The organism is Pseudomonas sp. IT-93MI4, assembly GCF_949767635.1.
Taxonomy (GTDB): domain Bacteria; phylum Pseudomonadota; class Gammaproteobacteria; order Pseudomonadales; family Pseudomonadaceae; genus Aquipseudomonas; species Aquipseudomonas putida_A.
Genome location: NZ_CATKPP010000011.1, coordinates 230687 through 288230 on the forward strand (window position 1 = coordinate 230687; position 57544 = coordinate 288230).

Below are 57544 nucleotides of genomic sequence, written 5' to 3' on the forward strand. Positions count from 1 at the left end.
AATCCGCGCCTGAGCGCCCAGGAGTACGACATGAGTGCCGTGATCAAAGACGCATCCCAGCAGAACGACAAACCCCTGGTCAGCCTGCGCAATCTGAACAAGCACTACGGCGACTTTGCCGCCGTCGACAACATCTCGCTGGACATCAAGGACGGCGAGTTCCTGACCTTCCTCGGCTCCAGCGGCTCGGGCAAAAGCACCACGCTGTCGATGCTCGCCGGGTTCGAAACCCCGAGCTGCGGCGAGATCCTGGTCAACGGTCAGTCGCTGGTCAACGTGCCGCCGCACAAGCGCGACATTGGCATGGTGTTCCAGCGCTATTCGCTGTTCCCGCATCTGTCGGTGCGCGACAACATCGCCTTTCCGCTGGCGATCCGCAAACTCGCCGCCGCCGAACGTGACAAGCGTGTCGATGCGATGTTGAAACTGGTGCAGCTCGAACAATTCGCCCATCGCCGCCCTTCGCAACTCTCTGGCGGGCAACAGCAACGCGTCGCCATCGCCCGGGCGCTGGTCTACGAGCCACGCATTCTGCTGATGGACGAACCGCTCGGTGCGCTGGATAAAAAACTGCGTGAAGACTTGCAGGATGAACTGCGCCAGCTGCATCGACGCCTGGGCATCACCATCGTCTACGTGACCCACGATCAGGAAGAAGCCATGCGCCTGTCGCAGCGCATCGCGATTTTCAGTCACGGCAAGATTGTTGGTTTGGGCAGCGGTTATGACCTGTATCAGAATCCGCCGAATGCGTTTGTCGCGTCGTTCCTCGGCAACTCGAACTTCCTCAAGCTCAAGGCGCAGGGCAATGCGGCGGCGAGTTTCGAGGGGCAGTCGTTGTCGATTCGCCTGACTGCCGGCTTGCACACCGAGCAGGATGTGCTGCTGATGGTGCGGCCGGAAAAAGCGGTGGCGCTGAGCGTGCAGCAGGCGAGCGAGGAGCCGCTGGCAGCGGGTTGGAATGAGGTGTCGGCCAAGGTCGTGGAGGTGCTGTTTCTTGGCGAAAGCCAGACGTGCAGCGTGGTGACGTCGGGCGGTACTTCGATGACGGTTAAAGCGCTGTCGGCGGCGGGCATGCCGCTCAAGGCTGGCGATCCGGTGCGGGTGCGCTGGGCTACGGCGGATGCCTGCGTCTACACCGAATGGGCTGAAAGCGACCTCAACAAAGCGGCCGGTTCTCACTGAGAATCTCGGCAGCACCGCGAATCCCCCCTGTGGGAGCGGGCTTGCTCGCGAAGGCGGCGTGTCAGTCACTGTTTATGTTGAATGACACACCGCATTCGCGAGCAAGCCCGCTCCCACAGGGGTCTGGGGGTGTTCAGGCGATCGGGGTGAAACCTTCCATTGCGTCCGGCCAGGCGGTGAGGATTTCGAAACCGGTTTCGGTCACCGCGACCATATGCTCCCACTGCGCCGACAGCGAGCCATCCTTGGTCAGCACCGTCCAGCCGTCCGGCATGTTCTTCACATGGCGCTTGCCGGCATTGAGCATCGGCTCGACGGTGAAGATCATCCCCGCCTTGAGCTTCATGCCCTGATTGGGAAAACCGTAATGCAGGATCTGCGGTTCATCGTGATACACCTTGCCGATGCCATGCCCGCAGTATTCACGCACCACGCTGAAACCTTCGCTCTCCGCCAGGCTCTGGATCGCATGACCGATGTCGCCCAGCGTGGCGCCCGGTTTCACCACACGAATACCCGCGCACATCGCGTCATAAGTGGTCTTGATCAGGTGCAGCGCCTCAGGCGTCGCCTCGCCGACCACGTACATGCGGCTGGTGTCGCCGAACCAGCCGTCCTTGATCACTGCGATGTCGAGGTTGACGATGTCGCCGTCTTTCAACGGTGTGCCCGACGGGATGCCGTGGCACACCACGTCGTTGACCGAGGCGCAGACGGTTTTCGGGAAACCGTGATAACCGACGTTGGCCGGAATGGCTTTCTGCACATTGACGATGTAATCGTTGCACAACCGATCCAGCTCATCGGTCGTCACCCCAGCCTTGACGTGCGGCACCAGCATCGCCAGCACTTCGGCGGCGAGTTTGCCCGCCGCACGCGACTTCGCGATTTCCGCAGGGGTATTGATCTTGATCTGATTTCTCATGCGCTGACGGCTTCCTGAGTCAGTTGATGCAGATCCAGCCCGCCGTTCTGTTCGGCGCGGATCAGCAAGCGGCAAATGGCGCTGTGGTCGAGGTTGGGGTGCAGCTCGGCGAGCATGCCGATGCGCATCCAGTGCTCGGCCTGCGCGTTGATCGAGCGGCTGAGCGCGGTGCTGGAGATGCGCAGGTTCTCATGCATGTCTTCTGAAATTTTTACGATGCCCATATCCGAATCCGGTACGAAGTGTATATGGATCGTATATTAGCCAAGGGACGCCCACGATTGCAAACCTTGCGCACGGCTTGCCAAATCGCGGGCAAAAAAAAAGCTGCCCAAAGAGGCAGCAAAAACTTTAAGAACACGCGATGTATTGGGGTCAGGATAGTCGCCGGATAATGACAGTGTCATGACAACCAACAATTCACTGAACCGCCCCTGCCCCGTCATCAGGATGTCATCAAGCGCATCGCAGAATCCTCGCAAACCGTCTTGAGCCTTCGACGGATGCTTGCAGGGATTCCCATGAAAGAAGACGCCTCGCTGTTTGCCGCCATCGACCTGGGCTCGAATGCGTTTCGCCTGATGATCGGCCAGTCGGTTCGCAGTCGAAAAGGCTTCATGATTCAGGAAGTCAAAACCCTGCGTGAACCGGTGCGGCTGGCCGAAGGCTTCGACGGCGGTGCACTGGACGAAATGGCGCTGGATCGTGGCTGGCAGGCGCTGGCGCGGTTCGGCAAGAAACTGCGCGGCTTCGAGGCCGGCAAGGTGCGGGCCGTGGCGACCAGCGCGGTGCGCGAGGCCGACAATGCGCAGTTGTTTCTGCACAGTGCCGAACGCCATCTGGGTTTTCGCATCGACGTCATCTCCGGCCATGAAGAGGCGCAACTGGTGTATGCCGGCGTCGCTCATACCCTGCCGGGGGCGGAGGACATGCGGCTGGTGGTCGACATCGGTGGTGGTTCCACCGAGCTGATTCTCGGCCAGGGGTCGCAACCGCTGCTCACCGAAAGCATCGCCATTGGCAGCGGTAGCCTGGGCGCACGCTATTTCCCCGACGGGCGCATTGCTCCCGGCGCACTGCAAGAAGCCGAGCGCGTGGCGATCCTGCAATTCGAAAAAGTCGCCCGCCGCTATCGCGCGCAGGGCTGGCAACAGACCATTGGTTCCTCCGGCACGGCGCGGATGCTGGCGAAAGTGCTCAAGGCCAATCGGCTCAATGACTTCGGCCAGGACGGCATTACCTATGGCGGACTGTTGCGTTTGTCGCTGTTGCTGCTGAAGGTGAAGAACGTTCAGCAATTGAAGCTGGCAGGCTTGCAGCCGCATCGCCAGAGCATTTTGCCCGGCGGTTTGGTATTGATGCTGGCGGCGTTCAAGGCATTCGGGATTTCGCAGATGGCGCCGTCGGAACCGGGGCTGCGCCTCGGTGTACTGCACGGTTTGATGAGCCGTCACTGACACCCTACACACTCCAATGTGGGAGCGGGCTTGCTCGCGAAGGCGGAGTGTCAGTCGAAAATTATTTAACTGACACTCCGCTTTCGCGAGCAAGCCCGCTCCCACAGGGTTTTTGGGTTGTCTTCTCAGGCCAGTTCTTTGCGCAACTGGCGGGCGGCGGTGACCATGTGTACCAGCGCCGCCTCAGTCTCCGGCCAGCCACGAGTTTTCAGACCGCAATCCGGGTTGACCCACAACCGTTCTGCCGGAATCCGCTGCGCTGCCTTGCGCAGCAGATTGGCCATTTCCGAAGCATCCGGCACCCGCGGCGAGTGAATGTCGTAGACGCCCGGGCCGATCTCGTTCGGGTAATCGAAGGCCTCGAACGCCTCCAGCAGTTCCATGTCCGAGCGCGAGGTTTCGATGGTGATCACATCGGCGTCCATGGCGGCGATGGACTCGATCACATCATTGAACTCGCTGTAGCACATGTGCGTATGGATCTGCGTTTCGTCGCGTACACCGGAGGCACACAGGCGGAACGCTTCGGTGGCCCAATCCAGATAGTGCTGCCATTGCGCGCGGCGCAGCGGAAGGCCTTCGCGGAATGCGGCTTCGTCGATCTGCACGATCCTGATCCCGGCGGACTCCAGATCCACCACTTCGTCACGGAGCGCCAGCGCCAGTTGCCGTGCCTGCACTTCACGAGACACGTCTTCGCGGGGGAACGACCACATCAGCATGGTCACAGGTCCCGTCAGCATGCCTTTCATGACCTTGTCGGTCAGGCCCTGAGCGTAGCGGATCCACTCCACGGTCATGGCGTGCGGGCGGCTCAAGTCACCGAAGATCACCGCCGGTTTCACGCAGCGCGAACCGTAGCTCTGCACCCAGCCGAAACGGGTGAATACGTAGCCGTCGAGTTGCTCGGCGAAGTACTCGACCATGTCGTTGCGTTCGGCTTCACCGTGCACCAGCACGTCGAGGCCCAACTGCTCCTGAATTTGCACGGCGTGGCGGATCTCGCTGTACATGGCTTCGGTGTATTCGGCTTCGCTCAGTTTGCCTTGCTTGAACGACTGCCGCGCCAGGCGGATCGACGCAGTTTGCGGAAACGAACCGATAGTGGTGGTCGGGAACAGTGGCAAATCGAGGCCGGCGCGCTGCTTGGCGATGCGCTGGGTAAACGGCGATTGGCGCTGGCTGTGCTGCGCAGTAATGGCCGCCACACGGGCCTGCACTGCCGGTTTGTGAATACGAGGCGAGGCGGCGCGGCTGGTCTGTACCGAGCGACTTTGGACCAAGGCGCGCAGCACTTTCGGCGCTTCCGGCTCGTTGACCGCCTGCGCCAGCACGGCGACTTCTTCGCACTTCTGCACGGCAAACGCCAGCCAACTTTTCAGCTCGGCATCGAGCTGGTCTTCGCGGCCCAGATCCACCGGACTGTGCAACAGCGAGCACGATGGCGCGACCCACAGGCGATCACCCAGGCGCTCATGTGCATGCTGCAAAGTCGCCAGCGCATTTTCCAGGTCGCAGCGCCAGACGTTGCGGCCGTTGACCACACCCAGCGACAGCACCTTGTAGGCCGGCAGGCGATCAAGGATGGTCGGGTACTGTTCCGCTGCACGTACCAGGTCGATGTGCAAACCATCGACCGGCAGATTGGCGGCCAGACCGAGGTTCTCTTCCAGACCACCGAAGTAAGTGGCGAGCAGTTTCTTCAGCGGATCACGCTGGATCTGGTTGTACGCACGCTCGAAAGCATTCTTCCACTCCTGCGGCAAGTCGAGCACCAGAATCGGCTCGTCGATCTGCACCCATTCCACACCGAGTGCGGCCAGCCGGGCGAAGATCTGCCCGTACAGCGGCAGCAGGCGATCAAGCAATTCCAGCTTGTCGAACTCGGCACCTTTGGCCTTGCCCAGCCACAGATAAGTCAGGGGGCCGATGATCACCGGTTTGACGTTATGCCCCAGTGCGCGGGCTTCTTCGACTTCTTCGAACAACTGTTCCCAGCCGAGCTGGAACTGCTGATCAACGCTGAATTCCGGGACCAGGTAGTGGTAGTTGGTGTCGAACCACTTGGTCATTTCCTGCGCATGCGCACCGCCACAGCAACTGTCGCTGACGCCACGGGCCATGCTGAACAGGGTCTGCAGGCTGGCTTTGCCGTCATGTGGACGGAAACGCTCGGGAATCACGCCGAACATCAGCGAGTGGGTCAGCACCTGGTCGTACCAGGCGAAATCGCCCACCGGCAGCAGCTCGATGCTGGCGTTCTTCTGCAAGTCCCAGTGGGCCTTGCGTAATTCACGACCCACTTCACGCAGGCCGGCCTCGTTCAGTTCTCCTTTCCAGAACGCCTCTTGCGCTTTTTTCAATTCGCGGTCGCGACCAATGCGCGGAAATCCGAGGGAATGGGCCAGTGCCATGACAAACAACTCCAATGTCTTGTTGATGGCGGCCATTGTCAGGATCAGCCTCTAGTGAGACAAACTCATTTTAATCTTGATGATCACAAGTTTCCCTCATGATCAGTTGTCGGCCGTATGCCCGCTGAAAACACGATTCGCCCTGCAGGATATTCCTACGCAGATCAAGCTGTGAGGGGCGCTGGCGACGCCCTTTCAATACTCGATGGCGCCTTGATGTAAACCCTCTGAAACCGGGCGCTTGCAGGCTGCGATTCTGTTCTATGGTTAGATCGAAATGGCTGGCGCAGCGGCGGGTTAAAGGTTGCGACGGATCATGTCTAAGCCTATGTTGCACGCGAGCTTTTCCCCGCGAATGGAACGCGATCAACACCACTACAAGAGGTGAAGAAATGTCAAAGGATTCACGCCCTGCCGTACTTGGGCTGATCGGCAATACGCCGCTGGTACAAGTTACCCGCTTCGATACCGGCCTCTGCACACTGTTTCTCAAACTGGAATCACAAAACCCCGGCGGCTCGATCAAGGACCGCGTCGGTCTGGCGATGATTGATGCCGCTGAACGCGACGGGCGCCTGCAACCGGGTGGCACCATCGTCGAGGCCACCGCCGGCAACACCGGTCTGGGTCTGGCGCTGGTCGGCCGGGCCAAAGGCTACCGCGTGGTGCTGGTAGTCCCGGACAAGATGTCCACCGAGAAAGTCCTGCACTTGAAAGCCATGGGCGCCGAGGTGCACATCACCCGCTCCGACGTAGGCAAGGGCCACCCCGAGTATTACCAGGACGTGGCCGCACGCCTGGCCAAAGACATTCCCGGCGCGTTCTTCGCCGACCAGTTCAACAACCCCGCCAACCCGCTGGCACACGAGTGCAGCACCGCGCCGGAGATCTGGGCGCAGACCGAGCATGATCTGGATGCGATCGTGGTTGGCGTCGGTTCCGCCGGCACCCTGACCGGCCTGAGCCGTTTCTTCAAACGGGTACAACCGGATCTGCAAATGGTCCTCGCCGACCCGGTCGGTTCGGTGATGGCTCAGTACAGCCGCGACGGCACAATGCCAACGCCCGGGTCGTGGGCGGTGGAAGGCATCGGCGAAGATTTCATTCCGTCGATCACCGACCTCAGCAGCGTGCGTCACGCCTACTCGATCAGCGATGAAGAAAGCTTCGATCACGCCCGCCAGTTGCTCAAGGCCGAAGGCATTCTCGGGGGGTCGTCCACCGGCACCCTGCTCGCCGCCGCGCTGCGTTACTGCCGCGAACAGACCGAGCCGAAACGCGTGGTCAGCTTCGTCTGCGACACCGGCACGCGCTATCTGTCCAAGGTTTACAACGACCAGTGGATGACCGATCAAGGCCTGTTGCAGCGCAAACGTTACGGCGACCTGCGCGACCTGATCGCCCGGCGTTTCGAAGATGGCCGCGTGATCAGCGTCGGCCCCGACGACACCCTGCTGACCGCGTTTCAGCGCATGCGCCTGGCGGATGTCTCGCAGCTGCCGGTGCTGGTGGAAGGCAAACAACTGGTCGGGGTGATCGACGAATCGGACATCCTGCTGCCCGTACACGGGGATGCCGCACGCTTCAGCCAATCGGTCTCCAGCGTGATGACGGACAAGCTGCAAACCCTCGCCCCCGGAGCCAACCTCGCCGAGCTGGAAGCGGTGCTCAGTCGCGGCCTCGTCGCGATCATTGCCGATGCTTCGGGCTTCCACGGCCTGATTACCCGCACCGACATGCTCAACCAATTACGGAGATCCCTCGCATGAGTCAGCACGACGATAAATCCCAAGGCTTCGCGACCCGGGTGATCCATGCCGGGCAGACGCCTGACCCGACCACCGGTGCGCTGATGCCGCCGATCTACGCCAACTCGACTTACCTGCAAGACAGCCCCGGCGTGCACAAGGGCTTCGACTACGGGCGCTCGCACAACCCGACGCGTTTTGCCCTGGAGCGTTGCGTGGCGGATCTGGAAGGTGGCACCCGCGCGTTCGCGTTCGCTTCCGGGCTGGCGACCATTTCCACCGTGCTCGAACTGATCGATGCCGGTTCGCACGTGATCTCCGGCAATGACCTGTACGGCGGCACATTCCGTCTGTTTGACAAGGTGCGCCAGCGCAGCGCCGGGCATCGCTTCAGCTACGTCGATCTGACTGACCTGGCGGCGTTCGAAGCGGCGCTGCAGGACGACACCCGTGTGGTGATTGTCGAGTCGCCGACCAACCCGCTGCTGAGCCTGTCGGATCTGGCCGCGATTGCGCGCATCTGCCGCGCACGCGGGATCATCAGCGTTGCCGACAACACCTTCGCCAGCCCCTATATCCAGCGCCCGCTGGAGCTGGGTTTCGACATCGTGCTGCACTCGACCACCAAGTACCTGAACGGTCACTCCGACGTGATCGGTGGTATCGCGGTGGTTGGGCAGAATGCCGAACTGGCGGACAAACTCGGCTTCCTGCAAAACGCGGTCGGCGCGATTTCCGGGCCGTTCGATGCGTTCCTGACCTTGCGCGGGGTGAAGACCCTGGCGCTGCGCATGGAGCGTCACTGCAGCAACGCGCTGGAACTGGCCAAGTGGCTGGAGCAACAACCGCAGGTCAAACGCGTCTACTACCCGGGCCTGCCGTCGCACCCGCAGCATGAGTTGGCCAAACGGCAGATGCATGGTTTTGGCGGGATGATCTCGGTGGATCTGAACAGTAATCTGGAGGGTGCACGGCGCTTTCTGGAAAACGTGAAGATCTTTGCCCTGGCCGAGAGCCTGGGCGGTGTTGAAAGCCTGATCGAGCACCCGGCGATCATGACTCACGCGACCATTCCAGCTGAAACCCGCGCCAAACTGGGCATCGGCGATGGCCTGGTGCGTCTGTCGGTGGGGGTCGAAGATCTCGAAGACCTGCGCGCCGATCTGGCGTACGCACTGACCAAAATCTGATCCCGCAACAACGACAAAGCCCGCAGCAATGCGGGCTTTGGTGTTCGAGTAGGCGGCCAGTGCTGGTCTCTGGCTTACAAGGTTTATCGGGCCTCTCACAGTACAAAAGCAACCATGGAAAAAGAGCGGTGCTTTGCTGCCTCACACGGCATAAGGGCTGGATCTCAGCGCGGAGATCTTTCTAACCGTGTACCCTTCGGAACGCGCCCCACGTCCCCTTGCTATCCGCTTGCGCATCAGTCTGCGTCTTCGCCTACACCTTTGAGGCTAGCAAAAGCCATCGCGTCCCGGGCGGTGTTTTTAGACTGATTTCCTTCAAGCGCCCCTGTGCAAGGAAGTTAACCGACTATCGCTTGCATGTTGTCGCACCTGCGCCTGCATTTTGCCGATCTATACTTTTCAGTTCGCTAACGCGGTTTCATGCAAAAACGTCGACACCCGTGCGCCCATCGAGCGCGCCCGTGCCAATTGCCAACCTGGTCAACCCCGGGCCAACGAATGTTGTGTGGCTGATGGGTCGTGGAGAAAATCATGAAACACACGCTTTTGTCAGGCGCCATTCTTGCGGTCGCGGCGACCGTGATGTTGCCAACGGTTTGGGCTGCGCAGCCGCAGGCGGTGGCCTCTGATGGTTCGGATCATGTCGGAGCCGCTGCAGTGGCGTCCGATGGCTCTGATCATGTCGGTGCTGGCGCAGTGGCGTCCGATGGTTCCGATCATGTCGGCGCTGGCGCAGTGGCTTCCGATGGTTCCGATCACGTCGGCGCTGGTGCAGTCGCCTCGGATGGTTCCGATCATGTCGGCGCTGGAGCAGTCGCCTCGGACGGTTCCGATCATGTCGGCGCTGGTGCAGTCGCCTCGGACGGTTCCGATCATGTCGGCGCTGGTGCAGTCGCCTCGGATGGTTCCGATCGCGTCGGGGCTGGCGCAGTCGCCTCGGACGGTTCGGATCATGTCGGGGCGGGCGCGGTAGCCTCCGATGGCTCTGATCATGTCGGAGCAGGCGCAGTGGCGTCCGATGGCTCTGATCATGTCGGCGCGGGCGCAGTAGCCTCCGATGGCTCCGATCACGTCGGCGCAAGCGCACTGGCTTCCGACGGCACCGACAAGGTCGGCGCCAATCGCTATGCCTACTCACGCGTCGGCGTCGGTTCTGATCGCGTCGCTTCGGCGCTGATGACCGGCAGCTATTCCGACCAGTTCAACTCCCCTCAGTAATCGGCGCGAGGCGACCCAATGGGTCGCCTCTCCCTCCGCCGCACTAGCACACTTGTGCTAATCGACCGCCCCGCCACCCGGCGTTATATTCACTCGCAACCCCCGATGCTCCCCAACATTGCCGCTGTGCAGTGCGCGGGATCGTCGTGCCTGGAAATCAGAACAACACCAAGGAAGAAACACCATGAAACTGCATTCCAACCTCTGCAAAGTGGCAATCGTCAGCGCCTTGTTGCTTGGCGCCAGCGGCTGCCAGACTGCCAAACCTACCGAAGCCAGCATGAAAGAACGCGCCCAGACGGTCATCGGCAAGCCGGTGTCGAAAATCGACAACATCCGCAGCGACAGCACCCTCACCTACTACACCGCGTACACCTCCGCCGGCGAGTACAACTGCGAGTTGCCCAGCGGCGCGATTATCGCGGTGGCGAGCATGGGCATCATGACCCCGCCGCTGTCGTGCCTGCCCAAAGGCGCCTCGCCGATTCCGTTCCAGTAAACCTTCATCCCCGGTAAAGGACTACGTTCCATCATGAAAATCCTGATCGCAACTCTCACTCTCACCGCCCTCGCTCTGACAGGCTGCGCCACGCCCAAACAATGGGAAGCCACCGGTGGCAGCAAGAACGACGGCGTGGTCCAGGTCTCCTACGAATTGGGTCAGTTCGAAAGCGGCCAGACCAACGCCGCACAAGGTCTGACTGTGGCGATGGAGCGCTGCAAGACCTGGGGTTACAAGAACGCCGAGGTGACCGGTTCCGAGAAGAACATCTGCCGCACCATGGGCCAGTTCAACTGCCTGCAAACCACCATCACTCAGGACTACCTCTGCAAGCGTTGAGTCAAACCTGCTCGGCCGGCTCGGTTTGCCGGTCGCGCAGGCTGCGCAAGGTCGCGCGCAGCTCGGCCGGGCGTACCGGTTTGGACAGGATGGAAATTTGGCGGTCGTGCAAGGCCGCCTGTATTTTCTCGATGTCATGCCCGGTGATGATCATCGCCGGCACCGCAAAACCACGCTGGCGCCGCACCTCGTCAATGCACTCGATGCCCGTGGAATGTGGACCCAGATCGTAATCGGCGACGATGATGTCGCAATCGGTGACCAGCCCCTGCCCGCTCAATTCGCCTTGCACCACGCAGCCCCAGCGCTCGAGCAGCGCCGAGGTCGCCAGCAAGACGTTGCGATCATCCTCCACCAGACACACCTTCAGCCCGGTCAACAGGCCGGCCTGCCGCACATCGTCACGCATGACCGGCAACTGCGGCGCCACGGCCACCGGCAAGCCATACAGGGAAACCGCCGTGCCGCGCCCAAGCTGCGAGCGCAAGGCTACATCGACGCCGATCAACTGCCCCAGACGCTTGACGATCGACAGCCCGAGGCCGACGCCTTCCACGTCCTTGTCACGCACCTGACGCACTCGATAAAACTCCTCGAAGACCTTCGGCAGATGCTCCTCGGCAATGCCGTTGCCACGGTCATAAATCACGATGGCCAGCCCGCTGCCACGCTTGCGCACGCCGATCAGTACCGGGCGTTGCGCGCCGTATTTGAAGCAATTGGAAAGCACGTTCTGCACCATGGTCGCGAGCAACGCCGGATCGCTCTGCACCCAGTGCTGGCACGGACGCAGGCGCAATTCCACACCGGCCCAGCGTGCCGCCTCGGCGTTCTGGCGGATCAGGTCGGCCAGCCACTCGCCGAGATTGAACACCTGCAGCCTCGGCAGAATGCGCCCGTTGTCGAGGGTGTAGAGGTCGAGAATCGAACGGAACAACTGCGAGACGTTGAGCAGCGAACGGTCGATGTTGTCGACCAGTTGCCGCTCCTGCTCGCCCAGCCGCGACTCACGCAGGCACGCCGTGAACAGCCCGATGGAATGAATCGGCTGGCGCAGATCATGGCTGGCCTGGGCGAGAAACCGCGATTTCTCCAGATTGGCCGCGACCGCCTCTTCGGAGGCCTTGCGCGTGCGCTCCAGCAGCAAGTGCGCGTAGAACGGAATCACGGTGCTGGTGAGCATCAACATCAGCACCATGTACGGCTGCGCCTGCCACACCGGCGTCAACCGATAGACCGCCAGCAACGCCAGCAGCGCCAACCCGGTGGCAATCGCCAGATAGCGCGAGCCATAGCGCATGCCGTTGCCCAGGTTGACCCAGATGATCACCGCGTACAGCGGCAACGCCGCTTCACCGCCGAGCACCAGGCCGAAACAGGTGCCGGTGTAATCGTGAATCATCGCGAATATTCGTCGCGCCGGGTAATGCCCCGGCCAGCGCGCGATGGCCTGGCGCAGGACAATCGACGCCAGCAGAAACAGCGTGATGTAGACCACCACCGGCAGATAGACATCGAAGCGCTGACCCGGCAATACACCGAGCACGCAGATGTAAACCATGGCAATGCTGGCGATGATGATCCGCAGATTGGCCTGATCCAGCTCGGTGTTTTTCTCGAACTTCATGGGCAACGTCCTTGTGCGACAGTCGTCAGATTCAGCAGCGGCCGGCAGGCAATCTGCGTACGCGGTGCTAAGGTGCATGCCGTAAACCACGCTGATCCAGGGAGGGTCACGTCATGACATGCCGCATCATCATAGCCGACGATCACCCGTTGTTTCGCGAAGCCATGCGGCGCACCGTGCAGCGCCTGTTGCCCGAGGCGACTATCGAGGAGGCCGGCGACCTCGACGCCGTGCTGGCCTTGCTGCCCGACGGCAGCGAGCCGGACACACTGATTCTCGACCTGCGCTTCCCCGGCCTGACCTGCATTAGCCAACTCGCCGAGCTGCGCAAAAAACTGCCGCGCACCACTTTGATCGTAGTGTCGATGGTCGACGACGAGGCGTTGATTGGTGAGGTAATGGCGGCCGGCATCGACGGTTTCATCGGCAAGAACATTGTCCCGGATGAGATCGGTCAGGCCATTCTGGCGATCCGCGAAGGCGAAGTGCTGGTCAGGTTCGCGCCTTCCGGGCTGCTGCCGCTGGAGACCGGCACCGCCCTCACCCCGCGTCAGCAGGATGTGTTACGGCTGATCGCCCAAGGCAAGACCAACAAGGAGATCGCCCGGGAACTGGATATTTCGCCGTTCACCGTGCGCATCCATGTGTCGTCGCTGTTGCGCACGCTCAACGTGCCGTCGCGGGCGGCCGCTGCGGTTAAATATTCGGGAGGCAGCGGCGCAATTTAAATGAACCCTGCGCGTTTGGACTCACCTAACTGAAAGACCATCAGGAGGTAGCCCATGCAAATTGAACCCGTCTGGATCGTACTCGCCGTCGTTCTTGTGATCATCGAATTGTGGGCGATCAACCGCGTGCGCAAGAGCGCAGGCAAAGGCAGCAACAAAGGCGTGTGGATTATCGCCATCGTGTTCGTACCGTTGTTTGGCCTGATTGCCTGGGCACTGGCCGGCCCGAAACACGTGACTCAGGACTGAAGGATTCTTGCGCTGTAATGCCCTGCGCGGTCAACTGTGGGAGCGAGCCTGCTCGCGATGGCTGACCGCCGGGCATCACTGCATTATGGATCAACCTGCGCCATCAGCTCCGGCACCGATTCCGGCCGCTTGGCATAACGCTGCGCCAGCACCGCACAGACCATCAGCTGAATCTGATGGAACAGCATCAGCGGCAGAATCAACACGCCGATGGTGCTGCCGGCAAACAACACCTGCGCCATCGGCACGCCGGTGGCCAGACTCTTCTTCGAACCGCAGAACAAAATGGTGATGCGGTCTTCCTGGCTGAAACCGAACGCCTTGCCCAGCAAGGTCGACGCCAACAGCACCAGCCCCAGCAGGATGCAGCAGACCACCACCAGCCCCAGCAGATCCACTACCGGAATCTGATGCCAGATACCTTCGTTGACCGCCTCGCTGAATGCGCCGTACACCACCAGCAGAATCGAACCCTGATCGACAAACTTCAGCCAGTTCTTGTTGCGCCCCACCCATGCGCCGATCCAGCGCCGAGCGATCTGCCCGGCGATAAACGGCAGCAGCAGTTGCACGCTGATTTTCAGGATCGCATCCAGGGTCGAGCCACCGTCGCCGTGCACGTTCAGCAGCAGCGTCACCAGCAACGGCGTGAGAAAGATCCCGAACAGGCTCGACGCCGCTGCACTGCAGATCGCCGCCGGGATATTGCCTCGGGCCAGCGAGGTGAAGGCAATTGCCGACTGCACGGTGGCGGGCAACGCGCAGAGATACAGCATGCCCATGTACAGCTTGTCGCCAATCAGCGGCGACAGCAGCGGTTTCAACGCGAGCCCGAGCAGCGGGAACAGCACAAAGGTCAGACCGAACACCAACAGGTGCAGGCGCCAGTGGCCGGCACCGGCGATGATCGATTCACGCGACAGCTTGGCGCCATGCAGGAAAAACAGCAGCGCAATGGCGATATTGGTCAGCCAGCCGAACCCCACCGCGACCTGCCCGCTGGCCGGCAGAAAACTGGCCAGCAGCACGACGCCGATCAGGGTCAGGGTAAAGTTGTCGGGCAGGAATCTTGGGCGAGTCATGGGCTTGTTCATCCGGGGGTTGCCAGTACGTGACTGCGACTCTAACGTGAGCAGAAATTACCGACTAACGCCGAAGAGCCAACAGATGCCGCCTAAAGGACATGAAAAAAGCTTCAGGCGCAGCATTCCCGGGCTGCCCAGCCTGCCCCGTGCGCTGTACGGGCGCACCGAATCGCTGCCCAATCGCGCACTGACCCGGCGTCACAGCCACCCGTGGGTGCAATTGTCGTACGCGATTCAGGGCGTGCTCGAAGTGCAGACCGGCGCCGGGCGTTTCGTCGCGCCACCGGAGCGCGCGGTGTGGATTCCGGCGGGCGTGCCGCACCGAGTGTTCAGCTCGCCGCACACCGAAATGCGCAGCCTGTACATCGACTGCAGCGTGGCCGGCTGGGCGCTGGAGCGCTGTCATGTGTTGGGCGTCAGCGACCTGCTGCGCGAACTGATTCGTGCGTTCAGTCTGGTCCCGGTGGAATATGACGAGGGTGGCGCACATGGTCGGTTGGCCCAGGTGATCCTCGATCAACTGGCCGAGGCGCCGCAGATCGACCTGATGCTGCCACTGCCCCAGGACAGCCGCCTGCGACAGATCTATCAAAGCCTGGAGCAACATCCGGAACAGCAGACCACACTGCAGCACTGGAGCGAAAAATTCGGCGTCACCGAAAAAACCCTCAGCCGCCTGTTTTTACGCGACACCGGCCTGACCTTCCGCGCCTGGCGCCAGCGCTTGCGATTGCTCGGCGCACTGACCCCGCTGGAACGTGGCGAACGCGTCACCGACGTGGCTCTGGCCTGCGGTTATGACTCGACCTCGGCGTTCATCGCAGCCTTCCGCCAACAGTTTGGCGAGACACCGGGTGAATTTTTTCGCTGAGTTTTGTCGATATTTATCGAATTAGCACATGCCATTCGGCAAAGTTCAGGGTAGAGTTTCGCCCATCGGTAATTCTTCACACGTTTCGACGATAACCATAATGACCCACCCCTTTAGCGAACCTGTCGGCGGTAACAGCATGATCGAAGTCACTGAAGTCTCCATTGCTCAATTACGCGCGGCGCTCGAAGCCGGCCAGACCACCGCGGTTGAACTGGTGCAGGCCTATCTGGCCCGGATCGACGCCTACGACGGCCCGAACACCGCCACCGCACTGAATGCCGTGGTGGTGCGCAATCCCGAAGCAATGGCCGAAGCCCGGGCGTCCGACGCGCGACGGGCCAAGGGCGAAATCCTCGGCCCGCTCGACGGCATCCCCTACACCGCCAAGGACAGCTATCTGGTCAAGGGGCTGACCGCCGCCTCGGGCAGCCCGGCCTTCGCCGATCTGGTGGCGCATCGCGACGCCTTCACCATCGAACGCCTGCGTGCCGCCGGGGCGATCTGCCTGGGCAAGACCAACATGCCGCCGATGGCCAATGGCGGCATGCAGCGTGGCGTCTATGGCCGGGCCGAAAGCCCGTATAACGCTGCTTATCTGACTGCGCCGTTTGCTTCCGGCTCGTCCAACGGTGCCGGCACCGCGACCGCGGCGAGCTTCTCGGCGTTCGGTCTGGCGGAAGAAACCTGGTCGAGCGGTCGCGGCCCGGCATCGAACAACGGTTTGTGCGCCTACACGCCATCGCGCGGAGTAATTTCGGTGCGCGGCAACTGGCCGCTGACGCCGACCATGGACGTGGTGGTGCCGTACGCCCGGACCATGGCCGATCTGCTTGAAGTGCTCGACGTTGTGGTCGCCGAAGACCCCGACACCCGTGGCGATCTGTGGCGCCTGCAGCCGTGGGTGCCGATCCCGAGCGTTGCCTCGGTACGCCCGGCGTCCTACGCCGAACTGGCAGTGAAACCCAATGCACTGGCCGGTAAACGCCTCGGTGTGCCGAAGATGTACATCAATGCCGACCCCGAAGCCGGCACCAGCGAAGCCCCAGGCATCGGCGGCCCGACCGGGCAGCGGATCAACACCCGCGCTTCGGTGATCGACCTGTGGAACCAGGCCCGCACCGCGCTGGAAGCGGCCGGCGCCGAAGTCATCGAAGTGGATTTTCCGCTGGTTTCCAACTGCGAAGGCGACCGCCCCGGCGCGCCGACCGTGTTCAATCGCGGCATCGTCTCCAAGGAATTCCTGCACCACGAACTGTGGGATCTGTCGGCCTGGGCCTTCGATGATTTCCTGCGCGCCAACGACGATCCGAAGCTCAATCGCCTGGCCGATGTCGACGGGCCGAAAATCTTCCCGCACGACCCGGGTACCCTGCCCAACCGTGAAGGCGATCTGGCCGCCGGCATGGACGAATACGTGCGCATGGCCGAGCGCGGAATCACTCCGTGGGACCAGATCCCGACGCTGCCCGATGGCCTGCGCGGTCTGGAAAAGACCCGCAAGCTTGATCTGGAAGACTGGATGGATGCGCTGAAACTCGACGCGGTATTGTTCCCGACCAACGCCGACGTCGGCCCGGCAGATGCCGATATCAATCCGGAATCGGCGGACATCGCCTGGAGCAATGGTGTCTGGGTCGCCAACGGCAATCTGGCGATCCGGCATCTCGGTGTGCCGACTGTCACCGTACCGATGGGGATCATGGCCGACATCGGCATGCCGGTTGGTCTGACTTTCGCCGGTCGTGCTTACGATGACTCGAATCTGTTGCGTCTGGCCTCGGCGTTTGAGGCTACCGGATCGAAGCGTCAGGTGCCGCCGCGTACTCCGGCGTTGGCCCGTGGCAAATAACTAACCCGAGGCGGCAGCTGCAGCCTCCTCGGGCACGCCAGATGACCGATCAGGTGCGCGCACTTGATCGGTCCTGATGCCGACAGTCATGTTATTTCGCGTCGTCATCATCCGGATCGAATTTCATTTTCTTGCTTTCTCCCTTACTTTCAACAAGGCCGGCTTTGGGGAGCTGAAAGGTATAAAACGAAACCTGGGTGTTGTTTTTTGAGTCGCGCTTGAGCAGATACAACATGTCCTCAGACTCTGCGACCTGGCAGGCGGTGTAGCGGTCCAGGCTGCGGAAGGTCAAGGTGCGCTCCTCGCACTTCGCGGCGGTATCCAGGGCAGATTTTCTGCCCGACATCGAGGGTACGTGGACGGTCAGATACCAGGCCAGAATGGAAAATCCGGCCAGGACTGCGGAAAAAGCGAAGAGTTTGAACACGATGTTCAATTCACTTGCACGTTGGCGAAACCTCACAAGCCACAGAGGATTTGTCGGGGATACCGGCAGCCTTCCCGGCCGCTCAGTCAAGGCAATGATCAATGAAACGGCAATGACAAATGCTATGGCGAACAGTAACGCGCCGATCATCGCGCCAAGTCCTGCAGCGCCATACGCAGCAAGCTTTTGACCACTGATATTCAATCGGTCAAACGGCACATCCAGCACCAGATAATATTTTTCCAGATGAGCGTAGCCATTGAGTACGAATGCGCCGAGCATCGCCGCAATGAATAACGAAACCTCGATGCGCAAGTATTTCCGGTAGCGTTCCAACCCCTCTTCTGCACGCAACTCATTGACTGGCTGATTCAATTACGAAACTCCTTTTCGTTGCCGGACAAGGCATTCGCCCGACCCAATGAAGGCGGCGATCATACCGCTATGCGCGCATCATCAGTACAACACTTCGTTTTTCCCGAACTGTCGCTAAGAAATAAGCGATTTTTCTTACATCTAAACTCGCCGCTAGCATGGCCCTGCCTGACCCTAATTCAATAAAAGCCAGGGAGCCAACCATGCCAACCACCAACATCAATATTGGCGAACCATGGATGTGGGGCGCGTTTATCATCTTCGTTCTCGCCATGCTTGCACTGGACCTGTTCGTCTTCGGCGGACGCAAGGCACACCGCGTTTCAGTGCGGGAAGCGTCCTGTTGGGTGATCGCCTGGTGCGCACTGGCCTTGGCCTTCGCCGGGTTGCTCTGGTGGTACTTGAACGGCGAGTTCGGCGCCGAAATTGCCCAGCGCAAGACCCTGGAATTCCTCACTGGTTATCTGATCGAGCAGTCACTGTCGATCGACAACATGTTCGTCTTCGTGATGATCTTCAGCTACTTCGCCGTGCCACCGGAATTGCAACGCCGGGTGCTGCTGTACGGCGTACTCGGGGCGATCGTGATGCGCGCGGCGATGATCTTCGCCGGGGTGTGGCTGGTGTCGCAGTTCGAGTGGCTGTTGTATGCCTTCGGGGTGTTCCTGATCATCACCGGGATCAAGATGCTGATGTTCGCCGAGCAGCAACCGGACCTCGACAAAAACCCGCTGCTGCGTTGGGTGCGCGGGCACATGCGGATCACGCAGGGCTTTCACGGCGAGCGCTTTTTCGTGCTGCAGAACGGCGTGCGCTGGGCCACGCCGATGTTCCTGGTGCTGGTGCTGATCGAGGCCAGCGACCTGATGTTTGCAGTCGATAGCATCCCGGCGATCTTCGCGGTCACCACCGATCCGTTCATCGTGTTCACCTCGAACATCTTCGCGATCATGGGCCTGCGTGCGCTGTACTTCCTCCTGGCAGACATGGCCGATCGCTTTCATTTGCTCAAGTACGGACTGGCAATTGTGCTGGTGTTCATCGGCGGCAAGATGACGCTGATGCCTTGGTTTCACATGCCGGTGGAATGGTCACTGGCGGTGGTGGGCGGGGTGATTCTGGGGTCGGTGGTGTTGAGTCTGGTGATGAGTAAAAACGCGCCACAAAACCTGTAGGAGTGAGCCTGCTCACAATGCGGTGCGACATTCAATAAAGGTGTCGGCTGACCCGACGCCTTCGCGAGCAAGCCCGCTCCCACAGGTGATAGTCAGTGGATGGAGGATCCGGAGCTGGCCGAGATCAAAGGGTGGGAGTGGGCTTGCTCACGAAGGGGCCGGCACATCCAGCATCAATGTCGTCTGACACGACGCATCGCGAGCAGGCTCACTCCTACAGGTGACCGCGGCGTTACTTGTCGGACTTGATGCTGGTCCACACTCGGGTGCGCACGCGTTCGAGTTTTTGCGGCAGTGGCTGGACCACATACAGGGTTTTCAGCGCCTCGCTGGTCGGCGTCAGGTTTGGGTTGCCAGTGATGTCCTTGTTCACCAGCGGCATCGAGTCCTTGTTCACGTTCGGGTAGCCGAGGAAGTCGCTGATCGGCGCAATGACTTTCGGATCGAGCAAGGTGTTGAGGAATTCATGCGCCTCTTCGACGTTCTTCGCGCTCTTCGGAATCGCGAAAGTATCGAACCAGATCGGCGCGCCCTCCTTCGGCAAGCGCCAGTCAACCACCACACCGTTGCCCGCCTCTTTCGCGCGGTTACCGAACTGGTAGAAGCTGCCGGAATAGCCGATGGCCACGCAGATGTCGCCATTGGCGATGTCGGTCATGTACTTGGCCGAGTTGAAGTAGGTCACGTACGGGCGAATCTTCAGCATCAGATCCTTGGCCTTTTCATAGTCGGCCGGGTTCTGGCTGTTCGGATCGAGACCGAGGTAATGCAGGGCCAGCGGGAGGATTTCCGACGGCGAATCGAGCATCGCCACGCCGCAGGATTTGAGTTTCTCCATGTTCTCCGGCTTGAACACCAGATCCCAGCTGTCCACCGGCGCGTTGTCGCCGAGCGCTGCCTTGACTTTGGCCGGGTTGAAACCGATCAGTACCGTGCCGTACATGTAGGGCACGCCGTACTGGTTGCCAGGGTCATTGGCGTCGAGCAACTTGAGCAGCGCCGGATCCTGATGACTCCAGTTCGGCAGTTTTGACTTGTCGAGTTTCTGGAACACCCCGGCCTTGATCTGGGTGTCGATGAACTGGTTCGACGGCACCACCAGGTCGTAGCCGGAGTTGCCGGTGAGCAACTTGGCCTCCAGCGATTCGTTGGTGTCGAAGGTGTCCCAGGTCACTTTGATGCCGGTCTTCGCGGCGAAATCCTTGGGCACCGACGGCAGGATGTAATCCGCCCAGTTGTAGACCCGCAGCTCGCGCTGCTCGGCGTGTACCGCGCTGGCCAGCAGCGTCAGCCCACACACGGTGGCACCCAGAATGCGTTTCATCGTGACCATGGTTGTTTCCCCGGATTGCGACGTGAGATCGATGGTTTTTATGTTCTGTACACGGCAGCGGCTGTAAAGGTAGCCAAGGGCAAGGAAGGTCCAGCGTTTCGTTGTGGCTTTGATTCTTGCCGACCGCGGGGTCGCGGCACAGTGGGGGATGGGCCAAAAGGGGATCGAAATGGCCAATTTGAATGACCACTGGAATGCGGACGCTGGACGGGGATCACTTGTGGTGAGGGGATTCATCCCCGATGGGGCGCGAAGCGGCCCCCTTTTACATCTCAAAGGGGCCCGCACTCGCTGATTTCACGACTGCTTCGCAGCCGATCGGGGATAAATCCCCTCGCCACGTTGCTTCTGCGTCTGCCCGCGTGTGGCGAGGCAATAATACAGCGGCACCGTCACCACCAGGCCAAACAGCCACGACAGATCCGCACCGTCCACCAGATTGGCGTACGGCCCGACATACAACGAGGTATTGGCGAACGGCAGCTGCACAATGATCCCGATGAAATAGGCAATGATCGCGTGCGGATTGAAGCGCCCGTAAATGCCGCCGTCCGCGCGAAAAATCGAGCTAATGTCATACGCGCCGCGCTTGATCAGGTAGAAATCGATCAGATTGATCGACGCCCACGGCACCAACACCAGCAGCAACGCCAGAATCAGCCCGATGAACTGCGAAATGAAATTCGCCGAGGCACCCAGCGCCACCACGCAGCACCCCGCCAGCACCACGCTCGACAACAGCACACGCACCTTGATGCTCGGCGTCCACTGACTGGCAAAGGTCTGGATCGAGGTGATGATCGACAGCACCGCGCCGTACAGATTCAGCGCGTTGTGGCTGATGATATTGAGCAGAAACAACACCATCAGAATCGGCCCGAGCCACCCGGTGGATTGCTTGACCGCGGCCATCGCCTCGGTGCCTTCAGGCGTTGCCAAAACCGCCACCGCGCCAAAGCTGAACGACAGAATCGTCCCCAGCGTCGCCCCCAGATAAGTGGCCCAGAACGGTTTGGCGATACCGATATCCGCCGGCAGATAACGCGAATAATCGGACACGTACGGCGAGAAGCTGATCTGCCAGATGATCCCCAGCGACACCGTCGCCAGCCAGCCCGACAGGTTGAAGCTGCCGCGCGTCAGGAAGTCTGCCGGCAAGTCGTGGGCGAAGATGTAGATGAAACCGGCGAGCAGCGCGCTGCCCATCACCCAGGTGCCGATGCGGTTGAGCGTGTGGATGAAGTTGTAGCCGATCACGCCAATCGCCGTGGCCGCCAGTGCGCCGATCAGAATGCTCAGCGGCGCTGGTACCGACGGTGCGATGCCGACAATCGATTTACCGGCCAGCACGATGTTGGAAATGAAGAAGCCGATGTAGATGAGCGCCGCAAAAAACACGATCAGCAGTGCGCCGTAACGCCCGAACTGACCACGACTCTGGACCATTTGCGGAATGCCCATGCGCGGGCCTTGCGCCGACGCCAGAGCGATCACCACGCCGCCGATCAGGTGCCCCAGCGCAATCGCCAGCAGCCCCCAAAGCAAATCGAGATGGAACACCTGAACCACCATGGCGCCGGTGACGATGGGCAGTGGCGCGATGTTGGTGCTGAACCATAAGGTGAAAAGGTCGCGGGCCTTCCCGTGGCGTTCCGCGAGTGGGACGTAGTCGACCGTGTGATTCTCGATCAACGGATCTTGCCGGGACATCTGGGACATATGCATGAACTCGAGTTTGTCTGTTCTTATCTTTGTATGAAGCCAAACCGGGGGGACTCTGGGTCGCCCCTCAGATGCAGACCATATTATGGTATTCCAAACATTTCACAAGACTGATCCGTAGTTTACGGTGCTAGCTGATCCGCCATCCTCACTGATACTGCGGCCTGCAGGCCAGCCGAAAGCCCAATAAACGCTGAGTTTCCGACGAAAGCACCACGTTTATCGGTTCAGCCTAAAAGCCCTTGCAAAGAAAAAATACTGGTATACCATCAGACCAATAAATACATAAAAATCGCGTCACAACACCCGAGGACCGTCCAATGATCGATGCTGCCATCTACAAACAAGTCATGGGCTCGTTTCCGTCCGGCGTCACTGTCATCACCACGCTGGACGATAACGGCCAGATCGTCGGCCTCACCGCCAGCGCCTTCAGTTCATTGTCGATGGACCCGGCCCTGGTGCTGTTCTGCCCCAACTACAGCTCCGACTCCTACCCTGTGCTGATCAAGAACAAGCGCTTCGCGATCCACGTCCTGTCCGGCGGCCAGCAAAGCGAAGCCTACGCCTTCGCCCGCAAAGGCAAGGACAAGGCGCAGGGCATCGAGTGGACGTTGAGTGAGCTGGGCAACCCGATCCTGGCCAATGCGACGGCTATCATCGAGTGTGAGTTGTGGCGCGAATACGAAGGCGGTGACCACGCGATCATGGTCGGCGCGGTGAAGAATCTGATCGTCCCGGAGCAGCACACCGGGCCGCTGGTGTATTGCCACGGCAAGATGGGCGCCCTGCCCGTTCTGGCCTGAGCAAAACTGCAACCCCACACAAATCCACTGTGGGAGGGGGCTTGCTCCCGAAGGCGATGTGTCAGCCACCAGAGATGTCGATTGATCCACCGCTTTCGGGAGCAAGCCCCTCCCACACAGTTTTGTAGACTCAACAATAAAAGATCCGAGGAAGCGTCATGAAATTTTCCCTGTTCATCCACATGGAACGCTGGGACGAAAGCGTCAGCCACCGCCAACTGTTCGAAGACCTGACCGAACTGACCCTGATGGCCGAGGCCGGTGGTTTCAGCACCGTGTGGATCGGCGAACACCACGCGATGGAATACACCATCTCGCCAAGCCCGATGCCGCTGCTGGCCTACCTCGCCGCCAAAACCACCACCATCCACCTCGGCGCCGGCACCATCATCGCGCCGTTCTGGCACCCACTGCGGGTCGCTGGTGAATGCGCGCTGCTCGACGTCATCAGCAACGGACGCATGGAAGTCGGCCTGGCCCGTGGCGCCTATCAGGTCGAATTCGATCGCATGGCCGGCGGCATGCCCGCCTCCAGCGGCGGTCAGGCCCTGCGCGAAATGGTCCCGGTGGTCCGCGCTCTGTGGCAAGGCGACTACGCCCACGACGGCGACATCTGGAAATTCCCGACCTCGACCAGCGTGCCAAAACCGATTCAGAAACCGAACCCACCGATGTGGATCGCCGCCCGCGACCCGGATTCGCACAACTTCGCCGTGGCTAACGGCTGCAACGTGATGGTCACGCCGCTGATGAAAGGCGACGAAGAAGTCGTCGACCTGAAGAACAAGTTCCAGACTGCGCTGGATAACAACCCGGATGTGCCGCGTCCGCAACTGATGGTGCTGCGTCACACCCACGTGCACTCGGCGGACGATCCGGACGGCTGGAAAATCGGCGCGAAAGCGATCTCACGGTTCTACCGCACCTTCGATGCCTGGTTCGGCAACAAGGAAGTACCGGTCAACGGCTTCCTCGCTCCCAGCCCAGAAGAGAAATTTGCTGGCCGCCCGGAGTTTGAGCTGGAGAGCCTGCACAAGACGGCGATGATTGGTACGCCGGAAGAGATCATTCCGCGGATCAAGTATTACCAGGAACTTGGGGTGGATGAGTTCAGTTTCTGGTGTGACAACAGCTTGCCGCATGCGGAGAAGAAGAAGTCGTTGGAGCTATTTATCAGGGATGTGGTGCCGGCGTTTCGTTAAGTCACTGCCGATCGCCAGTCCAAATAAAAAGCTCCGAGCAGTTCGGGGCTTTTCAGTTCAGCAGCAATTGAAACCCGGCCTAATAATTCCAATCACAAAAACACTTTGCTAACAGTGTCCATATCAGACTGGATAATCTCTAATTCTTTATCATCAACGCCGATTTCTACAAGACTCTCAACGCTGCACTTTTCGTACGTATCTGCCAAAAATTCCAACATATCAATCGCGTATTGACTTTCCCTTGACAGCCTTAACCCACGACGAATGCCTTCCATATAAATAGCGGTCTGAAGAACTGCGTTAGCGCCAGGAGAATCCTTTCGCATAAGACGCTCCAATTCATCTTGAGTATACGCAAACGCTTGTTCCGGACGAAAACCAAGTTCATCAATCGCGTAGCTATAGTTCCCTGCAACCATAGCTCTAGCTTGATTAAACATACTATCGACTCGCATATTCAATTTTCCACTGTAAATACATTCAATTGAATTTTTGGATAGCGATCACGTGGGGAAAACGCGGACAGACCACGTTTCTTAAATAAATTTCAAAGCTGTGGCCCGTGCCCCTTTATCTAAACGTGGTCTGGCCGCACCTACATGCTGGCACAGCGGAGCCCGAAAAAAAACAACCTTGAGGGCCTTCTTCTCAACACTTTTCCACACGGGAGATCGATCACCAGATCCTGTTGCAGAGCATTCATGGTTCGATCTCCAATACCGGGAGGAACAAGCGGAAGTGGTATGGTTTATTCGAGCGGGACCCGCCCACCTTCATCATTGAAATAATCATGAAACGCGTCAATGATTGTGTCCAAAGTTCCATCACGACCTTTAAGGGCTTGAAACTCCTTGGAACGGATCAAATTACGCCCTACGCCCTCAGAAAATTTTAACTTGGCATTGGCCTTACTCAGAGCCAGCACACCAAACTCTTCGTAAGCACTTTCAAACAATAGCCAATCAAAACCCAGATTACCGATGATCATCGGGTAATCCGCAGTGCCTTTGAAAAAGTCCCGAAAGCCAGAATTCAAGACTTCGATACCTTCATCGACATTGTTCCCATCGAAAAGGTAGCACAAGCCAGAAGGTGCGCTGAACAAGGCGAATACGTCTGTCGAGAAAACTTCATAGTTCAAGCGAACCAAGTCACTGAGAACATCAGTACTACTTAGCACTGGCCTTTCAAAAAAATAATACTCAAGCCCTGAATCAAGAAAGACCATCGCAGGAAGATCTTTTTCCAAATCAAGGTGCCTCGCTAACGCTGCCGTTATGCGATTCACTTCTTTAAATTCCACTTTTGACAGGCTCATTTACTCAACCTTGAATCGGATTTTGACAATCGATCTGTCGATGCCTTTAATTAGCAATTCTGCCGTAGGTTCTTTTGTCGACGTAGACATCGGATAGAACTTATAAGTCCTGTCTCCTTTGGTCAGCATGGAGACCGTTCCGTCCCCTGAAAACGTTCTGTTGTAACCGTTGGCTTCCAGCGTTTTTATTGCTTCTGAAGGTGAGGTATAAGCATCAATTTGGCCCACGCTCTTTCGCGTCCATTTTGGCTTAAACTCTATACCAGTTTGGTAAGGGGCGCTTTTGCCAATAAGTAACATCCCTGCGGTCATCTGCAGCTCAGTCATCAACGTCGCCCGCTGTTGCAGCGTTAGCGGCTGACCCGCTTGCTGATCCAGCCAACTGGTATCTTTTGCCCACTGGTCTGCGAGAGCCATCTCGTCGGGGGTCAACCAACCTTCTGCCAGGTTTTTGGCGAAGGCCATCTGTTTATCGGAGGTAAATAAAGCCCCCCAACCGTCAACGCCCTGCGATGGAACGGCTATCGACCAGGGGTTACCATTAAGCAAACCCACCATGTCGTAAGAAACATTTCTGCGAAGGAAATTCAACAGATCCTTCGCCACCGGAGTATCCATGGAAACGGCGCTGCTCTGGATTTCATCAACACATGCCCGACTTTTGCAATCATTGATTGCCATCGAACGTTGGGCGGACAGATCCTCATACTTAGTGACGATGTCGCGGATCGTTTGCGCACTACAACCAGCAGTTGATCGACATCCCTCAAGCTCTTTGAGCAATCGTTCGGCGGACGGATGGTCAAGATTGTTGTACTGGGTTGCATTGGCTGTCACAGCAGCAGCAGTGGACGCATCCCCACCTGTAATTGCAGCCGTCAGTACGCCAACCAACTGCGAGGCTGCCAGTAACTTGTTTACCCCTTGCTGATAAACCGCACTGTTCTTGTCAACACCTACCGGCAACAGTTTGTCGGCCAGAAAATCAACCAGCGCCTCATTCGCCCCCGCTGCAATCGCACCGGTACGGAAATCGCCACCCATCGCTTCGGCCATCAAACCGCCCAGCGCGGCATGCATCACAACCTTGGTGACTTTGCCTTGGTCGAATACGGTGATATCACCAATCTTATTAGCTGCAACCGCGCCACCGATGGCAACGACGGAGCCAAGTGCTGAAGAAACCAGATTGTCCTGAAGACTCCCGCCCATGACCGCCGTTTTCGCCAAGGCATCAAACGTCGCCTTCATAGCTACGCTCTGGACACTGTCCAGATCGAAGTTCAGATCTGTGGGGTTGTATCCGAACTTCGAGGCAATACCTGCCGTGATTGCAGCGAAAACGTAACTTTTGAAACTCTCTGAAGCGATCACATCCTTGAAGGTATCGCCCAAGTTGCCCTTGTTGTTGATTGCACTGGTAGCAGCCTGCCCTACCGCTGCAGAAAACGCCGCCGTGGCTGCCGCAGATGCAGCCGCGGCAATGGTAGCAGCCGTAGATGCGGAAGCACCCGCAGCGATTGCCGCAGACGAAGCCGCTTGACCTGCAGTAGCCCCTATCGTCGCGGCTGTTCCGGTTCCTGCTGTCAGCACAGAAACAATGATGACCACCGCCAGCATGGCTGCCGGCCCCATTCCGGAGTTGCTGTATTTGAACGATTCGTGGGTTTCCTTGACCATGCGCCAGTCAACATCACCGCGTTTCTCGGCGTCTTTCAACCAGGCGAGCCCCGGGTCTGCTTTGACCATGGCGTCGATCGTTTGACTGACCGACTTTTGGTTGATGTCGCGCAGGTCGATATTCAAGCCGTCAATAGCATTGATTACCAGATTGCCATTAGCTGTGAGTTCGGTCTGACGAAGTGTTTCGTCGGTATTCCCTCGACCCTTCGCAGAACTCCAGACCGAGCTTGAACTGCTCTTCTCGTGACTCTCCTGATGCAGATCCTTGACGCCTTCGAAAGTAACGGAGCCGCCACTGGTGATGGTCAGATCATTGCCACTGTCCAGTTTGGCGGCCTGGTAATGTTGATCGCCATTACTCACCAGTACCATGTCACCACCCGAGGTGATCACACTGCCAATGTTGTCGACCTTGGTCACCTCATCACGCTTGGTCTTACTGGAGCCGAAAGAGCCCTTTTTCTTCTTGTCGTACAGCGAGTAATCAGTGTCCTGGGCCGCGAGAATATTCAGGTTGTTACCCGCTACCAGATACGCCTCGTCGCCCGCCGTGACCCGGCTGGAGACAACGGTCAGATCTTCGCCAGAACTAAGCGCCACACTGCCGCCTGCCGTCACCCCCGACATGACCTGGCTGACATGATCTTCCTGAACGGTAAGTTTCTTGCCCTTGGACAAAGAGTGCTGTTCGTCCGCCGCAGAACTGATGATCAAGTTTTCGGCAGCGCTCATCGAGACATCGCGCTTAGCATCAATCTGGCTGGCGATCACTGCTAGGTCGCGACCGGCCTGCGCTGTGAAATCGCGTCCCGCATTGACGTTCGCACCCAGTTGAGTGACGTCACTGCTGTTGTGTTTGCTGTCGTGAAATACGCTGTTAGTGACTTGTGTCGCTGCGATATTAAGATCGCGCTCGGCATCAAGATCCATGTCTCGACCGCTTTGCAGCACACCACCGGAGATATTAATGTCGCGGCCGGACATGATGCTCAGGTCATTGGTGGCTTCGATACGTGCAGCTGTATCGGCGAAATCGTGATGCTGAGTACCGAAACGCGTGCTGCTGTCGGATGAAGTAACAACGCGCTCGTTGATTACATCTCCACTGAGTGTGTTCAGCGACACTTCACGCCCGGTGATGACGCCCCCGGATTTATTGATAATGTCGTTGGTCGCCAACAGATCCAGACGATTCCCAGCCTGGATAAGTCCACTATTTATCAGATTGTTACCCGCCGTCGCCGACAGATTATTCGTCGCCTTCAACGTCCCGACGTTGTCCAGGTTTTCACCGGCAATCAGCGTCACATCATTACCGGCAATCAACGCCCCGGTCGGACCTAGGCGGCCATTGGCCTGCGCCAGATAAACCACCGGCACCAGCACTTTCTCACCGTTCACTTCGTGCTCTTCGAGCCAGACGATGTCGTGGGTCAGCGCCGCGACTTGCTGCGAGGTTAGACCGACGCCTACCGACAGGTTGAGGGCGTCCTTGCTGGCGATGGCGTTGTTCATCAGGTACTTGAACATGCCTTCGTTGGAGGTCTGGCCGTCGATGAACGCCTGGCCGGTGCGGGCGGTGACGGCTTGCTGGATCAGGCGTTGCTCGTAGAGGCCGTCGCCGAGGCGCTTGGCGCTCTGGTCGGGGTCGTAGCCGAGTTTTTCCAGCAGGTAGTCGGAGCTCATGAACGACTTGAGGTCGGTCAGCACCGGGTTGGTTTCGATCAGGTATTTGTGCGCGTTGGACGGCGCCTTGGTGTCCGGCAGACCGGTGACGCGGGTCACCGGACGGGTGTCGATCGACTCCTTGGCGTCGTTGCCGCGGTCTTTCATGCCCGGGCCGGCGGCGTTCACCGGCACGTTGACGTCGACCGTACTGGCCACGGCCTGCACGATGCTTGGGGTGCGGTGGAACGTATCCACTGCGCGCGTGCTGTCGGAGACCGCGGGCGGCGCGTCAATAAAAAGATTACGCGGGCCGCCAGTGCTGGCAGCCACGACGTGCTCTTCTGTGGCGACGGTTTGCCCACCCACGGTCCAGGTCAGCGCCGGGCCGGTCGTGGCGACTGGCGCGGTATCCGTGGCGCCCTGCCCGCTCAGGCGGAACAGACCGTTATCCCCGGTTGGAAGGGAGAAGCCGGGCAGGGACAGCGGGTTGACCTGCTGCTGGGCGAGGTCCGGCGGCAGTTGGCTGTTAAGGTGCACCAGCAACGGTTTACCTGTACCACCGCCTTGTGTGTTTTGGCGACGGTCGACTCCTGCACTGAAGCCGTAGTCTTGATGGATAACGCTGTTGGTCAGGTTCTGGGACGCGGTGATATTCACCTTGCCCCCCGCCTGCACCACAGCGCTCTGCACAGCCCCGCCATCACGGGAAATTTCGATGTCACTTTCCGGCGTCAAATTGGCAAGAGCGGCTGGAATCGAAAGCAAATTGTTCGGGTCGTATTCTGATTTCTGACCCGTGGCCGGATGCTGATAGGCACCGTACTTCATGAGTTTCTGGCCGGTTTCCGCATCGACCAGAATATCGCGTACCTCTTCGCTCCCCTTGCGGAAAAACGTTTCCTTCGCATGCTTGCCAGTACGGAACTGCCCGGCATCATCCATGTAGTGGAACGTCAGCGGTCCATTATCATTGCGCTGGTTGTACTCCCAGACATCCCCACGCATGAAGCGTGAATACGTGCCGTCAGTAATGCCCGGCATCTTGTAGATCCGCGTGCGCTCGATAGTGCCGGCGGAAGCACCGACGTTGCTGAAGTTGGCAGCATTGACGGTGATGTCACGAGCAGCCACCACTTCACTGCGACTGTTGAGGAAGTCTCCACCGTTGAAAGTAAAGTTCCCACCGGACGTCAATTTCGCGCCGGGAGACTGATCGGACACGCCCCCTTCGTAAATTTCTTTCAGGCCAAAGTCGACGTAATAGGTATCACCGCTGCAGTCATTACACTTGGTTGCAATGAACCCGGAGACCAACTTTCGCGATACTTCAAACTTTTCTCCACGGTTGTTCAGTGTCGCGGCGTTGATCGACATGTTGCCAACGCTTTCCATAGTCCCGGAAATGTTTTCCAGAATATTGGCCCGCTCTACACCTCCGTAACCCTTGATAGTCAGGTCGCCCAAACTGTAGAAGTCACCGTAGCTATTAGTGAGGCTAGTGACCTCAAGGTTGGTGTTCTCACCACTGAAAATCAGGCCACGATCATTCACCAGGTTCGGCGTCTTGATCGTTACCGACTGAGCGCCGCCCAAGGTGCCTGTATTGTTGAGGCTGCCGGCTTCAACGGTAAGATCTGCGTTGGATGTCAGACGTCCGGCGTTGTTGAGCAAGCCGCCAATCTTGATCTGCATATCGCCACCACTGGCGATACTGGAAACAGAATCGAGCGTCAATTGTGCTGCTGTGAGATTAATTCCGCCGACGCTCGACAGGCGTCCATTGCCGCTATAACTACCGCCCAGTTGCATATCGATGACGCCATCACTGGCGATCAAACCATTATTTATCCAATTACCACCGCGCGCCTGCAGCGACTCAGATGCGAGCAACTGTCCACTGGCAGTCTGGCTGAACTGCCGAACATTGACGTTCAAACGTCCAGCCTGGATGACACTGCTGTTGTTCCAGGTATCAGCATTGAGTTCCAGCAGCCCACCGGTGGTGATGCTGCCCCCCGCACCGATCACATTGGCCGTGGAGATCTCGAACTTGCCGCGGCCGACGTGGTTGAGTTGCCCGCCGTCATTGAGGAAGCTGCCGACGTTGACGGTCATGTCGGTGTTGGCGGTTTCCAGCACGCCGTTACGGTTGTCGAGTTGGCCGCCGATCTGGAAGTCGGTCTTGCCCCAGTTGCCCAGCGAACGCAGACGACCATTCTGGTTGTTGACGTTGGCCGCCCTGACGGCGAGTTGCGTGTTGCTTTCAATGACACCCGCAACGTTGCTCAGTGCGCCGCTGAGGCCGAAGTCGATGCGCTCACCGGCAATTTGCCCGGCACCGTTGTCCAGGTTGGTGCCGCTGACGCTCACCAGACCTTTGGCATAAAGCACACCGTTGCGGTTATTGAATCCGGCCGTGGTGATGTTCGCGTCTGTCGCTTGCGCGGAGATGCGTCCGCCGTTGTTGTCCAGCCCGGCCAGTGCCGACAGCTTCAGACCCTGTGCCTGAATGATGCCGCCCTGACGGTTGTTGTTGAGGTCGTAGCCATTGCGCAGCACACCTACCGTGCGCGCTTCGAGCGCGCCCTTGATGCTGGACAGAGTCCCGCCACGGTTATCGATATTGGCGGCGTTGATGCTCACATCACCGTTTTGTGCGATGACCTTGCCGCTCTGGTTGTCGAGGTCGCCGCTGATATCCAGGGTCAGGCCGTTTTCGCTTTGCAGCGCACCCTTGCCGTTGTTCAGGCTCGCCGCCTTCAGTTGCAGCGCGGAGTTCTGGCTGTAGATCAAACCGTCAGCGTTGTTGCGCACTGCGCCGTTGGCGGTAATCTGTAGCAGATCATTGGCGGCGATGGTGCCCTTGTTGCTGTTGTCCAGCGTGCCGCTCGACAGGTTCAGATTCTTCTGGCTGGCGAGTTGGCCGTTCTGGTTGCTCAGATCAGTCACGCCCTTGATCAGCACGGGGCCCGCGCCAGCCAGTCGGCCACCGTTGTTGTTGAGGTCGCCGCTGAGGTTGAGGGTGATCGCGTCGTTGCTGGCGATCTGGCCACCACTGTTGTCCAGTCGCGAAACCGTGGCGGTGATCGCCTGCTGCGCATTGATCGCGCCGCCGACGTTGGTCAGCGCCCCGTTCAGCGTGAGGACCTGCCCTGCTCCGCTGCTCAAAATACCTTTGTTGCTGTTATCGAGGCTGCCGGCCTTGACGGTCAGGCTGCCTTCGGCGACCAGCGCACCGGCACCGCTGTTGAGCAACGCGTCTTTGAGCTCGACCGCGACATCACCGAGCTTGCTCGAGAGTGTGCCGCTGTCGCGGTTGTCGAGGCTGTCTCCGCTGACGCTCAACCCTTGCCAGCCGGACAGCAAGCCTTTCTGGTTGGTGATCGAGGTGCCACGCAGCAAGAGTTTTTCGCCGCTGATCAACTTGCCGGCGTTGTTATTCACGGCACGAGCGATGACGTCGAAACCCAGGTTGCTGGAGATCTCACCGCGCTGGTTGTTCAGGTCGCGCAGACGCTTGAGGGTCAGCGGGCCTTTGGCGGTGAGCAGGCCGTTCTGGTTATCGAGGTCACCGTTGGCCAGGTCCAGCGTGACGGCTTGGTCGCCCAACAGGCGGCCGCCGTTCTGGGTCAACGAAGTCAGGGTCAGATCGATGTCACGCGCGGCGGAGACTTCACCGCCATTGCTGGAGTCGAGACTGGTCGCGGTCAGCTTCAGATCGCCCTTGCTGTTGATCAAACCACTGTCACGGTTGTTCAGCGCCATCGCATTGAGCGTGACCGCGCTGACACCCAGTAGCGTGCCGCTCTGGTTGTTCAGATCGGCACTGCCGATGTTCAGCGCCTGCGCGGCACTGATCAGGCCGCTGGCATCGTTGCGCAGCAGGCCATCGACCGTGAGTTCAAGATCGCCACGGCTGACCAGGCTGCCACCACTGTTGTTCAGGCTGCCTGCCCGCGCATCAATCGACGCCGCGCCGATCAGGCCCTTGACGTTGTCCAGCGCGTTGGCAATGCGCAGGGTCAAGCCCTGATTGCTCAGGAGTTTGCCGTTGCTGTTGTCCAGGCTTTGCGCGGTCAAGGTGAACGCTTCAGTGCTGGAGATCGTGCCGCCCTGGTTGTTGACGCCGTTGAGTTGCTTGAGCAGCAGAGTGCCGGGCGCGCTGATCACGCCGTTGATGTTGTTCAACTGGCCGTGGTTCAGGTCCAGGCTCAGGCGCGTGTTGCTGAGCAGCTTGCCGCCCTGTTGATCGAAGCCTGTCACCGACGCGGTCAGTGCGCCCTGGCTGCCGATACTGCCGGCATCGCTGTTGGTTACCTGGCCGGCGACGAGATCGAGCGTGTCGGCGCTGCTCAGCGAACCGCTGCTGTTATCGAAGTCACCGGTCGTGACCGTGACCGCGCCTTTGCCGCTGACGATGCCCTTCTGCCGGTTATCCAGGCCGGTACTATTCAGCACGAGGGCGCCATCGGTGACGATCCGTCCGCCCTGGTTATCGACTTTGCCAGTGCTGTCGAGAGTGAGATCTGCAGCGTTGGACAGGCTGCCACCGGTATTGCTCAGTTGCGCAGTATTGACGGTCAGCGCGCCTTCGCTGCTGACTTTGCCGAGGTGGTTGGTGAAGTCGCCGCTGAGGTTCAGCAGCATGTCCTGCTGGCTGAGCAATTCACCGCCGCTGTTGTCCAGCGTACGACCTTGCAGCTTCAGCAGCGTGCCCGTATCGATCAGGCCTTTGTTGCGGTTGAGCAACTGATCGACCGTGAGCGTCAGTGCCTGGCTGGTGAAGACCTTGCCGCCATCGCCATTATCAAGTTTTTTACCGGTCAGCAGCAGGTCGCTGTTGGTGGAGATTTCGCCGCCACGGTTGTCCAGCTCATCGACCGTCAGGGTCATGGCTTTGGTCGAACCGAGCAAGCCACCCTGGCGGTTGTCGAGGGTCTCGGCGCTCAGTTTGAGCATACCGGTGGCGATCAGTTTACCGTTCTGGTTGTTCAGGTTTTTGACCTGAACACTGGCATCGGACTTGCCGGCAATACTGCCCTGCTGGTTGATCAGCGTATCAGCGGTCAGCGTCAGTTCACCGTCGGCGATGAGTGTGCCGGACTGGTTGTTCAAGGTCTTGTCGGTGGTCAGCACCAGGGGGCCACGACTGCTGATCAAGCCATCCTGGTTCTCGAGGCTGACAGAATGGCTGTCGAGTGCCGCCGCAGAAATAACACCTTTGAGGTTATTCAAGGCTTGAGCAATGCGCAGCGTCAGCCCTTGCTGGCTGATCAGCTTGCCGTTGCTGTTATCCAGGTCATTGGCGGCGAGGGTGAATGCTTGCTGGCTGGAGATCTCGCCGCTGTGGTTGTTCACGCCATTGAGGTTTTTCAGCAGCAGGGTGCCGGGCGCGTTGATCAAACCGTTCTGGTTGTTCAATTGGCCGTGGTTCAAATCAAGGGTCAGGTCGGATTTGCTGAACAGTTCGCCGCCCTGCTGATCCAGCCCGGTGACCGATACGTTCAACGCTTGCTGGCTGGCAATCCGGCCAGTGGCGTTGTTGACCTGAGCGGCCTTGAGCGTCAGAGACGCTTCACTGGTGAGTTTGCCGCCCAGGCTGTTATCGAAATCACCGGTATCGACATGACTGGCGCCTTTGGCGCTGATCAAACCTTTCTGGCTGTTATCGAGGCTGGCGCTGGTCAGGGTCAAGGAGCTGTCGGTGTTGATCGAACCCGCCCGATTGAGCACCGCGCCACGACTGGTTACCGACAATACGCCGGCTGTGCTCAGGCCACCGGCGCTGTTGTCGAACCGGCCAAGATTGGCCGTCAGCGTGCCCTCGCTGCTGATAGTGCCCTGCGCGTTGATCAAGGCATCGTCGAGGGTAATCACCAGACCGTTGAGACTGTTGAAGCGACCGCCGCTGTTATCCAGGCTGCTGCCGGTCAGCGTGGTTGCGCCCTTGGCGCTGATCAGGCCTTGATTCAGGTTGATCAGTTTCGCCACGGCGAGGCCCAGGTCGGTGCCGGCCAGCAGCTTGCCGCTGTCGCTGTTGTCCAGGCGCTGGCCCTTGATGTTCAACAGCAGACTGCTGGAGATTTCGCCGTTGCGGTTGTCGATGTCGTCGACTGTCAGGGTCAGCGCTTTTGTGGTGCCGACCAGACCGCCATTGCGGTTGTCGAGCGTCTTGCCGGTCAGGCTCAGATTGCCCTGAGCGACCAGCGCACCACCCTGCTGTTGCAGCAACCCGATGGCCGCAGTCAGATCACCTTGGCTGGAGATCCGACCTGCGGCGTTTTGCACTTCGCCCGCGTTGAGGCTCACCGGACCGACCGCACTGATGAGTCCGCCGCTGTTGTCCAGACGTGTACCGGCGTAAGCGATACCGGACTTGCCGGTGATCTGGCCCTTGTCGCGGTTGTCCAGACGATCGACGTTGAGCGTCAGTTGCTGATCAGCCTGGATCACGCCTGTGCGGTTGTCTGACGTATCGCTGCGCAGTGCCAGTGTGGTTTTGCCGATGACTTTGCCGTCGCGGTTGTCGAGGCTGCCGGCTTGCGCATCGATGGCGCCCTTGGCGGTGATCTCGCCTTTGTTGCGGTTGTCGAGTGCGCCGCGCAGACGCACGGTCAGGCTACCGTCGCTGACGAGCACACCGCCATCGCGGTTATCCAGGCTGGCCGCCTGCAGACTCACCAACTGGCCGGAGCCGAGCACGCCGTCACGGTTGTCCAGCGCGCCGCTGAGGTCGATATTCAGCCCCAGATCGCCGAGGATCTGACCGCTGCGGTTGTTCACCGTTGCCGCGTTGAGCCGGGTGACGCCGCTGCTGGAAAACTCGCCGTTGCTGTTGTCCAGTTGACCGAAACTACCGGTCAGATGGCCCGAGCTATGGATCACCCCTTGAGTGTTGAATAGCTGATTGGCGGTGACGTTCAGCGTCGCATTACCGAGCACGCGGCCGCTGTTGCGGTTGTCCAGCGTGCCCGCCGTGATCGCCGTGGTTTGTCCGCTGAGCGTACCGCCCTGGTTGCTCAGGGTTTGCGCGGCGCTGACGGTGAGATTGCGGCCGGCGATGAGGCTTTTGCCAGTGTTGTCGAGGTTTTGCGCACTCAGGCTCAGATCACCGTTGGCGTTACGGTTGCCGTCGGCGTTGACCCCGGCCTCGATGACTCCGGCGTTGGTCAGCTGACCACCGGCACTGAGGTTGATACTGTCGCGGGCAGCCAGGGTCTGGTGGTTGGTCAGATTGCCTTGGGTTTGCACGTTCAATGTCGTTCCGGCATACACCGGCCCGCGCGCATCGAGACTGGCCGCCTTGACGTTGACCGCACCGGTCGCCGAGGTATCAACCAGGCTCAATTGACCATTGGCATCAAGCTGAATATCGCCACCGCTGGCGATCAGTTTACCGTCGAGCTTCACGCCGACCCCGGCCTCGGTGCCAACCAGTTTGATCGCCCCGGCATACATCCCGCCCAGCGCCGAGGAGTCAATCGCCAGTTGCGGTTTGGTGCTGCCGTCATCGGCACGGGCCGTGGCATTCAGGGTTTGTGCGTTGACGTCGTTGCGCCCGGCAACAATCGTCAGATTCTGCGCCTGAATTTCGGCGTTGATCTTCGCGCTACGGGTGATGATTTCGAAGCGGTCGACGTTATTGGCGTTGAGGCCTGCGCCTTCGATCGCCACAGAACCCTGATCAACCTGAAAACGATCCAGCCGGCCCGCGCCATCCAGCACCGGCTTACCGGTAGTCAGCGTCACGCGCGGTGCGTTGATGAAGCCGCAGCCATTACAGGTGATGCCATACGGGTTGGCGACTATCACGCGCGCCGACTGCCCCGCCACTTCGGTGTAACCGCGCAACTGGCTCGGGTTGCCGCTGATGACTTCGTTGAGAATGGCTTGCGCCGAACCGCTGTTTTTCAGGTTCGGGTTGCCAATGATGTGCCCGGCCAACTGGGTGTTCGAGGTCTGCGCCGAGCCGTTGTTGAGGATGACACCCTGCGCGCCGACGTTGTAATCGTGGAACTGGTTATGCGACAGCCCGCTGCCGTTGGGCGTGGCGATGTTGATGATCGGCACGCCATTGCCGGCCCGGTCCAGCGCGGTGTTCGGGTTGGCCACGACAATGCCGTCGGCCTGCGCCCACATCGGTTGCCAGAACATCACGTTCGCCAGCAGGAACGCCAGCCCGCGCTTGGGCATGCCCAGAAACGACTCACGGTTTTTTACGGCCGCAGAAGGCTGGCCTGCAAGGAAGGCGAACTGACGAACATCCATGTCGATGGTCTCGAAGAATTTGAATTAGATGAAAAAGTCGAGGCGGAAATAGATCGGCGCTTCACGCTCGGTCAGCACGTCCGGGCGTTCGAGGGAATGCGCAAAGGTCACGCTGGCGGCCACATGCTCACCGCGGGCGAACAGTTCCAGCGAGTTGCTCGACATGCGTCCGTGCTGATCACCGTTGTAACGGTCGCCGCGAATCACGCCTTGGTCGTAACCGAGGCTGGTGCCGTATTCAGCGAACACCGGGCGCAGCCATTCGGCCGTGACCGGTCGGCTCCAGCGCAGATCGTTGCGCCAGTAGCCGCCGCTGTCGCCGGACAACGACTGATCCTTGTAGCCACGGATCGACGCTGACCCGCCAAGGCTGGTGCGCTGCGGACTGAACAGCACGTCTTCGCTGCGCTGGCCGGTCATCAGGCTGCTGAAGCTGAAGGATTCGCCCCATACCTTGAACGGCTGCAGGTAGCTCAGAGTCGCGGTGTATTTGCGGTAGCGTGCGTCGGGCTCGCCGGGGCCTGGATCGTGGCTGCCCTGCGCATCGAACGCGCCGATGCCTTCCTGCATGCCGGCGTCGAAGTTGACGAAGGCGCTGCCGATGCGGCGACCGTGGTTGAAGCCGAACTGCGCTTCGCTGATACGGTTGCTGCTCAGCTTGAGCTTGCTGTCTTCGATGTAGTTGTTGGTGCGCAGGTAGGACAGCCCGGCGCTGAGCGAAGTCTTGCTCACCGAGTCGCGATGGATCACTCGCTCGGCGCGCAATTGATGGTTTTCGCTGTCGCCGGTCTGCTTGAAGTTGTAGCCGTTGGCGGCGATCTGCGAGCGGTAGTCGCTCTGGCTGTAGGTGTAGCTGAAGTTCCACCAGCCCCACGGCAGGTTGTAATTGAGCATGGCGTTGCTGGAGGTGTGCTGGTGATCGGTCATTGCATCGTGACCACCGCGCAGGCTCAACTGATCGGCCAGGCCCAGCGGACTGTCCCAATCGAAGGTGGTGCCCCACTGCTGTTCGCCGGTGCTGCGCTGGCCGTCGTTGCTGCGCGACAGTCCGGCACGCCATGGTTTCTGCGGCGTGTTGGTGACCAGCACTTCACTGCCGCCGACGTTTTTGCCCGGCGCCAGCTCCATCTTGGCCTGATTGGACGGCAGGCGATTGAGCTGATCGACCATCTGCTCGATCTCGCGCAGGTTGACCAGATCGCCGGACTTGCCGGGAAAGGCCATCGCCAGCTCACGCTCCGAAAGCTTGCTGTTCTCGGCGCCTTTAATGCCTTCGAGCTTGCCTTCGACCACCAGCACTTTCAGATGCCCGCCAGACAGATCCTGCTGCGGCAGGTAGGCGCGGCTGGTGACCAGGCCTTTCTCGATGTAATGGTCGGTGATGACCTTGAGCAACTCGTTGAGTTGCGGCACCCCGAGGCACTGGTCGATGTAGGGCTTGAGCAGGCGGGTTTTGTCGCTGTCGGACAGACTGTCGGCGCCCTTGAGTTCGATGTCCTTGATCGGGAAACAACGGGTGTCGGTGGGCGCCGCTGGTTGCGCCGGACCGGCCTCTTTGCCGGGCAGATTTTTCAGGTCTTCAAGACGCCGCTGCTGCTCTTCGAGCAAGCGATTCTGGCGATCGCGGATCAGGTCGGTTTCACCGGGAGTGGGTGCAGCGAAGGCAATCTGGAGTGGAGACAGGCACAGCAAAGCTGCGCACAACCTCGCCGCGAGGGCGGGTGGGTACATGTTCGATCCCTCGATACGGAATGACATCAAAATAGTGGCGCGATATTAGATGGCCATCATTTTGACGTCAAACAATCGTTTCAACCTTTTGTCGGGTTTGTAACAGGGATTGAACAATCGATGCGGCTGCGGTTTTCCGAGGGGAATCCTTGGGTCAGTGCGCAACGCCCAACTTCGTCGCCACGTCCTGAGGTGCCAGTAAGCGGCCATCCGCTGAACGCAATTTCAGTTTCCTGATCGGCTGCCGCTGCTGCGCATCAACCATCACCGAACCCGGCTCACCCGGCGCATACAGGTGCTCCCCGCCCCACTGCGACAGCGCGACGATCACCGTCTGCAAGGCCTTGCCGCGTTCGGTCAGCACGTATTCCTTATAGGCACCGCCATCGGCGGCCGGCACGGTTTGCAGGATCCCCTGCTCTACCAGGCTCTTGAGCCGAGCGCTGAGCATATTCTTGGCGATATCCAGATTCTTCTGAAAATCACTGAAGCGGCGGATGCCCTCCAGCGCATCGCGGATGATCAGCAGCGACCACCAATCGCCGATCAGGTCCAGCGTACGGGCGACCGGGCAGGCGTTGCCGTGCAGACTTTTGCGCTTCACAGGGTGTTTCTCCATCAAATCCAGCGTGTGGTTGCATCTTACAACTGTGACGCTGGAAAAGAACCACGCCACCCGCCATGGCAATTGAGCACTTGCGTACAAGTGACAGCCGCGATTTGCGCCGATAGTGATGGGCGGCCATTGCGGCATCCGGCCTTCCGAACGATCGCCCACAGCAAGGAGTTCCCATGAGCACATTCACTACCGATGACGGCACACAGATCTATTTCAAGGACTGGGGCAGCGGCAAACCCGTGTTATTCAGCCATGGCTGGCCGCTGGATGCCGACATGTGGGAATACCAGATGGAATACCTGAGCAGTCGCGGCTACCGCACGATTGCCTTCGACCGCCGTGGTTTCGGGCGCTCCGATCAACCGTGGACCGGCTACGACTACGACACCTTTGCCGATGACATCGCGCAACTGATCAACCACCTCGACCTGCGCGACGTGACGCTGGTCGGCTTCTCCATGGGCGGCGGCGACGTCAGCCGCTACATCGCCCGCCACGGCAGCGAGCGCGTTGCCGGGCTGGTACTGCTCGGTGCAGTGACGCCACTGTTCGGCAAGAAAGCCGACTACCCGCAGGGCGTCGACACCTCGGTGTTCGACGGGATCAAGGCCGGTCTGCTCAAGGATCGCGCGCAATTCATCGCTGATTTCGCCGCGCCGTTCTACGGCACCAATCAGGGCCAGAAAGTCTCCGACGGCGTGCTCACGCAAACCCTGAACGTCGCCCTGCTCGCCTCGCTGAAAGGCACCGTGGATTGCGTCACCGCATTCTCGCAAACCGACTTCCGTCCAGACATGGCGAAGATCGACGTGCCGACCCTGGTGATCCACGGTGACGGCGATCAGATCGTGCCGTTCGAAACCACCGGCAAGCAAGCCGCCGCGCTGATCAAGGGCGCCGAGCTGAAAGTCTATGCCGGCGCCCCCCACGGTTTTGCCGTAACGCACACCGAAGCGCTCAACGAAGACCTGCTGGGTTTCCTGAACCGCTGATGTTCGTCGGCGCGACAACCTTCTAAGAGTAGTTGTCCGCCTGCTTCAATCTGCCATCAACGCTGCCAGTGCCAACGCGTTACCCAGCGCGGCACCACTGGCAGTGTTGTCGAAGATGCACCAGGCCGCGGCACCCTCTGCTGCCGCGACTTTCATTTGCTCTGCCAGCGCTTGCAGATAGCGCTCATCGTAGGCGCTGTGGTAAATGCGTGGCGAACCGTGCAGCCGCCAATAACGCACATCCGCCCAGCCCTGCGCCGAACCATCGGTGCTGATCCGCGACGGATCGACCACGACCTGGGAAATCCGATACGCCTGCAGCATCGGCGCCGCCACCCACGACTCATGCCGTGGCTCAAGCACCACGGCACCGGCGAAGCGTTGGCGCAACGCTACGAAAAACGCCTCTGCACTTGCCGGCTCAAACACCAGCGACGGCGGTAGTTGCACCAGCAAACACTCCAGCCGATCGGCCAGACCCTCGCACTGCCCGAGAAACTCATCCAGCGCCTGATCACAGTTCTGCAGACGCAACTCATGAGTGATCTGCTTTGGCATCTTCACCGAAAAACGAAAGCCCGGCGGCACCGAGTCCGCCCAGCGCGCATAGGTCTGACGCCGATGCGGGCGATAGAACGAGCTGTTGATTTCCACACAGTTGAACTGCGCGGCATAACGTTGAAGATGCGTGCCCTCGGCCGGAAACTGCGGCCAATACTCACGCCCCAGACTCCAGCCTGCGCAACCGATGAACATCAAAAAAGCACCCTCGCCGCTTCACGCATGAAAATCTCCACGGTCTTCGGACCAATCCCGTCAAACGCCATCAGGCGCTGTTCGAACTCGGCACGATCGACGCAGGCCTTGACGATGTTGCCGACCTTGCCGGCGTACTCATCATTGAGCCGCGCCGCCAGGGCCAGCAGCCGCGTGGCCGTGGTTTCGTCGTAACGCACGTAATGCGCCTCACCGAGCATGCCGACCAATTGTCGATGCGTGCAATGGGCGAGTTTGCGCAGCGTATCGCGCTGATGCCGCTCGGCAATCACTCGATAGGCCTCGGCGGCAATGCCGGCCTGAATGCGCTTGCCCATCAGGAAACTGGCGAGCAACCATTTGAACAACCCCTCCTCGCTTAACGGATCAAGGCTGATGTGCAGATCTTGGGCGCTGACGGTTTTGCTCATTGGATATTTTTCACGAACCTCTGTAGGAGCTGCCGCAGGCTGCGATCTTTTGATCTTGTTTTAAAAAATCAAAGTCAAAAGATCGCAGCCTGCGGCAGCTCCTACATGGGGTTATTTTTTGCCGGGCAGGACGCTGGCCAGCACCTGCTTGGCGGCTTGCACAATCACGCCCGCTTCGTCGGGGTCACCCTTGAGCAAAGTGGTGGCGAATTTTTTTGCCTGTTCGAGCTTGATGTGCGGCGGCAACGGCGGCACGTTGGGATCGGTTTTGAACTCGATCAGCACCGGCACGTCCGAGGCCAGCGCCTGCTCCCAGGCGGCAGCGACGTCCTCGTCGCGGTCGACGAAAATCCCCTTCAGGCCGATGGAAATGGCGAACAGGTGATACGGCACGTCGGGAATGCTTTGCGAGGCTTCGAACTTCGGATCGCCCTCCATCACCCGCTGCTCCCAGGTGACCTGATTCAGATCCTCGTTGTTGAACACCGCACAGATCCACTTCGGGCTGCTCCACTGGCGCCAGTATTTGGCGACGGTGATCAGCTCCGCCATGTTGTTCATCTGCATCGCGCCGTCACCCACCAGCGCAATCACCGCGCGCTCGGGATGGGCGAACTTGGCGGCGATCGCATATGGCACGGCAGCGCCCATCGAGGCCAGGCCACCGGACAGCGAACACTGCATGCCCCGGCGAATCTTCAGGTCTCGGGCGTACCAGTTGGCGCAGGAACCCGAATCGCTGGTGATGATCGCTTGATCCGGCAGGCGCGGTGACAGTTCATACACCACCCGCTGCGGATTGATCGGATCGGCTTTGGACATCGCGCGTTTTTCCAGGGTCTTCTCCCAGGTACTGCGCCAGCCTTCGATTTTCTTGCGCCATTTGTGCGAAGTTTTCTGTTCGAGCAACGGCAGCAGTGCAGCAAGGGTTTCGGCGGAGTCGCCGACCAGATTGACCTCCATCGGATAACGCAGGCTGAGCATGTCTGGCTGCAGATCGATCTGCACGCCACGCGCCTGACCTTCCTTGGGCAGGAACTCGGCATAGGGGAAACCCGAGCCGATCATCAGCAAGGTGTCGCACTCGTGCATCATCTTGTAGCTCGGTTCGGTGCCCAGCAGGCCGATGCTACCGGTGACCCACGGCAAATCGTCCGGCAGCGCAGCCTTGCCGAGTAACGCCTTGGCGACCCCGGCACCGAGTTTTTCCGCAATGGCGATCACTTCATCCGTTGCCTGCAGTGCGCCGGCGCCCACCAGAATCGCGACTTTTTCACCGCTGTTCAGCACATCAGCGGCGCGCTGCAGATCGGCCTCGTAGGGCAGCACTTTCGGCTTGGTGTAACCGACGCCGGAATGCGCGGTGCCATGCGCCCGCGCCGGTGGCTCATACTCAAGATCCTGCAAATCATTGGGCAGGATGATCGCCGTCACCCGCCGCTCGCCAACCGCCGTACGCACGGCGCGGTCGAGCAAATGCCGAACCTGCGACGGCGCCGACGCCTGCTGCACAAACGCCCCGGCCACATCCTTGAACATCGAGACCAGGTCCAGCTCCTGCTGGTAATGACTGCCAAGCGCCGTCCGCGCCTGCTGGCCGACAATCGCCAGCACCGGTTGATGATCCATGCGTGCGTCGTATAACCCGGTGATCAGGTGCGAAGCACCCGGTCCCGAAGTGGCGATGCACACGCCCAACTCGCCCGTGAACTTGGCGTGGGCCGAGGCCATGAAAGCGGCCATTTCTTCGTGTCGCGCCTGAACGAATTCGATCTTGCCATTGGCTCGGGCGAGCGCGCCGAACACGCCGTTGATGCCGTCTCCCGGATAACCAAAAATCCGCGTGACGCCCCATTGGCTGAGCCGCTCAACCAGAAAATCTCCCACTGTCGTCGTCATCTCGTTCCTCGCCTGTCACCTGTGCATGAAGCCTGCCCGGCGAGATATCCGCCGGGCAGTACATGGGTCTGGACAGCTTGGGAGCGCGCGAAGTTTCGATTGTTTTTACCCGACGGCGTTGCCGAGCCGCTCCCTGCAGGAGCTGCCGCAGGCTGCGATCTTTTGCTGTTGTTTTTGAAGATCAAAAGATCGGGGCTCATCAACGATGCGGGTGCACCGTCATCGCCACCAGTTTGATCACGATCGGCCGCACCACGAGGATGCAAAGGAAAGCCACCGGCATCGCCAGCTTGTAGGCGTGCAAGGCATTACTCAGGTAGTCGTTATCAATCCCGGAATTGGCGGCGGTGATCACCAGCGACATCAGGAACGCCATGATCGTCGCCATGTACAACGCAAACACGTACGGCGTTGCACGCGGCGACAGCTTGCGCCGGGTGGGATACAAGGCCTCGGTAGTGGTTCTTTGATTCATATGGCTTTTCCATCCATTGACAGGGAGCCGGCACCTTAGCAAAGCCCCCTGCCCTCAACTAGACGGCCCGCCACAGGTACTTTATAAAGCACAACTTACGAATCAAACCCACGCGGCGGGACACGGATGAATCTGTTGGCGGCGATTGCCAGTTTTATCAAAGTGGTCGAAGCAGGCTCCATCGTCGGCGCCGCCAAGACCCTGGGCGTCAGTGCGGCCGCGGTGAGCCAGACCCTCAGTCGCCTCGAAACGCACCTCGGCGTTCGCCTGCTGCAACGCACCACCCGCAGCATGGCCCTCACCGAAAATGGTGCGCTGTATTACGAAAAGGTCCGACGCATCGCGGCTGATCTGGAGTCGGCGCAAAGTGCGATCGTCGGCGATGAAAGCGAACTGCAAGGGCGTTTGAGCATCGCCTCCACCAGTGCATTCGGCCGCCACGTCCTGGCGCCGTTACTCGCCAGTTTCGCCGCGCTGCATCCACGCCTGCTGGTCGAGCTGTCGACCACCAACGGCAAAATCAACCACATCCAGGACGGCATCGACCTGAGCCTGCGGATCAAGCCGCAACTGGAAGACGGCATCGTCGCGCGCCGGATTGTTTCCCTGCCGTTCATCTTCTGCGCCGCTCCCGCCTACCTTGCGCGCGCCGGGGTGCCGCAATCACCGCAAGAGCTGCAACACCACGCCTGCCTCGCGTTTCGCTATCCACTGGATGGACGCTTTCTGCGCTGGGGCCTCATCCGCGACGGCCAACGCTACGACGCCCCGATCAACGCCACCGCCATCAGCGACGACATCGATGCCTTGGCGCAAATGGCAGTCAACGGCGCAGGTGTCACGCGCCTGGCCGAATTCGTCGCTGCGCCCTATCTCGAGAGCGGTCAACTGGTGCAACTGTTCGAAGATCTTCCGGGTGAAACCCACGGGCATGTCGAACCGATGGACATCTATGCATGCGTGCAGGAACGTGCGGCGATGACGCCGAAGGTCAGAGCCTTCATGGATTATTTGACGGAGCACTTGAATAGGCGCTGGCCAGTGCAAGCTGGTTGATCCACAGCAGCTCTTGCACTTTCAAGGCTGCAGATCACCCCCAAACCATTGACTGCACGCACTCATCTGCTGGCTAATCCACTCGCGAAAAAGCATGGCATTGGCGCTCTGTTCGAAGGGTCGCGGTGACAGCAGGCAATAACTCGAACCGTCGCGAACGAAGCCGAACGGCGCGATCAACTGGCCGGACTTGAGTTCGTCCTGCACCATCAGAAACGACGCCATACCGACGCCCAGCCCGGCCAGCGCGGCCTGAATGCACAGGTAGAAATGCTCGTAATCGACCCGACTGCCCCCTGCCGCGCTGATCCGGGTCTGTCGCATCCAGTTGTCCCACGCCTGCGGGCGCGTCTTGCTGTGCAGCAGGCAGGCGCCGCGCAAATGCTCGCCGTCAGGACGACTGGACGGCACGCAAACCGGACCGATCCACTCCTCGCAAACAGTCACGGCGTGCACGGTCTCGTCCCAATGGAAATCGTCGCGGCGGATCGCCAGATCCACGCCTGAACGAGCGAAGTCGATCGGTCCGCCGGCCGTCAGCAATTGCACCTGCAACTGTGGGTGTGCGCTGTGGAAGTCAGGCAAGCGCGGGATCAACCACTTCATGGCGATGGTTGGCTCGCAGGACACCACCAGCACATCGTCGTGGACTTCACGCTGCAGGCGATAAACCGTGTTCTGCAATTGCTCGAACATCGGCGCGGTGACGTTGAACAGCAAGCGTCCCGCGTGATTGAGAAAAATCGCGCGGTTACGCCGCTCGAACAATTCGACCCCGATCGCCTCCTCCAGCAAGCGCACCTGGCGGCTGACCGCGCCGTGGGTGACGTGCAGCAACTCAGCGGCCTTGACGAAACTCTGGGTCTGGGCGGCGGTGTTGAAGAAGCGAAAGGCAGCCAGCGGAGGCAGGTTCATATAGACGATGATTTCTCACAGATTTTCGCGACTATAAATCGTTTTTTTTGCCAAAGACACTTCTCCATCATGTCGCCACTCAGGGCCTGTTAATTCCATCCACGCTGTTGGCGGCGATGCTGCAGGCGCTGTATCTGTGAATTCAAGTAGCGCAAATAACGCGATGGAGCGTATGGATGAATGAATTGTTTCTGGTAATCGCCATCACTGTTCTGGCGGTGATCAGCCCCGGCCCGGACTTTGCCATGGTCACTCGCAACAGTTATGCCTACGGGCGGCGCAGTGGTTTGCTGGCTGCGCTGGGCATCGCCTGTGGCGTGCAGGTTCATGTGTTCTACACGGTGTTCGGGGTGGCGCTGATCATCACTCAGTCACCCATGTTGTTCTGGATGATGAAGCTGCTGGGTGCCGGCTACCTGGTCTATCTGGGCATCAAGTCCTTTACCAATAAATCTGTTCTGACATTTGCAGAGGCGAGCGCTTCGGCACCCCGTGCCTGGAAGGTGTTCTGCTCGGGATTTCTGACCAATGCACTGAATCCGAAAACCATGTTGTTCGTGGTAGCGGCGTACAGTCAGGTGGTGGAGCCAGGCAGTTCGCTGACGTTGAACTTCGCCTATGGCCTGTTCATGTCGGTCATTCATTGGCTGTGGTTCAGCCTGGTCGCGCTGTTTTTCTCCACCGAACGGTTACGCCGGCGCCTGCTGGAAAAACAGCGGCTCCTCGACAAGGCCATCGGGATCGCGTTGATGGGTCTGGCGGCGTGTTTGATCATTCCGGGGGTTGCGCAGTCTTGAGCTAGAGCGTTTATGCTGTCTGGTCTGATACCCGTCAGGTCATTCTCGGCAAGTTCACCATGAGGCCCATTTCATGAGTAAAGCGCCCTACGTACCGCCCAAAGTCTGGAAACACGAAGCCCCGTCCGGCGGCCATTTCGCCAGCATCAACCGCCCGATTGCCGGGCCGACGCATGAAAAGACCCTCCCAGTGGGCAAACACCCGCTGCAGTTGTATTCACTGGCGACGCCCAATGGCGTCAAGGTGACCATCCTGCTGGAAGAATTGCTCGCACTGGGGCACACCGAGGCCGAGTACGACGCGTGGCTGATCCGCATCAACGAGGGCGATCAGTTCTCCAGCGGTTTTGTCGAGATCAATCCGAACTCGAAGATTCCGGCGCTGCTCGACCGTAGCGCACAGCCGCCGATTCGGGTATTCGAATCCGGTTCGATCCTGCTGTATCTGGCAGAGAAATTCGGCGCCTTCCTGCCGAAAGATCCCGCCGGCCGCACGGAAACCCTGAACTGGCTGTTCTGGCAGATGGGCGCCGCACCTTATCTGGGCGGTGGCTTCGGGCACTTCTACGCGTATGCGCCGGAGAAGCTCGAATACCCGATCAACCGCTTCACCATGGAAGCCAAGCGTCAGCTCGATGTGCTTGACCGGCGCCTTGGCGAGAGCCGCTATCTGGCCGGCGACAGCTACACCATCGCCGACATCGCGGTCTGGCCGTGGTACGGCCAACTGGTGCGCAACAACGTGTATGCGGCCGCCGAATTTCTAGCGGCCCACGAATACACCCACGTGCAGCGCTGGGCAGAGGACATCGCCCAACGCCCTGCGGTGATTCGTGGCCAGCGCGTCAATCGCACCTGGGGTGACGAGGCCAGTCAGGTTGCGGAGCGACATCAGGCCAGCGATCTGGACTGACGCCACATTCCCACAAACATTTGTGCTGGACAGGGGCATCCCGGTTCACAGCAACCTTTGTGGGGGCGAGCTTGCTCGCGAAGGCGCCAAGTCAGTCAACACTGACATAACAGACCTACCGCTTCCGCGAGCAAGCTCGCTCCCACAGGGTATTCGGGTTGGATATGAGAATTTGTGAACCTCAGCAATTACATTGAGACCACACCACCACTGTCGTCAAAGGATCTGCAATGCCTGCTGGAAAACGAGAACTGGCGCGGATCGAGCGGCGCTTGATTGCCACGCTCACCGACGCATGTGAAGCCGCAAAAGCTGAAATCCAGGGCTTCACCTGGCTGACTCACACCGCTGACCTGAACGCATTGGCGGCGACCCTGAATGTCATTTGGGTGTTCGACACCGAAGCCGACAAAAACCTCGCCCTGACTGACGCCAAGGCACGCCTCTTCGAACTGACGGCCACTGCGCTGAGGGAAGCCGATATCGACCTGTCCCCTTCAGAGCGCAACGTGCGTTTCGACTCCGAGGAAGAATGCCAACGCACGCACGGTGGCAACTGGCGTGAGCGTCTGGCGCAAAATACGCGAGGGCAACGGTGACACCCTGCTTTCGATCAGGTTGGCTATCATCGCTCGCAGCAGGCTTCTCTCAAGGACAGTGAAACCATGGAACAGTCCAGACCAGATCCAGATTCCGATTGGGTAGTGCGCAGCACACAGCCGGGGCGGATAGAACGTATCGAAGCCCGGTTTGGCGGCCATGGCTACCACACACATCGGCACGATACTTACTCGATCGGTCGCACACTCTCTGGCGTGCAAAGCTTTCACTACAAGGGCAGCCTGCGCCACGGCTTACCGGGAAACACCTTGCTCCTGCATCCTGATGAACTGCACGATGGCATGGCCGGGACCGAAGCGGGGTTTCGCTATCGAATGGCCTATATCGATCCGGCTTTGATTCAGCAGGTGTTGAAGGGTGAACCGCTACCCTTCATCGCCGGAGGTCTGTCCAGCGACCCACGCCTGTATCGCGCCAGCGAAGCGTTCGTGCAGGCGATGGATTACTCACTTGATCCGCTGGAAGAACAGGACGCCCTGTTTGATCTGGCTATGGCCCTGCGCGCCGTGGCCGGCAAACCTCGCGGGCGCAAACTGCTCGATTACCCGGCAGCCGAGCGCGCAAGGGAATTCATCATGGCTCACCTGCACCAGAGCATTACGCTGGAAATGCTGGAGCGCGCCAGCGGTCGTGAAAGATGGAGCCTCTCTCGGGACTTCAGAGTGCTGTTTGGCACCAGCCCCTATCGCTTCGTGACCCTGCGTTGCCTGGATATATTGCGCACGCTGCTGCTTGACCGATTCTCGCTGGTGGATGCCGCACTGGCTGCGGGTTTTCACGACCAAAGTCATATGACCCGGCACTTCACCCGCACTTATGGGGTATCTCCATCGCGTTGGCTGGAACGCGTCCTGGGGCAAAGGCAACTTGCAGGATCGTACAAGCATCGCCAATAACCCCTCCGCTAGGCTGACGACTTCTGTCTGATAGAGGATTTGTCATGCCACATACCAGCAAAGTACCAGCACTGCACGCCATCAATCTGGCGCAGAAATCCGCGCTGATCGATCAGCAGTGGAGCCCCCGTGTGGTCGCCGAAATGAATGACTACCAGTTCAAAGTGGTTCGCATCGAAGGTGAATTCATCTGGCACTCTCACCCGGAAACCGATGAGGCCTTTATTGTGATCGAGGGCACGCTGCGGATCGACCTGCCCCATGGCAGCGTATACGTCGAACCGGGTGAGCTGTACGTCGTGCCGCGCGGGATCGAACATCGGACGGCAGCGGAGGGAGAAGCGCGCCTGATGATGATCGAGCCTCGGGGTGTGCGTAACACCGGGCACGAAGGTGGCGAGCGCACGGCTGACAACGACGTCTGGATCTGAGCAGGAGGCGCCGTCAATCTGCGATTTGACGGCGCTTTTTTTGAGTGGCGGGCCGTTGGTTGGCCGCTGATTGTACGGGCGTTTTTGTGCTGGGTTTACTGAGCGAGCGCCGCCTCAGACCACCTCTTCGTCAACCGGCAACGAAGCCAGCATTTCAGCGCGGCACACCTCAAGAATCTCGTCAGCCAGCGCGGAATCATCCGGACAGGCACGCGACAGCACAATCGCGCCGACAGCCCGCGACAGCAGGTCGATCATTTTCTTTCTCCCCTCGCCCGCCACGGCGTCCGGCCCGGTCGGATATTTGTCTCCGAGGGTCTGCAGGGTGCGCTCGATCCCTTCGGCAAACGTCGTTTTCACCTCATCCGATTGACGCGCCGCGTCGCCACACAGCGCGGCCATGGTGCAACCGCTGCCACGTCCGTCGCGATGTTCTCTCGTCACATAGACATCGATGAAGCCAGGCACGTCGAGCGCTTCGGCACCTGTCAGCGACTTGGCAAGACTGCAGGAAGCGGCTTCAGCCATCAGGTCGGCCTTGGAGCCGAAATGCTTGTAAAAACCACCGTGGGTGAAACCGGCAGCCGCCATGAGATCCGCCACACCGACGCCGTCAAAGCCACGCTCACGGAACAGCTCGGAAGCGGTCTCGACGATGTGTTCTCGATTGGCCTGCGCCTGGGCCTTGGTCACTCGCACGTGCAGTACCTCGTGTTCATTGGGAATGCTGGCGCCAATCATACATAGATGCTGGTCATAATCAAAACCGTTGACAGTTTAGATTTCGATCATCATCCTAATTGCACGCACACCGATCTCCACCAACGGGCACGGAAGAAATACCAGATGAGTAACCAGACTCTGTTCACCCCTTACACACTTGGCGACCTGACGCTGTCGAACCGCGTCGTCCTCGCACCGCTGACTCGCAACCGTGCAGGCGCAGGCTTCGTACCCAGCGAGTTCGCGGCCACCTATTACAGCCAACGCGCCAGCGCAGGCTTGCTGATCAGTGAAGCCACGCAGATTTCCCGACAAGGTCAGGGCTATCAGGACACCCCGGGAATCTACACGCCGGCGCAGATTGACGGCTGGCGCCAGGTGACCGATGCAGTCCATGCCAAGGGCGGAAAAATTTTTCTGCAGCTGTGGCATGTCGGCCGCGTATCGCACGTTGATCTGCAGGAAAACGGCGCCGCCCCCGTGGCCCCTTCTGCGCTGCGCGCCGCCACCAAAGTCTTCGTCAACAATCGCTTTGAAGATGTCTCGGCGCCGCGCGCGCTGGAGACCAGTGAACTGCCGGGGATCGTTTCCGATTTTCGCCAGGCTGCGGCAAACGCGATTACCGCCGGGTTCGATGGCGTGGAAATTCACGGCGCGAACGGCTATTTGCTCGATCAATTCCTCAGGGACAGCGCCAATCTGCGAACCGACGCCTATGGCGGCTCGATTGAAAACCGGGCGCGTCTGTTGCTTGAAGTGACGGCGGCCGTCGTTGATGAAATCGGCGCCAATCGCACCGGTGTGCGCCTGTCTCCGGTGTCGCCGGCCAACGGCGTCTCCAGCAGCGATCCGCAGGCGCAATTCGATTACGTCGCCGAGCAACTCGATGCCCTCGGCGTGGTTTATCTGCATGTGGTCGAAGGCGCGACCGGTGGCCCGCGCGACGTGGCGCCCTTCGATTTCGGCGCACTGCGCCAGCGCTTCAAAAACACCTACATCGCCAACAACGGCTATGACCTGGACCTGGCGACTTCGCAGCTCGCCGAAGACCAGGCCGACCTGATCGCCTTCGGTCGCCCATTCATTGGCAATCCGGATCTGGTGGAGCGCCTCAAGCAGGGCGCGCCCTTGTCCGCGTTCGATCCCGCCACCCTCTACGGCGGCGGTGCGGCAGGCTACATCGACTACCCGACGCTGGCTGAATCAAGCGTCAGCGCCAACTGAGCGCGTTCTGTTTCTCACATCCTGAAAGAGAGATCCCCCATGAGCACTCGCCCTACTGTTCTGATCACTGGCGCCTCCACCGGCATTGGCGCGGTCTACGCCGAGCGCTTCGCGCGCCGCGGCCATGATCTGGTTCTGGTTGCCCGCGACCAGGCACGCCTGGACACACTTGCAGCCCGCTTGCGCAGCGAACACGACGTCACCGTCGATGTGATCCCGGCGGACCTGACCCAACTCGCTGATCTGAGCACCGTTGAAAACCGCCTGCGCGACGACGCCCGTATCGGCATCCTCGTCAACAACGCCGGCGCGGCCCTCTCCGGTAACTTCATCGACCAAAGCACCGACAGCGTTGCGCAACTCGTTGCCCTCAACACTACCGCGCTGGTGCGCCTGGCCAGCGCCATCGCTCCACGTCTGGTCAAGGCCGGTGACGGCGCGATCATCAACGTCGGTTCGGTGGTGGGCCTGGCGCCGGAGTTCGGCATGACCGTCTACGGTGCGACCAAGGCCTTCGTCCTGTTCCTGTCCCAGGGACTGAGCCTGGAGCTGTCACCTCAGGGCGTCTACGTGCAAGCCGTACTCCCCGCCGCCACCCGTACGGAAATCTGGGATCGCTCCGGCATCGACATCAACACCTTGAACGACATCATGGAAGTGGGCGATCTGGTGGACGCCGCACTGGTCGGTTTCGATCGTCGCGAACCGGTGACCATCCCGCCGCTGCACGAAGCGCAACGCTGGGATGATCTGCAAGGCGCACGTCAGGGCCTGATCGGGCAAATCCGTCAGTCTGCGGTTGCCCAGCGCTACCTCGACCCACAGTGATTGTCTGGTAGCGAGCACGCGCGGCGGATTCGATGCAGGCGCAAGTCACTGCATCGAATCCGGCCCGCGATCCGGAGCAGAAATGAATCAAACCCTGGCAAATAACCACACTGGCGCGTCGACGCCATTCAGCAACGCGGCGAACCAGTCGATCATGGTCAACGGCGTTCGTTTCGCTTACCGCGACATCGGCCCCGCGATCGGCGTGCCGCTGGTGCTGTTCAACCATTGGGGCGCCGTGCTGGACAACTTCGATCCCGCGATCATTGATGGCCTGGCACGAACCCGACGCGTCATTACCACTGACTATCGCGGTATTGGCGGCTCTGGTGGAACCGCGCCACTGACTGTCGGTGAAATGGCAAACGATGCCATTCAACTGATTCGCGCGCTGGGCTTGGAAACCGTTGATGTACTGGGATTCTCGCTCGGCGGCTTCGTTGCTCAGGACATCGCCCTGAAGGCGCCTGATCGGGTGCGTCGCTTGATTCTGACCGGTACCGGTCCGGCCGGCGGCAGCGGCATCGACAAGGTCGGTTCGGTGACGTGGCCATTGATCCTCAAAGGCTTGCTGACCTTGCGCGATCCCAAGGTCTACCTGTTCTTCACCTCGTCAGCCAATGGCCGTCGATCTGCGGCGCAGTATCTGCGACGCCTGAAAACACGCAAAAACAATCGCGACAAAGGCTCGACACCAAGCGCTTTTCTGCGCCAGTTGAAAGCGATCACCGCGTGGGGCCAACAGCCGCCGCAAGACCTCGGACGCTTGCGCATACCCACGCTTATCGTTAACGGCGACAGCGACATCATGGTGCCCAGCGTCAACTCGATGGCGCTGGCCAAGCGCATTCCCAACGCACAACTGGTGATTTACGAGGATGCCGGCCACGGCGGAATTTTCCAGCACTGCGTTGATTTTGTCGCCAAGGCGCAGGCATTCCTCGACGCCTGACGACACGGCGCAGCAACACCGCAACGCGCCAGCTACCCTCCTTACAACCGCCAAGAGCCGCACTACGATGAAAGCATTTCTGATTGATCGCTATGGAAAGAACACCGGGCGCATTGGCGAAGCGTCTGCCCCTGTGGTGGGTGCCCGTGATGTCTTGATCGAGGTACACGCCAGCAGCGTCAATGTGCTGGATTCGAAGATCAGCAGTGGCGAGTTCAAGCTGATTCTGCCCTATGCATTACCGCTCATACTGGGCAATGATCTGGCGGGTGTCGTGGTTGAGGTTGGCTCACAGGTGATGCGGTTCAAACCGGGAGACGAGGTTTACGCTCGCCCGCCGGAAACGCGGATCGGAACGTTCGCCGAATGGATCGCCGTGGACGAAAACGCGGTCGCCCGAAAACCCGCCAATACCAGCATGGCACAAGCCGCGTCCCTGCCCTTGGTCGCGTTGACGGCCTGGCAAGTACTGGTCGAAATCGCACAGTTGAAAAAGGGCCAGAAAGTACTGATTCACGCGGGATCCGGTGGGGTTGGCAGCATTGCCATCCAGTTGGCCAGACACCTCGGCGCCTTCGTCGCCACGACCACCAGCACCGCGAACGTCGAATGGGTCAAGGCACTGGGGGCCGATCTGGTCATCGACTACAAGCAGCAAGACTTCGAAAGCGTCCTGCACGACTACGACGTGGTGTTGAACAGCCTCGGCGCGGACGTATTGCAAAAATCACTCAAGGTCCTGAAGCCCGGCGGCCAGCTCATTTCCATCTCGGGACCGCCCACTGCACAGTTCGCACAAGAACAAGGCTTGTCCTGGCCATTGCAACAGGTCATGCGCCTGTTGAGCTTCGGTATCCGGCGCAAGGCGCGCAAGCAGGCGGTCAACTACACGTTCGTCTTCATGCGGGCCAATGGTGCACAACTGCAAAAAATTGCCACGCTGGTCGAGGAGGCAATCATCCGACCGGTGATTGACCGCAGCTTCTCGTTTGCCTCGACGGCAGAGGCGTTGAAGTACGTCGAGCAGGGGCGCGCCAAGGGCAAGGTCGTCGTTACGCTCAAATGACAACGTGTCCCTCGTCAGCCGGCCGCGTTCGACTCGACCAGATGAACTTCAGTCGCACTGCGACCGGCGCACCAGGCGAGCACCGACGCAATCACCAACACCGCCGCGCTAAGTTCGAAGGTGGCTTTATAACCGCTCAGATCAAACGCCAGTCCACCGACGATGGCCCCTGCGGCGATGGCCAGTTGGACGATGGCCACGAGCAAGCCTCCGCCGGCTTCGGCATCCTCCGGCAGCGTCTGCGCCAGCCATGTCCACCAGCCCACGGGGGCCGCCGTGGCGACCAGTCCCCAGAGTCCGAGCAGCACCGCAGTCAGCAACGGCGAAGCACCGAAGTTGACCAGCGCCAGTGCAATGACCGCCATTATCAGCGGGATAACTGTCAGCGTGCGGTACAGGCCGGTGCCGAGGAATCTTTCGATCACAAAGGTCCCGATAAAACCGGCAAGCCCCAGCCCCAGCAGCATCAACGACAGGGTTGCAACGCTGACTCCGGTGACCCCCTCCAGAAAGGGCCGCAGGTAGGTGAACAGCATGAACTGCCCCATGAAAAATACGCTGACGGCGACCATCCCCAAGGCGACCGGCCATTGCTTCATCAGCCGCAGGGCGTTGCCGCTACCGGCCTGACGCTCAAGCTTGAAGGACGGCAGACTGATCAGCAGCCACACGGCCGCCAGCGCGGCAACCGGAACCACACAGAAGAACGCGCCGCGCCAGCCTATCAACGCGCCGAGAAAACTCCCTGCCGGAGCGGCGATTACCGTCGCCAGCGCGTTGCCGCCGTTGACAATGGCCAGTGCCCGGGACACTTGGTCAGGCTGCACCAGACGCATCGCGGTTGCCGCCGACAACGACCAGAAACCGCCAATGGCGATGCCGATCAGGGCCCGCCCGAACATGAACGACGGATAGCCCGGCGCGAATGCGACCACCGTCCCCGAGACGATCATCAGCAAGGTCAGACCCAACAGCAGCTTCTTGCGCTCGACACGAGCAGCGACCGCTGCAATCACCAGGCTGGTCATCAGGGCGAATGCACCAGACACGGAAATCCCCTGCCCGGCCTGACCTTCGCTGATGTGCAGTTCGGCGGCAATCGGCGTCAGCAGACTGACCGGCATGAATTCTGAAGCGACCAGGGCGAAGGCGGCCAGCGACATGGCCAGCACGGCGCTCCAGCCGCGTTGTTCTGTAGAAAGGGAAGTCATTGGAATTACCTGTATTGCGAGAGGCGTCAGGATCGCGTTGTCGAATCGCGGCTCTCCTGTAATGGTTTGACACATTCTCCCGGTCGATTCACCTCTGCCCTAGTGCATTCCTCTTGAATGCTTGCCTGATCCTCTGAGGATGCAGGGTGGTGTATAGGAATCGCCTGTGCAGCGGATTAGAGTTCGTTCAACAGGAGTTGCCCGACATGATCCCTACCCCGCTGCGCCACGAATCACCTTTGGCGTTGAACATTGACTCGCGCGTGAGCGTAGCGGGCGACTTCGCCACGTCGATACCCGGCCTGTCGCTGTTTCGTCGCGATCAGCCGGCGCCACCGACCGTGTGCATGATCGAGCCGAGCCTGATTCTGGTGGGCCGTGGGGAAAAGCGCTTGTGGGTCGGCGGTGAGGGTTACCGCTACGACCCTTCGCGGTTTCTGGTCACCTCGCTGGATCTGCCCGCCAATTCCGAAGTGCTTGCAGCCAGCCCCGAACAGCCCTGTGTCGGGCTGGTGCTGAAGCTGGATGTCGGCATGCTCGCCGAGATCCTCAGCAAAGGTGGCTTGCCTGCGAAACGGCAGCCGTCGATGAACACCGGCGCTGGCATTGGCAACCTGTCGTGCGCGCTGGAAGGCGCGCTCGAACGCCTGCTGGCATTGCTCGACGAGCCTGAAGCGATCCCGGTGCTGGCGCCGCTGGTGCTGCGGGAAATCCACTATCGGCTGCTCCATACCGATCAAAGCGCGCGGCTGCGGCAGATCACGGCCGTCGATGGCCAGGGGTATCGCATTGCCAAAGCCATCGACTGGCTCAAGGTCAACTACACCGCGGCGCTGCGTATCGATGAACTGGCGGCGCGGGTGCAGATGAGCGCACCGACCTTTCACCACCACTTCCGCCAACTCACCGGCATGAGCCCGCTGCAGTACCAGAAGTGGCTGCGACTGAACGAGGCGCGCCGGCTGATGTTGATGGAGCGTCTGGACGTTTCGCGAGCGGCGTTTGCGGTCGGTTATGAAAGTCCCTCGCAGTTCAGCCGTGAATACGCACGCCTGTACGGCACCGCACCCAGTCGTGACATCGCACTGCTGCGTGGCGACCCCTTCGCCGCAGAAGCGCTGGGCAATACGGCCAGTTGAGCAAAAGAACACGCTTTACCGGTGAGGCGCCTCGCAGCGTTTCACCGTTTATAAAAATGCACGTCAACCGATGATCGAGCGGGTGAACCATGGAACTACGAATCAACCAGAAAACCTATCAGGTCGATGCCGACGCCGATACGCCCCTGCTGTGGGTGATCCGCGATGATCTGGGCATGACCGGCACCAAGTACGGCTGTGGATTGGCGCAGTGCGGCGCCTGCTCCGTGCTGGTGGACGGCAACGTGGTGCGCTCTTGCGTCACGCCAGTGGCCGGTGTGGTCGGCCGCGAGGTCACCACCATTGAGGCGATCGAGGCCGATGAAGTGGGCAAACGGGTGGTCTCGACCTGGGTTGATCTGCAGGTCGCCCAATGTGGCTACTGTCAGTCCGGGCAGGTGATGGCCGCCACGGCACTGCTCAAGCAGAACCCCAAACCAAGTGATGCGCAGATCGAGGCGGCGATGGTCAACCTGTGCCGCTGCGGCACGTACAACGC

The 57544-nt window shown here is 59.9% G+C and carries 47 protein-coding genes and 3 pseudogenes (2 of these 50 cut by a window edge); 29 read left to right on the forward strand and 21 right to left on the reverse strand.

Annotation, left to right across the window (positions count from 1 at the left end):
* The 3 genes and pseudogenes from ACM6I7_RS08210 to ACM6I7_RS08220 all read left to right on the forward strand — a co-directional run.
* Positions 1–13 carry the 3' end of an ABC transporter permease gene (locus tag ACM6I7_RS08210; protein WP_414888323.1) on the forward strand. It extends 797 nt beyond the left edge of the window, so the window shows 13 of its 810 coding nt (coding positions 798–810); its start codon lies beyond the left edge, outside the window; it ends in the stop codon at positions 11–13.
* Between the two features lie 17 nt (positions 14–30).
* Positions 31–1185 (forward strand): ABC transporter ATP-binding protein, encoded by a 1155-nt coding sequence (locus ACM6I7_RS08215; protein ID WP_414888324.1) that lies wholly within the window; start codon positions 31–33, stop codon positions 1183–1185.
* Positions 1182–1313: pseudogene (locus ACM6I7_RS08220) on the forward strand (metal ABC transporter ATP-binding protein); the annotation flags it as partial. The gene ACM6I7_RS08215 and the pseudogene ACM6I7_RS08220, both read left to right, overlap by 4 nt.
* A 5-nt stretch (positions 1314–1318) precedes the next feature.
* On the opposite strand, the gene map reads toward ACM6I7_RS08220, so the two are convergent.
* Positions 1319–2110, reverse strand: coding sequence for a type I methionyl aminopeptidase (map, locus tag ACM6I7_RS08225; protein WP_414888325.1), 792 nt, complete (start codon positions 2108–2110; stop codon positions 1319–1321).
* Complete coding sequence (locus ACM6I7_RS08230) at positions 2107–2334, reverse strand: ParD-like family protein (protein ID WP_025111624.1); 228 nt, start codon at positions 2332–2334, stop codon at positions 2107–2109. Before ACM6I7_RS08230 ends, map begins: the two co-directional genes overlap by 4 nt.
* A 297-nt stretch (positions 2335–2631) precedes the next feature.
* On the opposite strand from ACM6I7_RS08230, the gene ACM6I7_RS08235 reads away from it, so the two are divergent.
* Positions 2632–3567, forward strand: a complete 936-nt coding sequence (locus ACM6I7_RS08235; RefSeq protein WP_097087126.1) for a Ppx/GppA family phosphatase — start codon at positions 2632–2634, stop codon at positions 3565–3567.
* Between the two features lie 125 nt (positions 3568–3692).
* On the opposite strand, the gene metE is transcribed toward ACM6I7_RS08235, so the two are convergent.
* On the reverse strand, positions 3693–5981 hold the full coding sequence (metE, locus tag ACM6I7_RS08240) for a 5-methyltetrahydropteroyltriglutamate--homocysteine S-methyltransferase (RefSeq protein WP_414888535.1): 2289 nt from the start codon (positions 5979–5981) through the stop codon (positions 3693–3695).
* A gap of 392 nt (positions 5982–6373) precedes the next feature.
* On the opposite strand from metE, the gene ACM6I7_RS08245 reads away from it, so the two are divergent.
* The 5 genes from ACM6I7_RS08245 (at position 6374) to yecR (ending at position 10978) form a co-directional block, all read left to right on the forward strand.
* On the forward strand, positions 6374–7750 hold the full coding sequence (locus ACM6I7_RS08245) for a pyridoxal-phosphate dependent enzyme (protein WP_414888326.1): 1377 nt from the start codon (positions 6374–6376) through the stop codon (positions 7748–7750).
* Positions 7747–8919 carry a cystathionine gamma-synthase gene (locus ACM6I7_RS08250; RefSeq protein WP_414888327.1) on the forward strand — a complete coding sequence of 391 codons (1173 nt, stop codon included), beginning with the start codon at positions 7747–7749 and terminating at the stop codon, positions 8917–8919. Before ACM6I7_RS08245 ends, ACM6I7_RS08250 begins: the two co-directional genes overlap by 4 nt.
* 531 nt (positions 8920–9450) lie before the next feature.
* A complete protein-coding gene (locus ACM6I7_RS08255; protein WP_223849597.1) occupies positions 9451–10137 on the forward strand; it encodes a hypothetical protein in 687 nt (228 codons plus the stop codon).
* A gap of 184 nt (positions 10138–10321) precedes the next feature.
* Positions 10322–10636 (forward strand): hypothetical protein, encoded by a 315-nt coding sequence (locus tag ACM6I7_RS08260; RefSeq protein ID WP_183780400.1) that lies wholly within the window; start codon positions 10322–10324, stop codon positions 10634–10636.
* A 33-nt stretch (positions 10637–10669) separates the two neighbouring features.
* Positions 10670–10978, forward strand: a complete 309-nt coding sequence (gene yecR, locus ACM6I7_RS08265; protein ID WP_027613060.1) for a YecR family lipoprotein — start codon at positions 10670–10672, stop codon at positions 10976–10978.
* A 1-nt stretch (position 10979) separates the two neighbouring features.
* On the opposite strand, the gene ACM6I7_RS08270 is transcribed toward yecR, so the two are convergent.
* Entirely contained in the window at positions 10980–12605 is a 1626-nt protein-coding gene (locus tag ACM6I7_RS08270) for a hybrid sensor histidine kinase/response regulator (RefSeq protein WP_414888328.1), read from the reverse strand.
* Between the two features lie 113 nt (positions 12606–12718).
* Here ACM6I7_RS08270 and ACM6I7_RS08275 point away from each other — a divergent pair, with 113 nt between their 5' ends.
* On the forward strand, positions 12719–13333 hold the full coding sequence (locus ACM6I7_RS08275; protein ID WP_183780407.1) for a LuxR C-terminal-related transcriptional regulator: 615 nt from the start codon (positions 12719–12721) through the stop codon (positions 13331–13333).
* Between the two features lie 54 nt (positions 13334–13387).
* The gene (locus ACM6I7_RS08280; protein WP_007965735.1) at positions 13388–13582 is read left to right on the forward strand and encodes a PLDc N-terminal domain-containing protein; all 195 of its coding nucleotides are present in this window, start codon (positions 13388–13390) and stop codon (positions 13580–13582) included.
* Positions 13583–13665: 83 nt separating this feature from the next.
* Here ACM6I7_RS08280 and ACM6I7_RS08285 read toward each other — a convergent pair whose 3' ends face one another.
* Positions 13666–14664 (reverse strand): bile acid:sodium symporter family protein, encoded by a 999-nt coding sequence (locus ACM6I7_RS08285; protein WP_027613056.1) that lies wholly within the window; start codon positions 14662–14664, stop codon positions 13666–13668.
* A gap of 85 nt (positions 14665–14749) precedes the next feature.
* On the opposite strand from ACM6I7_RS08285, the gene ACM6I7_RS08290 reads away from it, so the two are divergent.
* Both ACM6I7_RS08290 and ACM6I7_RS08295 read left to right on the forward strand, forming a co-directional pair.
* On the forward strand, positions 14750–15538 hold the full coding sequence (locus ACM6I7_RS08290) for an AraC family transcriptional regulator (RefSeq protein ID WP_027613055.1): 789 nt from the start codon (positions 14750–14752) through the stop codon (positions 15536–15538).
* A 139-nt stretch (positions 15539–15677) separates the two neighbouring features.
* Complete coding sequence (locus tag ACM6I7_RS08295) at positions 15678–17390, forward strand: amidase (RefSeq protein WP_414888536.1); 1713 nt, start codon at positions 15678–15680, stop codon at positions 17388–17390.
* Positions 17391–17481: 91 nt separating this feature from the next.
* Here the strand turns inward: ACM6I7_RS08295 and ACM6I7_RS08300 are convergent, their stop codons facing one another.
* Positions 17482–18192 carry a hypothetical protein gene (locus tag ACM6I7_RS08300; protein ID WP_027613053.1) on the reverse strand — a complete coding sequence of 237 codons (711 nt, stop codon included), beginning with the start codon at positions 18190–18192 and terminating at the stop codon, positions 17482–17484.
* A gap of 203 nt (positions 18193–18395) precedes the next feature.
* On the opposite strand from ACM6I7_RS08300, the gene ACM6I7_RS08305 reads away from it, so the two are divergent.
* Entirely contained in the window at positions 18396–19367 is a 972-nt protein-coding gene (locus tag ACM6I7_RS08305; RefSeq protein ID WP_414888329.1) for a TerC family protein, read from the forward strand.
* 232 nt (positions 19368–19599) lie between these two features.
* Here the strand turns inward: ACM6I7_RS08305 and ACM6I7_RS08310 are convergent, their stop codons facing one another.
* Positions 19600–20700 (reverse strand): polyamine ABC transporter substrate-binding protein, encoded by a 1101-nt coding sequence (locus tag ACM6I7_RS08310; RefSeq protein WP_003225750.1) that lies wholly within the window; start codon positions 20698–20700, stop codon positions 19600–19602.
* A gap of 297 nt (positions 20701–20997) precedes the next feature.
* Positions 20998–22419 carry a purine-cytosine permease family protein gene (locus ACM6I7_RS08315; RefSeq protein ID WP_027613050.1) on the reverse strand — a complete coding sequence of 474 codons (1422 nt, stop codon included), beginning with the start codon at positions 22417–22419 and terminating at the stop codon, positions 20998–21000.
* 323 nt (positions 22420–22742) lie between these two features.
* Here ACM6I7_RS08315 and ACM6I7_RS08320 point away from each other — a divergent pair, with 323 nt between their 5' ends.
* A complete protein-coding gene (locus ACM6I7_RS08320) occupies positions 22743–23228 on the forward strand; it encodes a flavin reductase family protein (RefSeq protein ID WP_121184995.1) in 486 nt (161 codons plus the stop codon).
* A gap of 158 nt (positions 23229–23386) precedes the next feature.
* On the forward strand, positions 23387–24430 hold the full coding sequence (locus ACM6I7_RS08325; RefSeq protein WP_150368787.1) for an LLM class flavin-dependent oxidoreductase: 1044 nt from the start codon (positions 23387–23389) through the stop codon (positions 24428–24430).
* A gap of 92 nt (positions 24431–24522) precedes the next feature.
* Here the strand turns inward: ACM6I7_RS08325 and ACM6I7_RS08330 are convergent, their stop codons facing one another.
* The 6 genes and pseudogenes from ACM6I7_RS08330 to ACM6I7_RS08355 all read right to left on the reverse strand — a co-directional run bounded on the left by ACM6I7_RS08330 (position 24523) and on the right by ACM6I7_RS08355 (position 39705).
* The gene (locus tag ACM6I7_RS08330; RefSeq protein ID WP_414888330.1) at positions 24523–24888 is read right to left on the reverse strand and encodes a hypothetical protein; all 366 of its coding nucleotides are present in this window, start codon (positions 24886–24888) and stop codon (positions 24523–24525) included.
* 293 nt (positions 24889–25181) lie between these two features.
* Positions 25182–25751 (reverse strand): hypothetical protein, encoded by a 570-nt coding sequence (locus tag ACM6I7_RS08335; protein WP_414888331.1) that lies wholly within the window; start codon positions 25749–25751, stop codon positions 25182–25184.
* Positions 25752–27419: 1668 nt separating this feature from the next.
* Positions 27420–29639: pseudogene (locus tag ACM6I7_RS08340) on the reverse strand (hemagglutinin repeat-containing protein); the annotation flags it as partial.
* A gap of 1071 nt (positions 29640–30710) precedes the next feature.
* Positions 30711–37370 (reverse strand): annotated as a pseudogene (locus ACM6I7_RS08345) (filamentous hemagglutinin N-terminal domain-containing protein); the annotation flags it as partial.
* 24 nt (positions 37371–37394) lie between these two features.
* Positions 37395–39101: a ShlB/FhaC/HecB family hemolysin secretion/activation protein gene (locus ACM6I7_RS08350; RefSeq protein ID WP_150368791.1), complete on the reverse strand. Its 1707-nt coding sequence runs from the start codon at positions 39099–39101 to the stop codon at positions 37395–37397.
* Positions 39102–39255: 154 nt separating this feature from the next.
* A complete protein-coding gene (locus ACM6I7_RS08355) occupies positions 39256–39705 on the reverse strand; it encodes a winged helix-turn-helix transcriptional regulator (RefSeq protein WP_414888332.1) in 450 nt (149 codons plus the stop codon).
* 188 nt (positions 39706–39893) lie between these two features.
* On the opposite strand from ACM6I7_RS08355, the gene ACM6I7_RS08360 reads away from it, so the two are divergent.
* Positions 39894–40712: an alpha/beta fold hydrolase gene (locus ACM6I7_RS08360; protein ID WP_225135318.1), complete on the forward strand. Its 819-nt coding sequence runs from the start codon at positions 39894–39896 to the stop codon at positions 40710–40712.
* Between the two features lie 45 nt (positions 40713–40757).
* On the opposite strand, the gene ACM6I7_RS08365 is transcribed toward ACM6I7_RS08360, so the two are convergent.
* From ACM6I7_RS08365 to ACM6I7_RS08380, 4 genes are all read right to left on the reverse strand, one after another.
* A complete protein-coding gene (locus tag ACM6I7_RS08365) occupies positions 40758–41468 on the reverse strand; it encodes a DUF72 domain-containing protein (RefSeq protein ID WP_414888333.1) in 711 nt (236 codons plus the stop codon).
* Positions 41468–41899, reverse strand: coding sequence for a DNA methylase (locus ACM6I7_RS08370; protein ID WP_414888334.1), 432 nt, complete (start codon positions 41897–41899; stop codon positions 41468–41470). The genes ACM6I7_RS08365 and ACM6I7_RS08370 overlap by 1 nt, the downstream gene beginning before the upstream one ends.
* Positions 41900–42010: 111 nt before the next feature.
* Positions 42011–43798, reverse strand: coding sequence for a thiamine pyrophosphate-requiring protein (locus ACM6I7_RS08375; RefSeq protein ID WP_285373827.1), 1788 nt, complete (start codon positions 43796–43798; stop codon positions 42011–42013).
* Positions 43799–43997: 199 nt separating this feature from the next.
* Positions 43998–44273: a DUF2798 domain-containing protein gene (locus ACM6I7_RS08380; protein ID WP_414888335.1), complete on the reverse strand. Its 276-nt coding sequence runs from the start codon at positions 44271–44273 to the stop codon at positions 43998–44000.
* A gap of 126 nt (positions 44274–44399) precedes the next feature.
* On the opposite strand from ACM6I7_RS08380, the gene ACM6I7_RS08385 reads away from it, so the two are divergent.
* Entirely contained in the window at positions 44400–45329 is a 930-nt protein-coding gene (locus ACM6I7_RS08385; RefSeq protein ID WP_414888336.1) for a LysR family transcriptional regulator, read from the forward strand.
* Between the two features lie 21 nt (positions 45330–45350).
* Here ACM6I7_RS08385 and ACM6I7_RS08390 read toward each other — a convergent pair whose 3' ends face one another.
* The gene (locus ACM6I7_RS08390; protein ID WP_414888337.1) at positions 45351–46244 is read right to left on the reverse strand and encodes a LysR substrate-binding domain-containing protein; all 894 of its coding nucleotides are present in this window, start codon (positions 46242–46244) and stop codon (positions 45351–45353) included.
* A gap of 176 nt (positions 46245–46420) precedes the next feature.
* Between ACM6I7_RS08390 and ACM6I7_RS08395 the strand changes: the two genes are divergently transcribed.
* The 5 genes from ACM6I7_RS08395 to ACM6I7_RS08415 all read left to right on the forward strand — a co-directional run bounded on the left by ACM6I7_RS08395 (position 46421) and on the right by ACM6I7_RS08415 (position 49902).
* Positions 46421–47041 carry a LysE family transporter gene (locus tag ACM6I7_RS08395; RefSeq protein WP_115989557.1) on the forward strand — a complete coding sequence of 207 codons (621 nt, stop codon included), beginning with the start codon at positions 46421–46423 and terminating at the stop codon, positions 47039–47041.
* A gap of 73 nt (positions 47042–47114) precedes the next feature.
* Positions 47115–47954: a glutathione-dependent disulfide-bond oxidoreductase gene (gene yghU / locus ACM6I7_RS08400; RefSeq protein ID WP_027613031.1), complete on the forward strand. Its 840-nt coding sequence runs from the start codon at positions 47115–47117 to the stop codon at positions 47952–47954.
* 230 nt (positions 47955–48184) lie between these two features.
* Entirely contained in the window at positions 48185–48553 is a 369-nt protein-coding gene (locus tag ACM6I7_RS08405) for a hypothetical protein (RefSeq protein ID WP_096796431.1), read from the forward strand.
* Between the two features lie 66 nt (positions 48554–48619).
* The gene (locus tag ACM6I7_RS08410; RefSeq protein ID WP_414888338.1) at positions 48620–49471 is read left to right on the forward strand and encodes an AraC family transcriptional regulator; all 852 of its coding nucleotides are present in this window, start codon (positions 48620–48622) and stop codon (positions 49469–49471) included.
* 44 nt (positions 49472–49515) lie between these two features.
* Entirely contained in the window at positions 49516–49902 is a 387-nt protein-coding gene (locus tag ACM6I7_RS08415; RefSeq protein WP_047294860.1) for a cupin domain-containing protein, read from the forward strand.
* 114 nt (positions 49903–50016) lie between these two features.
* Here ACM6I7_RS08415 and ACM6I7_RS08420 read toward each other — a convergent pair whose 3' ends face one another.
* Entirely contained in the window at positions 50017–50643 is a 627-nt protein-coding gene (locus tag ACM6I7_RS08420) for a TetR/AcrR family transcriptional regulator (RefSeq protein WP_414888339.1), read from the reverse strand.
* Between the two features lie 105 nt (positions 50644–50748).
* On the opposite strand from ACM6I7_RS08420, the gene ACM6I7_RS08425 reads away from it, so the two are divergent.
* From ACM6I7_RS08425 to ACM6I7_RS08440, 4 genes are all read left to right on the forward strand, one after another.
* Positions 50749–51849 carry an alkene reductase gene (locus tag ACM6I7_RS08425; protein WP_414888340.1) on the forward strand — a complete coding sequence of 367 codons (1101 nt, stop codon included), beginning with the start codon at positions 50749–50751 and terminating at the stop codon, positions 51847–51849.
* Between the two features lie 39 nt (positions 51850–51888).
* Positions 51889–52677, forward strand: coding sequence for an SDR family NAD(P)-dependent oxidoreductase (locus ACM6I7_RS08430; protein WP_414888341.1), 789 nt, complete (start codon positions 51889–51891; stop codon positions 52675–52677).
* 82 nt (positions 52678–52759) lie between these two features.
* A complete protein-coding gene (locus tag ACM6I7_RS08435) occupies positions 52760–53629 on the forward strand; it encodes an alpha/beta fold hydrolase (protein WP_414888342.1) in 870 nt (289 codons plus the stop codon).
* Between the two features lie 67 nt (positions 53630–53696).
* Entirely contained in the window at positions 53697–54695 is a 999-nt protein-coding gene (locus ACM6I7_RS08440; RefSeq protein WP_414888343.1) for an NADP-dependent oxidoreductase, read from the forward strand.
* 14 nt (positions 54696–54709) lie between these two features.
* On the opposite strand, the gene ACM6I7_RS08445 is transcribed toward ACM6I7_RS08440, so the two are convergent.
* Positions 54710–55906, reverse strand: coding sequence for an MFS transporter (locus ACM6I7_RS08445; protein ID WP_027613022.1), 1197 nt, complete (start codon positions 55904–55906; stop codon positions 54710–54712).
* A gap of 206 nt (positions 55907–56112) precedes the next feature.
* On the opposite strand from ACM6I7_RS08445, the gene ACM6I7_RS08450 reads away from it, so the two are divergent.
* Positions 56113–57045 (forward strand): AraC family transcriptional regulator N-terminal domain-containing protein, encoded by a 933-nt coding sequence (locus tag ACM6I7_RS08450; RefSeq protein ID WP_414888344.1) that lies wholly within the window; start codon positions 56113–56115, stop codon positions 57043–57045.
* An 89-nt stretch (positions 57046–57134) separates the two neighbouring features.
* Positions 57135–57544, forward strand: partial view of a (2Fe-2S)-binding protein gene (locus tag ACM6I7_RS08455; protein ID WP_011333895.1) — the 5' portion only. The gene runs 46 nt beyond the window's last position; the window shows 410 of its 456 coding nt (coding positions 1–410); the start codon lies at positions 57135–57137; its stop codon lies off the right edge, out of view.

What these genes read in the sequence shown, in the direction of transcription:
- ACM6I7_RS08275 (WP_183780407.1), top strand. Translation starts at nt 12,719, where the DNA reads ATGACATGCCGCATCATCATAGCCGACGATCACCCGTTGTTTCGCGAA.
- ACM6I7_RS08320 (WP_121184995.1), top strand. Translation starts at nt 22,743, where the DNA reads ATGATCGATGCTGCCATCTACAAACAAGTCATGGGCTCGTTTCCGTCC.
- ACM6I7_RS08375 (WP_285373827.1), bottom strand. Translation starts at nt 43,798, where the DNA reads ATGACGACGACAGTGGGAGATTTTCTGGTTGAGCGGCTCAGCCAATGG.
- ACM6I7_RS08230 (WP_025111624.1), bottom strand. Translation starts at nt 2,334, where the DNA reads ATGGGCATCGTAAAAATTTCAGAAGACATGCATGAGAACCTGCGCATC.
- ACM6I7_RS08325 (WP_150368787.1), top strand. Translation starts at nt 23,387, where the DNA reads ATGAAATTTTCCCTGTTCATCCACATGGAACGCTGGGACGAAAGCGTC.
- ACM6I7_RS08360 (WP_225135318.1), top strand. Translation starts at nt 39,894, where the DNA reads ATGAGCACATTCACTACCGATGACGGCACACAGATCTATTTCAAGGAC.
- ACM6I7_RS08440 (WP_414888343.1), top strand. Translation starts at nt 53,697, where the DNA reads ATGAAAGCATTTCTGATTGATCGCTATGGAAAGAACACCGGGCGCATT.
- ACM6I7_RS08270 (WP_414888328.1), bottom strand. Translation starts at nt 12,605, where the DNA reads ATGAAGTTCGAGAAAAACACCGAGCTGGATCAGGCCAATCTGCGGATC.
- ACM6I7_RS08435 (WP_414888342.1), top strand. Translation starts at nt 52,760, where the DNA reads ATGAATCAAACCCTGGCAAATAACCACACTGGCGCGTCGACGCCATTC.
- ACM6I7_RS08260 (WP_183780400.1), top strand. Translation starts at nt 10,322, where the DNA reads ATGAAACTGCATTCCAACCTCTGCAAAGTGGCAATCGTCAGCGCCTTG.
- ACM6I7_RS08390 (WP_414888337.1), bottom strand. Translation starts at nt 46,244, where the DNA reads ATGAACCTGCCTCCGCTGGCTGCCTTTCGCTTCTTCAACACCGCCGCC.
- ACM6I7_RS08405 (WP_096796431.1), top strand. Translation starts at nt 48,185, where the DNA reads ATGCCTGCTGGAAAACGAGAACTGGCGCGGATCGAGCGGCGCTTGATT.
- yghU (WP_027613031.1), top strand. Translation starts at nt 47,115, where the DNA reads ATGAGTAAAGCGCCCTACGTACCGCCCAAAGTCTGGAAACACGAAGCC.
- ACM6I7_RS08350 (WP_150368791.1), bottom strand. Translation starts at nt 39,101, where the DNA reads ATGTACCCACCCGCCCTCGCGGCGAGGTTGTGCGCAGCTTTGCTGTGC.
- ACM6I7_RS08310 (WP_003225750.1), bottom strand. Translation starts at nt 20,700, where the DNA reads ATGGTCACGATGAAACGCATTCTGGGTGCCACCGTGTGTGGGCTGACG.
- ACM6I7_RS08450 (WP_414888344.1), top strand. Translation starts at nt 56,113, where the DNA reads ATGATCCCTACCCCGCTGCGCCACGAATCACCTTTGGCGTTGAACATT.
- ACM6I7_RS08250 (WP_414888327.1), top strand. Translation starts at nt 7,747, where the DNA reads ATGAGTCAGCACGACGATAAATCCCAAGGCTTCGCGACCCGGGTGATC.
- ACM6I7_RS08420 (WP_414888339.1), bottom strand. Translation starts at nt 50,643, where the DNA reads ATGATTGGCGCCAGCATTCCCAATGAACACGAGGTACTGCACGTGCGA.
- ACM6I7_RS08305 (WP_414888329.1), top strand. Translation starts at nt 18,396, where the DNA reads ATGCCAACCACCAACATCAATATTGGCGAACCATGGATGTGGGGCGCG.
- ACM6I7_RS08235 (WP_097087126.1), top strand. Translation starts at nt 2,632, where the DNA reads ATGAAAGAAGACGCCTCGCTGTTTGCCGCCATCGACCTGGGCTCGAAT.
- ACM6I7_RS08285 (WP_027613056.1), bottom strand. Translation starts at nt 14,664, where the DNA reads ATGACTCGCCCAAGATTCCTGCCCGACAACTTTACCCTGACCCTGATC.
- ACM6I7_RS08335 (WP_414888331.1), bottom strand. Translation starts at nt 25,751, where the DNA reads ATGAGCCTGTCAAAAGTGGAATTTAAAGAAGTGAATCGCATAACGGCA.
- ACM6I7_RS08445 (WP_027613022.1), bottom strand. Translation starts at nt 55,906, where the DNA reads ATGACTTCCCTTTCTACAGAACAACGCGGCTGGAGCGCCGTGCTGGCC.
- ACM6I7_RS08215 (WP_414888324.1), top strand. Translation starts at nt 31, where the DNA reads ATGAGTGCCGTGATCAAAGACGCATCCCAGCAGAACGACAAACCCCTG.
- ACM6I7_RS08410 (WP_414888338.1), top strand. Translation starts at nt 48,620, where the DNA reads ATGGAACAGTCCAGACCAGATCCAGATTCCGATTGGGTAGTGCGCAGC.
- ACM6I7_RS08290 (WP_027613055.1), top strand. Translation starts at nt 14,750, where the DNA reads ATGCCGCCTAAAGGACATGAAAAAAGCTTCAGGCGCAGCATTCCCGGG.
- ACM6I7_RS08280 (WP_007965735.1), top strand. Translation starts at nt 13,388, where the DNA reads ATGCAAATTGAACCCGTCTGGATCGTACTCGCCGTCGTTCTTGTGATC.
- metE (WP_414888535.1), bottom strand. Translation starts at nt 5,981, where the DNA reads ATGGCACTGGCCCATTCCCTCGGATTTCCGCGCATTGGTCGCGACCGC.
- ACM6I7_RS08385 (WP_414888336.1), top strand. Translation starts at nt 44,400, where the DNA reads ATGAATCTGTTGGCGGCGATTGCCAGTTTTATCAAAGTGGTCGAAGCA.
- ACM6I7_RS08370 (WP_414888334.1), bottom strand. Translation starts at nt 41,899, where the DNA reads ATGAGCAAAACCGTCAGCGCCCAAGATCTGCACATCAGCCTTGATCCG.
- ACM6I7_RS08295 (WP_414888536.1), top strand. Translation starts at nt 15,678, where the DNA reads ATGATCGAAGTCACTGAAGTCTCCATTGCTCAATTACGCGCGGCGCTC.
- ACM6I7_RS08255 (WP_223849597.1), top strand. Translation starts at nt 9,451, where the DNA reads ATGAAACACACGCTTTTGTCAGGCGCCATTCTTGCGGTCGCGGCGACC.
- ACM6I7_RS08245 (WP_414888326.1), top strand. Translation starts at nt 6,374, where the DNA reads ATGTCAAAGGATTCACGCCCTGCCGTACTTGGGCTGATCGGCAATACG.
- ACM6I7_RS08365 (WP_414888333.1), bottom strand. Translation starts at nt 41,468, where the DNA reads ATGTTCATCGGTTGCGCAGGCTGGAGTCTGGGGCGTGAGTATTGGCCG.
- ACM6I7_RS08415 (WP_047294860.1), top strand. Translation starts at nt 49,516, where the DNA reads ATGCCACATACCAGCAAAGTACCAGCACTGCACGCCATCAATCTGGCG.
- yecR (WP_027613060.1), top strand. Translation starts at nt 10,670, where the DNA reads ATGAAAATCCTGATCGCAACTCTCACTCTCACCGCCCTCGCTCTGACA.
- ACM6I7_RS08395 (WP_115989557.1), top strand. Translation starts at nt 46,421, where the DNA reads ATGAATGAATTGTTTCTGGTAATCGCCATCACTGTTCTGGCGGTGATC.
- map (WP_414888325.1), bottom strand. Translation starts at nt 2,110, where the DNA reads ATGAGAAATCAGATCAAGATCAATACCCCTGCGGAAATCGCGAAGTCG.
- ACM6I7_RS08425 (WP_414888340.1), top strand. Translation starts at nt 50,749, where the DNA reads ATGAGTAACCAGACTCTGTTCACCCCTTACACACTTGGCGACCTGACG.
- ACM6I7_RS08315 (WP_027613050.1), bottom strand. Translation starts at nt 22,419, where the DNA reads ATGTCCCAGATGTCCCGGCAAGATCCGTTGATCGAGAATCACACGGTC.
- ACM6I7_RS08330 (WP_414888330.1), bottom strand. Translation starts at nt 24,888, where the DNA reads ATGCGAGTCGATAGTATGTTTAATCAAGCTAGAGCTATGGTTGCAGGG.
- ACM6I7_RS08430 (WP_414888341.1), top strand. Translation starts at nt 51,889, where the DNA reads ATGAGCACTCGCCCTACTGTTCTGATCACTGGCGCCTCCACCGGCATT.
- ACM6I7_RS08380 (WP_414888335.1), bottom strand. Translation starts at nt 44,273, where the DNA reads ATGAATCAAAGAACCACTACCGAGGCCTTGTATCCCACCCGGCGCAAG.